55 protein-coding genes, 3 tRNA genes and 1 pseudogene (2 of these 59 cut by a window edge) are annotated in these 56137 nt (G+C 68.5%); 30 read left to right on the forward strand and 29 right to left on the reverse strand.

Features of this window, described 5'->3' with window-relative positions; genetic code table 11:
- On the reverse strand, window positions 1-315 hold the beginning of the coding sequence (locus tag ABZX02_RS13700) for a GNAT family N-acetyltransferase (protein WP_355297981.1). 318 nt of this gene lie to the left of the window's left edge; only the first 315 of its 633 coding nucleotides appear in the window; its start codon is at window positions 313-315; its stop codon lies off the left edge, out of view.
- Between the two features lie 133 nt (window positions 316-448).
- On the opposite strand from ABZX02_RS13700, the gene ABZX02_RS13705 reads away from it, so the two are divergent.
- Entirely contained in the window at window positions 449-1765 is a 1317-nt protein-coding gene (locus tag ABZX02_RS13705; RefSeq protein WP_355297983.1) for a PLP-dependent aminotransferase family protein, read from the forward strand.
- A 20-nt stretch (window positions 1766-1785) separates the two neighbouring features.
- Window positions 1786-2730, forward strand: a complete 945-nt coding sequence (locus ABZX02_RS13710; protein ID WP_355297985.1) for a D-alanine--D-alanine ligase — start codon at window positions 1786-1788, stop codon at window positions 2728-2730.
- An 89-nt stretch (window positions 2731-2819) separates the two neighbouring features.
- Here ABZX02_RS13710 and ABZX02_RS13715 read toward each other — a convergent pair whose 3' ends face one another.
- The 8 genes from ABZX02_RS13715 to rpmH all read right to left on the reverse strand — a co-directional run bounded on the left by ABZX02_RS13715 (window position 2820) and on the right by rpmH (window position 9283).
- Window positions 2820-3788 (reverse strand): ParB/RepB/Spo0J family partition protein, encoded by a 969-nt coding sequence (locus ABZX02_RS13715; RefSeq protein WP_355297987.1) that lies wholly within the window; start codon window positions 3786-3788, stop codon window positions 2820-2822.
- Window positions 3785-4660 carry a ParA family protein gene (locus tag ABZX02_RS13720; RefSeq protein WP_355297989.1) on the reverse strand — a complete coding sequence of 292 codons (876 nt, stop codon included), beginning with the start codon at window positions 4658-4660 and terminating at the stop codon, window positions 3785-3787. Before ABZX02_RS13720 ends, ABZX02_RS13715 begins: the two co-directional genes overlap by 4 nt.
- 95 nt (window positions 4661-4755) lie before the next feature.
- The gene (gene rsmG / locus ABZX02_RS13725; RefSeq protein ID WP_355298408.1) at window positions 4756-5403 is read right to left on the reverse strand and encodes a 16S rRNA (guanine(527)-N(7))-methyltransferase RsmG; all 648 of its coding nucleotides are present in this window, start codon (window positions 5401-5403) and stop codon (window positions 4756-4758) included.
- Between the two features lie 1486 nt (window positions 5404-6889).
- Complete coding sequence (locus ABZX02_RS13730) at window positions 6890-7453, reverse strand: R3H domain-containing nucleic acid-binding protein (protein ID WP_355297991.1); 564 nt, start codon at window positions 7451-7453, stop codon at window positions 6890-6892.
- Between the two features lie 30 nt (window positions 7454-7483).
- The gene (gene yidC / locus ABZX02_RS13735; RefSeq protein ID WP_355297993.1) at window positions 7484-8512 is read right to left on the reverse strand and encodes a membrane protein insertase YidC; all 1029 of its coding nucleotides are present in this window, start codon (window positions 8510-8512) and stop codon (window positions 7484-7486) included.
- A 5-nt stretch (window positions 8513-8517) separates the two neighbouring features.
- A complete protein-coding gene (gene yidD, locus ABZX02_RS13740) occupies window positions 8518-8775 on the reverse strand; it encodes a membrane protein insertion efficiency factor YidD (protein WP_030480223.1) in 258 nt (85 codons plus the stop codon).
- The gene (gene rnpA, locus ABZX02_RS13745) at window positions 8772-9113 is read right to left on the reverse strand and encodes a ribonuclease P protein component (protein ID WP_090006634.1); all 342 of its coding nucleotides are present in this window, start codon (window positions 9111-9113) and stop codon (window positions 8772-8774) included. Before rnpA ends, yidD begins: the two co-directional genes overlap by 4 nt.
- 26 nt (window positions 9114-9139) lie before the next feature.
- Complete coding sequence (rpmH, locus tag ABZX02_RS13750; protein WP_030465619.1) at window positions 9140-9283, reverse strand: 50S ribosomal protein L34; 144 nt, start codon at window positions 9281-9283, stop codon at window positions 9140-9142.
- A gap of 348 nt (window positions 9284-9631) precedes the next feature.
- On the opposite strand from rpmH, the gene dnaA reads away from it, so the two are divergent.
- The 11 genes and pseudogenes from dnaA (at window position 9632) to ABZX02_RS13805 (ending at window position 22323) form a co-directional block, all read left to right on the forward strand.
- Window positions 9632-11242 (forward strand): chromosomal replication initiator protein DnaA, encoded by a 1611-nt coding sequence (dnaA, locus tag ABZX02_RS13755; protein ID WP_355297996.1) that lies wholly within the window; start codon window positions 9632-9634, stop codon window positions 11240-11242.
- 807 nt (window positions 11243-12049) lie between these two features.
- Window positions 12050-13174 (forward strand): DNA polymerase III subunit beta, encoded by a 1125-nt coding sequence (gene dnaN, locus ABZX02_RS13760; protein WP_355297998.1) that lies wholly within the window; start codon window positions 12050-12052, stop codon window positions 13172-13174.
- A gap of 44 nt (window positions 13175-13218) precedes the next feature.
- Window positions 13219-14133 (forward strand): phosphogluconate dehydrogenase (NAD(+)-dependent, decarboxylating), encoded by a 915-nt coding sequence (gnd, locus tag ABZX02_RS13765; protein ID WP_355297999.1) that lies wholly within the window; start codon window positions 13219-13221, stop codon window positions 14131-14133.
- A 4-nt stretch (window positions 14134-14137) separates the two neighbouring features.
- Window positions 14138-15256 carry a DNA replication/repair protein RecF gene (gene recF, locus ABZX02_RS13770; RefSeq protein ID WP_355298001.1) on the forward strand — a complete coding sequence of 373 codons (1119 nt, stop codon included), beginning with the start codon at window positions 14138-14140 and terminating at the stop codon, window positions 15254-15256.
- 106 nt (window positions 15257-15362) lie between these two features.
- On the forward strand, window positions 15363-15896 hold the full coding sequence (locus tag ABZX02_RS13775) for a DciA family protein (protein WP_355298003.1): 534 nt from the start codon (window positions 15363-15365) through the stop codon (window positions 15894-15896).
- Between the two features lie 246 nt (window positions 15897-16142).
- Window positions 16143-18113 carry a DNA topoisomerase (ATP-hydrolyzing) subunit B gene (gene gyrB / locus ABZX02_RS13780; RefSeq protein WP_355298004.1) on the forward strand — a complete coding sequence of 657 codons (1971 nt, stop codon included), beginning with the start codon at window positions 16143-16145 and terminating at the stop codon, window positions 18111-18113.
- A gap of 55 nt (window positions 18114-18168) precedes the next feature.
- Window positions 18169-20712, forward strand: a complete 2544-nt coding sequence (gene gyrA / locus ABZX02_RS13785) for a DNA gyrase subunit A (protein WP_355298005.1) — start codon at window positions 18169-18171, stop codon at window positions 20710-20712.
- A gap of 427 nt (window positions 20713-21139) precedes the next feature.
- The gene (locus ABZX02_RS13790; RefSeq protein ID WP_355298410.1) at window positions 21140-21745 is read left to right on the forward strand and encodes a DUF3566 domain-containing protein; all 606 of its coding nucleotides are present in this window, start codon (window positions 21140-21142) and stop codon (window positions 21743-21745) included.
- A gap of 73 nt (window positions 21746-21818) precedes the next feature.
- A tRNA-Ile gene (locus ABZX02_RS13795) sits at window positions 21819-21892 on the forward strand.
- Between the two features lie 197 nt (window positions 21893-22089).
- A pseudogene (locus ABZX02_RS13800) lies at window positions 22090-22209 on the forward strand (DLW-39 family protein); the annotation flags it as partial.
- 41 nt (window positions 22210-22250) lie between these two features.
- Window positions 22251-22323: transfer RNA gene (locus tag ABZX02_RS13805), tRNA-Ala, on the forward strand.
- Between the two features lie 594 nt (window positions 22324-22917).
- On the opposite strand, the gene ABZX02_RS13810 is transcribed toward ABZX02_RS13805, so the two are convergent.
- Entirely contained in the window at window positions 22918-23310 is a 393-nt protein-coding gene (locus tag ABZX02_RS13810; protein WP_355298007.1) for a DoxX family protein, read from the reverse strand.
- Between the two features lie 109 nt (window positions 23311-23419).
- Here ABZX02_RS13810 and ABZX02_RS13815 point away from each other — a divergent pair, with 109 nt between their 5' ends.
- The gene (locus ABZX02_RS13815; RefSeq protein ID WP_355298009.1) at window positions 23420-23953 is read left to right on the forward strand and encodes a DUF2020 domain-containing protein; all 534 of its coding nucleotides are present in this window, start codon (window positions 23420-23422) and stop codon (window positions 23951-23953) included.
- Window positions 23954-24007: 54 nt separating this feature from the next.
- On the opposite strand, the gene ABZX02_RS13820 is transcribed toward ABZX02_RS13815, so the two are convergent.
- Window positions 24008-24574, reverse strand: coding sequence for a hypothetical protein (locus tag ABZX02_RS13820; protein WP_355298011.1), 567 nt, complete (start codon window positions 24572-24574; stop codon window positions 24008-24010).
- Between the two features lie 93 nt (window positions 24575-24667).
- Here ABZX02_RS13820 and ABZX02_RS13825 point away from each other — a divergent pair, with 93 nt between their 5' ends.
- Both ABZX02_RS13825 and ABZX02_RS13830 read left to right on the forward strand, forming a co-directional pair.
- Window positions 24668-25216 (forward strand): peptidylprolyl isomerase, encoded by a 549-nt coding sequence (locus ABZX02_RS13825; protein WP_355298013.1) that lies wholly within the window; start codon window positions 24668-24670, stop codon window positions 25214-25216.
- Window positions 25213-26130: a rhomboid family intramembrane serine protease gene (locus ABZX02_RS13830; protein ID WP_355298015.1), complete on the forward strand. Its 918-nt coding sequence runs from the start codon at window positions 25213-25215 to the stop codon at window positions 26128-26130. The genes ABZX02_RS13825 and ABZX02_RS13830 overlap by 4 nt, the downstream gene beginning before the upstream one ends.
- A gap of 7 nt (window positions 26131-26137) precedes the next feature.
- On the opposite strand, the gene ABZX02_RS13835 is transcribed toward ABZX02_RS13830, so the two are convergent.
- Window positions 26138-26533: a PH domain-containing protein gene (locus ABZX02_RS13835; RefSeq protein ID WP_355298017.1), complete on the reverse strand. Its 396-nt coding sequence runs from the start codon at window positions 26531-26533 to the stop codon at window positions 26138-26140.
- Window positions 26534-26767: 234 nt separating this feature from the next.
- Complete coding sequence (gene crgA / locus ABZX02_RS13840; RefSeq protein ID WP_030465604.1) at window positions 26768-27034, reverse strand: cell division protein CrgA; 267 nt, start codon at window positions 27032-27034, stop codon at window positions 26768-26770.
- Window positions 27035-27177: 143 nt separating this feature from the next.
- On the opposite strand from crgA, the gene ABZX02_RS13845 reads away from it, so the two are divergent.
- Together ABZX02_RS13845 and ABZX02_RS13850 are read left to right on the forward strand one after the other, a co-directional pair.
- The gene (locus ABZX02_RS13845; RefSeq protein ID WP_355298019.1) at window positions 27178-28407 is read left to right on the forward strand and encodes a class E sortase; all 1230 of its coding nucleotides are present in this window, start codon (window positions 27178-27180) and stop codon (window positions 28405-28407) included.
- Window positions 28407-28562, forward strand: coding sequence for a hypothetical protein (locus ABZX02_RS13850; protein WP_355298020.1), 156 nt, complete (start codon window positions 28407-28409; stop codon window positions 28560-28562). The genes ABZX02_RS13845 and ABZX02_RS13850 overlap by 1 nt, the downstream gene beginning before the upstream one ends.
- Here the strand turns inward: ABZX02_RS13850 and ABZX02_RS13855 are convergent.
- Complete coding sequence (locus ABZX02_RS13855) at window positions 28549-29004, reverse strand: hypothetical protein (RefSeq protein WP_355298022.1); 456 nt, start codon at window positions 29002-29004, stop codon at window positions 28549-28551. The genes ABZX02_RS13850 and ABZX02_RS13855 overlap by 14 nt on opposite strands.
- Before the next feature lie 103 nt (window positions 29005-29107).
- A complete protein-coding gene (locus ABZX02_RS13860) occupies window positions 29108-30451 on the reverse strand; it encodes an FAD-dependent oxidoreductase (protein ID WP_355298024.1) in 1344 nt (447 codons plus the stop codon).
- Between the two features lie 77 nt (window positions 30452-30528).
- Between ABZX02_RS13860 and ABZX02_RS13865 the strand changes: the two genes are divergently transcribed.
- A complete protein-coding gene (locus ABZX02_RS13865) occupies window positions 30529-31170 on the forward strand; it encodes an aminodeoxychorismate/anthranilate synthase component II (RefSeq protein WP_355298026.1) in 642 nt (213 codons plus the stop codon).
- Window positions 31171-31224: 54 nt separating this feature from the next.
- Here the strand turns inward: ABZX02_RS13865 and pknB are convergent, their stop codons facing one another.
- Genes pknB through ABZX02_RS13900 form a run of 7 tightly spaced genes read right to left on the reverse strand, consistent with a single transcriptional unit; the run spans window position 31225 to window position 40843 of the window.
- A complete protein-coding gene (gene pknB / locus ABZX02_RS13870; RefSeq protein WP_355298028.1) occupies window positions 31225-33222 on the reverse strand; it encodes a Stk1 family PASTA domain-containing Ser/Thr kinase in 1998 nt (665 codons plus the stop codon).
- 55 nt (window positions 33223-33277) lie between these two features.
- Window positions 33278-34750: a serine/threonine-protein kinase gene (locus ABZX02_RS13875; protein WP_355298030.1), complete on the reverse strand. Its 1473-nt coding sequence runs from the start codon at window positions 34748-34750 to the stop codon at window positions 33278-33280.
- Window positions 34750-36222: a penicillin-binding protein 2 gene (locus tag ABZX02_RS13880; protein ID WP_355298032.1), complete on the reverse strand. Its 1473-nt coding sequence runs from the start codon at window positions 36220-36222 to the stop codon at window positions 34750-34752. The genes ABZX02_RS13875 and ABZX02_RS13880 overlap by 1 nt, the downstream gene beginning before the upstream one ends.
- Window positions 36219-37685, reverse strand: coding sequence for an FtsW/RodA/SpoVE family cell cycle protein (locus ABZX02_RS13885; protein WP_355298034.1), 1467 nt, complete (start codon window positions 37683-37685; stop codon window positions 36219-36221). Before ABZX02_RS13885 ends, ABZX02_RS13880 begins: the two co-directional genes overlap by 4 nt.
- A 3-nt stretch (window positions 37686-37688) precedes the next feature.
- The gene (locus ABZX02_RS13890; RefSeq protein ID WP_355298036.1) at window positions 37689-39113 is read right to left on the reverse strand and encodes a PP2C family serine/threonine-protein phosphatase; all 1425 of its coding nucleotides are present in this window, start codon (window positions 39111-39113) and stop codon (window positions 37689-37691) included.
- Complete coding sequence (locus tag ABZX02_RS13895) at window positions 39110-39571, reverse strand: FHA domain-containing protein (protein WP_030465595.1); 462 nt, start codon at window positions 39569-39571, stop codon at window positions 39110-39112. Before ABZX02_RS13895 ends, ABZX02_RS13890 begins: the two co-directional genes overlap by 4 nt.
- A 51-nt stretch (window positions 39572-39622) precedes the next feature.
- On the reverse strand, window positions 39623-40843 hold the full coding sequence (locus tag ABZX02_RS13900; protein WP_355298038.1) for a DUF3662 and FHA domain-containing protein: 1221 nt from the start codon (window positions 40841-40843) through the stop codon (window positions 39623-39625).
- Window positions 40844-40969: 126 nt separating this feature from the next.
- Between ABZX02_RS13900 and ABZX02_RS13905 the strand changes: the two genes are divergently transcribed.
- The 4 genes from ABZX02_RS13905 to ABZX02_RS13920 all read left to right on the forward strand — a co-directional run bounded on the left by ABZX02_RS13905 (window position 40970) and on the right by ABZX02_RS13920 (window position 43557).
- Window positions 40970-41052 (forward strand) — tRNA-Leu (locus ABZX02_RS13905).
- Window positions 41053-41169: 117 nt separating this feature from the next.
- Window positions 41170-41955, forward strand: a complete 786-nt coding sequence (locus ABZX02_RS13910; protein WP_355298040.1) for an NADP-dependent oxidoreductase — start codon at window positions 41170-41172, stop codon at window positions 41953-41955.
- Window positions 41956-42270: 315 nt separating this feature from the next.
- A complete protein-coding gene (locus tag ABZX02_RS13915) occupies window positions 42271-42888 on the forward strand; it encodes a hypothetical protein (RefSeq protein WP_355298041.1) in 618 nt (205 codons plus the stop codon).
- A gap of 15 nt (window positions 42889-42903) precedes the next feature.
- Window positions 42904-43557, forward strand: a complete 654-nt coding sequence (locus tag ABZX02_RS13920) for an NAD(P)H-binding protein (RefSeq protein ID WP_355298043.1) — start codon at window positions 42904-42906, stop codon at window positions 43555-43557.
- Here ABZX02_RS13920 and ABZX02_RS13925 read toward each other — a convergent pair.
- Window positions 43554-44849, reverse strand: coding sequence for a D-arabinono-1,4-lactone oxidase (locus ABZX02_RS13925; protein WP_355298045.1), 1296 nt, complete (start codon window positions 44847-44849; stop codon window positions 43554-43556). The two genes, ABZX02_RS13920 and ABZX02_RS13925, sit on opposite strands and share 4 nt — an antisense overlap.
- Window positions 44850-44923: 74 nt before the next feature.
- Between ABZX02_RS13925 and ABZX02_RS13930 the strand changes: the two genes are divergently transcribed.
- Window positions 44924-46105, forward strand: a complete 1182-nt coding sequence (locus tag ABZX02_RS13930; RefSeq protein ID WP_355298047.1) for an amino acid deaminase/aldolase — start codon at window positions 44924-44926, stop codon at window positions 46103-46105.
- On the opposite strand, the gene ABZX02_RS13935 is transcribed toward ABZX02_RS13930, so the two are convergent.
- A complete protein-coding gene (locus ABZX02_RS13935; protein ID WP_355298049.1) occupies window positions 46102-46716 on the reverse strand; it encodes a TetR/AcrR family transcriptional regulator in 615 nt (204 codons plus the stop codon). The genes ABZX02_RS13930 and ABZX02_RS13935 overlap by 4 nt on opposite strands.
- 112 nt (window positions 46717-46828) lie before the next feature.
- Here ABZX02_RS13935 and ABZX02_RS13940 point away from each other — a divergent pair, with 112 nt between their 5' ends.
- Genes ABZX02_RS13940 through ABZX02_RS13950 form a run of 3 tightly spaced genes read left to right on the forward strand, consistent with a single transcriptional unit; the run spans window position 46829 to window position 50059 of the window.
- A complete protein-coding gene (locus ABZX02_RS13940) occupies window positions 46829-48076 on the forward strand; it encodes a GH1 family beta-glucosidase (protein ID WP_355298051.1) in 1248 nt (415 codons plus the stop codon).
- 40 nt (window positions 48077-48116) lie between these two features.
- Window positions 48117-49277 (forward strand): MFS transporter, encoded by a 1161-nt coding sequence (locus tag ABZX02_RS13945; RefSeq protein ID WP_355298412.1) that lies wholly within the window; start codon window positions 48117-48119, stop codon window positions 49275-49277.
- Window positions 49277-50059 carry an SDR family NAD(P)-dependent oxidoreductase gene (locus tag ABZX02_RS13950; protein WP_355298053.1) on the forward strand — a complete coding sequence of 261 codons (783 nt, stop codon included), beginning with the start codon at window positions 49277-49279 and terminating at the stop codon, window positions 50057-50059. Before ABZX02_RS13945 ends, ABZX02_RS13950 begins: the two co-directional genes overlap by 1 nt.
- 247 nt (window positions 50060-50306) lie before the next feature.
- On the opposite strand, the gene ABZX02_RS13955 is transcribed toward ABZX02_RS13950, so the two are convergent.
- The gene (locus ABZX02_RS13955; protein WP_030480258.1) at window positions 50307-50666 is read right to left on the reverse strand and encodes a hypothetical protein; all 360 of its coding nucleotides are present in this window, start codon (window positions 50664-50666) and stop codon (window positions 50307-50309) included.
- 13 nt (window positions 50667-50679) lie between these two features.
- A complete protein-coding gene (locus ABZX02_RS13960; RefSeq protein ID WP_229905106.1) occupies window positions 50680-50955 on the reverse strand; it encodes a hypothetical protein in 276 nt (91 codons plus the stop codon).
- 207 nt (window positions 50956-51162) lie between these two features.
- On the opposite strand from ABZX02_RS13960, the gene ABZX02_RS13965 reads away from it, so the two are divergent.
- Together ABZX02_RS13965 and ABZX02_RS13970 are read left to right on the forward strand one after the other, a co-directional pair.
- Window positions 51163-52545, forward strand: coding sequence for a helix-turn-helix transcriptional regulator (locus ABZX02_RS13965; RefSeq protein WP_355298057.1), 1383 nt, complete (start codon window positions 51163-51165; stop codon window positions 52543-52545).
- Between the two features lie 153 nt (window positions 52546-52698).
- Entirely contained in the window at window positions 52699-52980 is a 282-nt protein-coding gene (locus ABZX02_RS13970) for a hypothetical protein (RefSeq protein WP_086664898.1), read from the forward strand.
- 78 nt (window positions 52981-53058) lie between these two features.
- Here the strand turns inward: ABZX02_RS13970 and ABZX02_RS13975 are convergent, their stop codons facing one another.
- Complete coding sequence (locus ABZX02_RS13975) at window positions 53059-53763, reverse strand: SDR family oxidoreductase (protein ID WP_355298059.1); 705 nt, start codon at window positions 53761-53763, stop codon at window positions 53059-53061.
- 87 nt (window positions 53764-53850) lie between these two features.
- Here ABZX02_RS13975 and ABZX02_RS13980 point away from each other — a divergent pair, with 87 nt between their 5' ends.
- On the forward strand, window positions 53851-54678 hold the full coding sequence (locus ABZX02_RS13980) for a LysR family transcriptional regulator (RefSeq protein ID WP_355298061.1): 828 nt from the start codon (window positions 53851-53853) through the stop codon (window positions 54676-54678).
- Here the strand turns inward: ABZX02_RS13980 and ABZX02_RS13985 are convergent.
- Complete coding sequence (locus ABZX02_RS13985) at window positions 54671-55690, reverse strand: CopD family protein (protein WP_355298063.1); 1020 nt, start codon at window positions 55688-55690, stop codon at window positions 54671-54673. The genes ABZX02_RS13980 and ABZX02_RS13985 overlap by 8 nt on opposite strands.
- On the reverse strand, window positions 55687-56137 hold the 3' portion of the coding sequence (locus ABZX02_RS13990) for a copper resistance CopC family protein (protein ID WP_355298065.1). It continues 77 nt past the right edge of the window; 451 of the gene's 528 nt are visible here — the last part of the coding sequence; its start codon lies off the right edge, out of view — the gene reads right to left on this strand; its stop codon occupies window positions 55687-55689. The genes ABZX02_RS13985 and ABZX02_RS13990 overlap by 4 nt, the downstream gene beginning before the upstream one ends.

Genomic DNA, 56137 nt, shown 5'->3' on the forward strand with positions numbered 1-56137 from the left:
GACGTCCAGCGACGTCATGAGGACCGCGTCCGGGCTCACCGGGGACGTGGGGAAGGCGGCGCTGCGCGGAACGGCGGCCGGCGGTGCGTAGAACACCGAACCGGCGGGGATGCCGTCGCAGTAGATGATGCGGCCGCACGAACCCCACTCGAGCAGGACGCTGGAGACCCAGGCTTCCTTCTCGAACTCGGTGTCGCCGTATTCCTCAGCCTGTTCTCGCAGGTGAGGAGCCAGCTCCCAGAAAACGCACGTCCTGCTGTGCTTGGAGAGATGCTCCAGGTTGTCCAGCGTGACGCCCACGACGCGACGGGACACCCCGACCTCCACCCGTTAACACACACAGTGAACCCATACGAGGGTAGGCGAATGTGACGGAACCCGGAAGGCGCGTGCCCTGAACGGGACGACGGTTACACTCGCTCGGGACATTTCCCATACAGGAGTCCCCATGACTATGCCCGGTCAGCCTGCCAAGCAGGGCCCCAGAAGCCTTGACCCCCACCTCCGCCGCTACGCAGCGCGCACGGCAGGGATGACGGCATCGGAGATCCGGGCACTTTTCGCAGTCGCGTCGCGTCCCGAGGTGGTCTCGCTGGCCGGCGGCATGCCGCACCTCGCTGCGTTGCCGCTGGAGTCGCTGTCCGCAGAGATCGGTCAGCTGGTGGCCACGGAAGGGCTCGTGGCCCTGCAGTACGGCTCGGCGCACGGCGTCCCGATGCTGCGTGAGCAGATCTGCGACGTGATGGCGCTGGAGGGCATCAACGGCCACCCGGACGACGTGGTGGTGACCGTGGGCTCGCAGATGGGCCTCGACATGGTCACCCGGATCTTCTGCGACCCCGGTGACGTCGTGATCGCCGAGGGACCTTCGTACGTGGGGGCCCTCGGGTCGTTCACGGCGTACCAGGCGCAGGTCGTGCACGTCGCCATGGACGCGGACGGGCTCGTGCCGTCGTTGCTGCGCGAGGCCCTGGAGGCCTGCAAGCGCGCTGGACAGCGGGTGAAGTTCCTCTACACGATCCCGAACTTCCACAACCCGGCCGGCGTGACGCTGGCGGTGTCGCGGCGGGCCGAGATCCTGGAGATCTGCCGGACGTACGGCGTGCTGGTCGTGGAGGACAACCCGTACGGGCTGCTGGGGTTCGACGGCCAGACGTACCCGGCGCTGCGGTCGATGGACCCGGACAACGTCGTGTACCTCGGGTCGTTCTCGAAGACGTTCGCGGCCGGTCTTCGGGTCGGCTGGGTGCTGGCCCCGCACGCCGTGCGCGAGAAGCTGGTCCTGGCGGCCGAGTCGGCCACGCTGTGCCCGCCCACGCTGAACCAGATGATCGTGTCCCGGTACCTGTCGACGCAGGACTGGAAGGGGCAGATCAAGACGTACCGCGAGGCGTACCGGGAGCGCCGGGACGCGGCCATCTCGGCGCTCGAGCAGCACATGCCGCAAGGTTCCACGTGGAACATTCCGGATGGCGGTTTCTACGTCTGGGTGACGGTGCCGGAGGGCATCGACACCAAGGCGATGCTGCCCCGCGCCGTGACGGCCCGCGTGGCCTACGCGTCCGGCACCGGGTTCTACGCGGACGGCTTCGGCTCCCGCCAGCTCCGCATCTCGTACTGCTACCCGACGCCGGAGCGCATCCGGGAGGGCGTCCGCCGGCTGGCGAACGTCATCGAGGAAGAGATGCAGCTGCACGCGACCTTCGGGGCGACCCCGGGCCGGCAGCTGTCCGGTCCGCAGACCCCGTCGCCCGACACCGCCTGATCTTTCTTTGGAGTTTTGCTGTGGCTGACCGCGTGGTCGCTGTGCTGTCCGGTGGGCTCTCCCACGAACGTGAGGTCTCGATCCGCTCGGGCCGCCGCTTGTCGGCCGCCCTGCGGTCGGTGGGCGTGACGGTGGAGGAGTGGGACGCCGACTCGTCGTTGCTGACGCGCCTGCAGTCCTCCCGCCCGGACGCGGTCGTCGTCGCGCTGCACGGCGGCGAGGGCGAGAACGGGTCGGTGCAGGCGATCCTGGAGATGTTCGGCGTGCCGTACGTGGGCACGGACTCGCGGGCGTGCCGGCGGGCGTGGGACAAGCCGACCGCGAAGGCGGAGCTCGCCCGTGCCGGGCTGGCGACGCCGGAGTGGGTCGTGCTGCCGCACGCGACGTTCCGGGAGCTGGGTGCTCGGCCGGTGCTGGACGCGATGGTCTCGACGTTGGGGCTGCCGCTGATGCTGAAGCCGGACCAGGGCGGGTCGGCCCTCGGGGCTCAGGTCGTGCGTGACGCGGCCGAGTTGCCGCCGGCGATGGTCGGGTGCCTGGCGTACGGCGACACCGTGCTGGCCGAGCAGTTCATCTCCGGGGTGGAGGTGGCGGTCGCGGTGATCGACGGTCCGGACGGTCCCACGGCGCTGCCGGCCGTGGAGATCGTTCCCGAGAGCGGGGTCTACGACTACACCGCTCGGTACACCGCGGGGCTGACGGACTTCCACGCGCCGGCCCGTCTCGACGCCGCAGCGGCGAAGTCGGTCGGGGAGCTCGCGGTGGCGGCGCACCGGTTGCTCGGGCTGCGGGACGTGTCGCGGACCGATGCCGTCGTGGGGGAGGACGGGACCGTCTACTTCCTCGAAGTGAACGTGTCGCCGGGACTGACCGAGACGTCGCTTTTGCCGATGGCCGTCGAGGCGGCGGGGCAGTCGTTGGGCGAGATCTACTCCGGTCTGATCGAGCGCGCTGTCGCTCGTTGATCTTTCGTTCATAGGTGACGCCCCGTATCCAATTGGATGCGGGGCGTCATCGTCACCGTGACATAAGGCCCGTGGGTGATCCTATGGGCCTACTCCGATGTCCGAATTGTCGTTTCCGGGCTCATCATGCCGATGATCCTTTGAAGATCGTCAACTGACCCGAACTCGACGACGATCCGGCCCTTCCGCTGCCCGAGTTCGACCTTCACGCGGGTGTCGAAGTTGTCGGAGAGGCGCTCGGCGAGCTCCTGCAGACCGGGCGCGTGCATCTGCTTGCGCGGGGCGGCCTTCTCCTTCTTCGGCTTCTCGTTCTTGAGGATCGTCACCGCTTCTTCGGTCGCGCGGACCGACATGCCCTCGGCGATGATCCGTGCGGCGAGGTCCTCCTGCGCGCCGGCGTCGTCCAGGCCGAGCAACGCCCGCGCGTGACCGGCGCTCAGCACGCCCGCCGCGACCCGTCGCTGGACGGGGAGGGGGAGCTTCAGCAGGCGGATCGTGTTCGTGACGACGGGGCGGCTGCGACCGATGCGGTCCGCCAGTTCCTCGTGCGTGACCCCGAACTCCTCGAGCAGCTGCTGGTACGCCGCCGCCTCTTCGAGCGGGTTGAGCTGGACGCGGTGGATGTTCTCCAGCAGGGCGTCGCGCAGCATGTTGTCGTCGGCGGTCTGCCGCACGATCGCCGGGATCGTCTTGAGTCCAGCCTGCTGCGTGGCGCGCCACCGGCGCTCGCCCATGACGAGTTCGAACGTGTCCGCGGTGAGCTCGCGGACCACGATCGGCTGCATGAGCCCGAACTCCTTGATGGAGAACGAGAGCTCGTCGATCGCGTCCTGGTCGAACACCTGGCGCGGCTGCTTGGTGTTCGTGCGGATCGCGGTGACCGCGATCTCGCGGTAGACCGCCCCCGCGACCTCACCGGCGGGCTTCGCCGGCTGGGTCTTGGTGGCCCCGTTGCCGACCGCGGCAGGCCGGATGGTGCTGGGCGCACCGGCCGGTGGCCCCTGCGGGATGAGTGCGGCCAGGCCGCGCCCGAGCCCGCCCTTGCGCTGCTCCGTCATGCGCCCTCCTTCTTGGCCCCGCGGTGCGCGATCTCCTTGGCAGCGTCGAGGTAGCTCATCGACCCGCGCGAGCCCGGGTCGTACGTCAACACCGTCTGCCCGAATCCTGGTGCCTCGGAGACCTTCACGCTGCGCGGAATCACGGTCTTGAGGGCGACGTCGCCGAAGTGGCCACGCACCTCACTGGTCACCTGGTCCGCGAGCTTCGTGCGGCCGTCGTACATCGTGAGGAGGATCGTGGAGATCGCGAGGTCGGGGTTGAGGTGCTGCTGCACGAGCTCGATGTTGCGCAGCAGCTGGCTCAGACCCTCCAGCGCGTAGTACTCGCACTGGATCGGGATGAGGACCTCCTGCGCCGCGACCATCGCGTTGACGGTCAGCAAGCCGAGGCTCGGCGGGCAGTCGATGAAGACGTAGTCGGGCTGCAGCTGGTCGAGCGCCTCGGGGGAGAGCGCCTCCTTGAGCCGCGACTCGCGCGCCACCATCGAGACCAGTTCGATCTCGGCGCCGGCGAGGTCGATCGTCGCGGGCACGCAGTAGAGGTTCGGCGACGTCGGGCTGACCTGAGCCGCCTCGGCGATGGAGATCTCGCCGATCAGCACCTCGTAGACGGACGGCGTGCCGCTGCGGTGCTCGACGGAGAGCGCCGTGCTGGCGTTGCCCTGCGGGTCGAGGTCGATCACGAGCGTCTTGAGCCCGTGGATGGCGAGCGCCGCCGCGAGGTTCACCGTGCTCGTCGTCTTGCCGACGCCACCCTTCTGGTTGGCGACGGTGATCACCCGGCGATGGGTCGGGCGGGGGAGCAGTGACTCGTCGGGGTGCAGCACGCTTGCCGCACGAGCCGCCTCTTCTGCAATCGGGGTCCACACCACGGCGCTGTCATCTCCGTTGTTGGTCGGCTTGGCTTTGGGTTTGGAGGGTGGCGTTTCACGTGGAACATCGGCCGCTTGAAACTCCGGGTACACGCTCACCGATCCCTCCGCGTCTGGCGCTCGACGATGAGCACCGTCGTAGGCACCTCAAGTACATCCGCTCCCACGACGACGACCTCCGGGTTGGCGCCCCCAGCTTTGAGCACCGCCGCGCCGTCGCGTTCCAGCTCCTCCTGCGCACGCTCGCCCTTGAGCGCCACCATGCGTCCACCGCCCTTGAGGAGCGGCAGGCACCACTTCGTCAGCTTCTCCAGCGGAGCCACCGCCCTGGCGGTCACCGCATCGCAGTTGAGGAGCTGCTTCCGAATCGGCCCCTCCTCCGCACGCCCGCGGAGGACAGTCACGTTGTCGAGGCTGAGCCGTTCCTTCACTTCTTCGAGCCACGCGATCCGCCGAGCCATCGGCTCCAGCAACGTGATCCGCAGATCGGGCCGCGCGATCGCCAGCGGCACCCCAGGCAGTCCAGCGCCGGACCCGACGTCGACCACCCGCTCGTTGGGCCGGAACAGCTGCTCGATCACCGCCGAGTTCAGCACGTGCCGATCCCAAATCTTGTCGACCTCACGAGGACCGATGAGTCCGCGCTCGACGCCGTGCTCCTCCAGGAGCCGGACGAACTCGGCGGCACGCTCAACGTGCTCACCGAAGACGAGCTTCGCGTTGTCGGGCAACTCCCCGGCCATGTTCTCCATCCGCGTTTCACGTGAAACCACGCGGCGGCGGTGTCCCAGCGGCCGGTGGAAAAGCTGGCGAATGCCAGGGGACCATCATGACGGATCGACAGTGGGTGGCGCCAAATCCTGAGCGCCGTTTCACGTGAAACTTGGGGGAAAGTTGCTGCCGAAGCTCTACACGGTCACTCGGCCGGGCCGCGGGCTCGTTTCGACGATGGGTCATCCGGCTGGCGGGTGGTTGTTGCGGTCGAAGCTTCAGGCGCTTCGTGCGGCTGGGGTGGACGTGGTCGTGTCGTTGCAGACGGATGCGGAGCGGGTCGAGTGCGATCTCGTGGGGGAGGGGGAGGCGGTCGTTGCCGCTGGGATGCGGTGGGGGTGTCTGCCTGTCTTGGATCGGTCGGTGCCTGGGGTTGATGAGGCTGTGGCGTTGGTTCGGCCGTTGCATGCGCTGTATGTGGGTGGGGCGCATGTGGTGTTCCACTGTTGGGCTGGGGTGGGGCGGGCTTCGTTGTTCGCTGGGTTGTTGTTGGGGATGGATGGGGTATCGCCTGGGGAGGCTTGGGGGTTGATTCGGGTGGCTCGGGGGAGGGATGTGCCGGACACCGTGGAGCAGGTGGAGTGGTTGGACGCTTGGTTCGCTGGGGAGGCGGGGTGATGTTTCACGTGGAACCTGCGGCTGGTGATCGCCTTTGCCGCGCGTCCTGTCGCCTTCCAGCGTGGTCGGCTTGCGTCTGTACCGAGCCGGTGCCGGGCATCGCCGCTTCGCGTCGATTGCGATTGGGGCTTGACTTCGGGGCCCTTGCGAGGCCTTCCTCGGCCTAGAAAAGGCCGGTCTGTGAAGCCCGGCCGAGTGGTCAAGTTTAAGGCCTCGCACCCAAAGTCAAGCCCCAATCGCCGTCGTGGTTGCGTCACCACCACTTGACCGACATCCAGCGCTCACACGCCTCGGCTTCGCCATCGCGTGAAGCGTGCCCAAGCCCGGCCTGGGCCGGGCTTCGGGTGGCTCGCCTTCGCTCCGCCCCAGCACCTAACCCTCCGCCTCTCCTCTCCGCCCCTCCACCCTGCCCCTCCACTCCGCCTCTCCACTCCGCCTCTCCACTCCGCCTCTCCACTCCGCCTCTCCACTCCGCCTCTCCACTCCGCCTCTCCACTCCGCCTCTCCACTCAGCCGCCCTGCGCTCCGGCTCTCTCCGCTCGCCCGCTAGCCGCCGCGCCCTCCGCACCCGCGTCCGCCGCCGCTGCGCCGCCCCCAACCCCTCATCCCTCATCCCTCATCCGCCCTGCCTCTCCACCCCTCCCCTCCACTCCACCCCTCCACTCCACCCCTCCACTCCACTCCGCCTCTCCGCCCCACCGCGCCCACCCACCGCGCCCCCTCCACAGCCGACCCGCCTCCCACTCTCGTGTCCCGTCCACCCCGCAGTCGCCGTCCTCCCCGAGACAGCAAACGGCCCCTGGTTCCGGTGGAACCAGGGGCCGTTCGGGAAGTGAGGTGTCAGGGCTTCGGGAAGATGATTACCCGCCGCTGCGGTTCCTCGCCCTCGCTCTCGCTGTGCACGCCCGCGACTGCCGCGACGGCGTCGTGGACGACCTTGCGCTCGAACGGGGTCATCGGATGCAGGCGGGCTCGCTCACCTGAGGCTGCCACCTTCTCCGCGGTGGTGCGGCCCATCTCCGCCAGTTCTGCTCGGCGGCCTGCTCGCCACTGGGCGATGTCCAGCATCAGGCGGGAGCGGACTCCCGTTTCCTGCTGGACTGCGAGGCGGGTGAGTTCCTGCAGGGACTCGAGGACGTTGCCTCGGGGGCCCACCAGCTTGGCCAGGTCTTCGCCGCCGTCGATGCTGACGATGGCTCGGCCCGATTCGACGTCCAGGTCGATGTCGCCGTCGTAGTCGAGCAGGTCGAGCAGGCGCTCGAGGTAGTCGCCCGCGATGTCGCCTTCCTGGACGAGCAGGTCCTCGGTCTTGCTCTGCGACTGCGGCTCGGTCGTGGCTTCGGTCTCGGCCGCGGCCTCCGACGACGCCTCCACGTCGTCGGTCGCCTGCAAGGTCTCCGACACGATGTCTCCTCTCCGGGGCAAGGCCCGAAATCAGCGGCGCTTCTTGCTGCCCGGCTTCTTGCTGGTGGATCGGCCTGGGGTCAGGCCGGGGATCTGGGTGTTGGCGTTGCCGTTGGACTCTTCCGGCTTCGCCTTCGGGGCGCCGCCGGGGCCTGCGGTCGGCATGCGCTTGGCGCCGTTCGCGGGCTTGGCGCCGGGGGCCGGCTTCTTCGGGTTGACCGGCTTCGCGCCCGGCTTCGGGGCGAGGGCCTGGCGGGTCTCGACGGCCGTGGCCTTCTTCTCCTCTTCCTCGGCGTCGATGCGCTTGTAGACGAAGTGCTGCTGGCCGAGGGTCCACGCGTTGTTGGACAGCCAGTACAGCAGGATCGCGACGGGGAAGAAGAAGCCACCGACCAGGACGCCCAGCGGGAAGATCCAGAGCGTCAGCTTGTTCATGATGGCCGTCTGGGGGTTGTCCAGGGCGGCCTGGTTCTGGCGGGCGACCGAGTGGCGGGCCGTGAAGTGGGTCGCGATGGACGCCACGATCATCAGCGGCACCGACACGAGGATGACGTTCAGGCGCTCGGTGCCGAACTGCTGCAGCTGGTCGGCCGGCATCGTGATGAACGTCGAGAGGTTCGTGCCGAAGAGCTTGGCGTTGACGAACGAGTCGACGCCCTGCTTGTCGAAGAAGTAGACCTCGCCCCAACCGGGCCTGAACGAGCGCAGCACGTGGAACAGACCGATGAACACCGGGATCTGCACCAGCATCGGCAGGCAGCCGCCGAGCGGGTTGACGCCGTGCTCGGACTGCAGCTTCTGCATCTCCTGCGCTTGGCGCTGGCGGTCGTTCGGGTACTTCTTCTTGATCTTCTGCATCTCCGGGGCGAACTCCTGCATTCGCCGCATGGAGCGCACCTGGCCGACGAACGGCTTGAAGAGGATCGCGCGGAGCGTGAAGACCAGGAAGATGACGGCCAGCGCCCAGGCGAATCCGCTCGCCTCACCGAAGACCTTGCCGAACACCCAGTGCCAACACCACAAGATGAAGGACACCGGGTAGTAGATGAAGTTGAGCACGGGAGCTACTCCTCGGTGGATACGTCGGGGACCTGCCGCCTCGGCGGAACGGGGTCCAGGCCTCCAGGGTGCCAGGGTCCGCAGCGCAGCAACCGGCGGATGGTCAGCCAGGTTCCCCTGAGCGCGCCGTGGACTGTCAGGGCTTCCACCGCGTACGCGCTGCAACTCGGGTAGAAGCGGCAGGTCGGCGGCAGCAGCGGCGAGATGAACTTCCGGTAGAAGTGCACCGGCAGCAGCGCGACCTTCGCGGGCAACGTGGTCATCGCAGCACCTTGCGCAGGGCAGAAGAGAAATCGGCGGCGAGCTCGGAACTCGACGCCTCGGCTGCTGGTGCCAACGCCCTGACCACGACGAGAGTTCCCGGCGGCATCTCTGCCAGTGCGGGACGCACCACGTGGCGCAGGCGGCGGTAGACGCGGTGGCGGACCACCGAGTTGCCAACTGCCTTGCTCACGACGAAGCCCACCTTGGACGAATCCAAGGTGGGCACGTCGGGCTTCAAGACGTGGACGACCAACCGGGGTCGTCCGGCGCGGCGGCCTCGGCGGACCACCAGGCCGAAGTCCTGGCTGCGGGTGAGCCGGGCGGCCGGTGGGAGCACGACGACGCTGCGCTTACCAGCCGCTGTCAGGCGGACAGAGTGGCACGGCCCTTGCTGCGGCGCGCGGCCAGAATGGCGCGGCCGGCACGGGTCCGCATGCGCAGCCGGAAGCCGTGCGTCTTCGCGCGGCGGCGGTTGTTGGGCTGGAAGGTGCGCTTACCCTTGCTCACGGTCGGTCTCCCGGTGCTTCACTGCTGACAAAGCCTTGTGGTTGTCCCCGACGGCAGTGGACGTAGGCGCGCGAAAGGCGCCCGTCGCAAGCGGGAGACTCGTACGAGGGTACGCATGCCCGGGTGCGGCGACCAAATCGGGGTGGGGCAGGCCACGTCTTGTGAGGCGTGCCGGGCCTTGTTACCGTTCGTCCTTCGCGCGTGCCGGGGTTGGCGTGGGAGCCGCCACCAGACCGGCAACACAACGCACCTTTTAGTGCACAGTTGTGGATAACTCTGTGGATACCTCTATTCTCCGTGTCCACATGTGGAGTCGTGGGCTCCGGCGGAGGGGAGGGGAGCGCGGAGGTGTCGAACCAGCAGGTCGATCTTGGTCTCGTGTGGGCCGAGGTGGTGCAGGAGCTCGCCACGAGCCACCTGTCCCCTCAGCAACGCGCGTGGATGAGGGTCACCCGGCCGATCGGATTGCTGGACGGAACGGCACTGCTCGCGGCCCCCAGTGATTTCGCCAAGGAAGCCATCGAGCGCGCGCTGCGCGACCCGATCACCGACGCGCTGTCCCGCCGGCTCGGCCGCTCGGTCTCACTCGCGGTGAAGGTCGACTCGCCGGAACCGGTGAGCCCCGTCGTGAGCCCGCCGACCACCCCGATCTCCGTCCACGCGATCCAGGCGCAGGTCGCCCAGGTCACCCAGCCCGTGGTGCCGGTCGTCCCGGCGATCCCCAACGGCGACACGCCCGGCTCCGTGATCACGGACGACACGGCGGCCGACGGGGCGGAGGAAGAGGTGGACGAGGCCGGCGACGCGCTCGCCGCCGTCTCCGAGATCTGGCCGACGTTCAACACCGCCAACGCGGCGGGCGGGACGGCGCCGAACACGAACCTCCCGTACACGCGGCCCGCGAACCCCTCGCCGTCGCAGACCCGGCTGAACGAGAAGTACAACTTCGACACGTTCGTCATCGGCGCCTCGAACCGGTTCGCGCACGCCGCGGCCGTCGCGGTGGCCGAGGCTCCCGCCCGGGCGTACAACCCTCTCTTCATCTGGGGTGAGAGCGGCCTCGGCAAGACGCACCTGCTGCACGCCGTCGGGCACTACGCCCAGCGCCTGTTCCCCGGCATGCGCGTGCGGTACGTGTCGACCGAGGAGTTCACCAACGACTTCATCAACTCGCTGCGCGACGACCGCAAGGTCGCCTTCCAGCGCCGCTACCGGGACATCGACGTGCTGCTCGTCGACGACATCCAGTTCCTGGAGGGCAAGGAAGGCACGCAGGAGGAGTTCTTCCACACCTTCAACACGCTCCACAACACGAACAAGCAGATCGTGGTGTCGAGCGACCGGCCGCCCAAGCGGCTGGAGACGCTGGAGGACCGCCTCCGCACGCGGTTCGAGTGGGGCCTGATCACGGACATCCAGCCGCCCGAGCTGGAGACCCGGATCGCGATCCTGCGCAAGAAGGCGATCCAGGACCGGCTCGCGGCGCCGGCCGACGTGCTGGAGTTCATCGCCTCCCGGATCGAGCGCAACATCCGCGAGCTCGAAGGCGCGCTCATCCGCGTCACGGCGTTCGCGTCGCTCAACCGCCAGCCGGTCGACATCCAGCTCGCCGAGATCGTGCTGCGCGACCTGATCCCGGATTCGCACGCCCCGGAGATCACCGCGCCGATGATCATGGCGGTCACCGCCGAGTTCTTCGGCGTCTCGATCGACGACCTGTGCGGCCCCGGCAAGACGAAGGCGCTCGCGCAGGCACGTCAGATCTCCATGTACCTGTGCCGCGAGCTGACGGACCTGTCGCTGCCGAAGATCGGGCAGACGTTCGGCGGCCGCGACCACACGACGGTCATGCACGCGGACAAGAAGATCCGCAAGGAGATGGCCGAGCGCCGGCGCATCTACGACCAGGTGCAGGAGCTGACGTCGCGCATCAAGCAGCGCGCCCGCCACACTCCCTGATCCACCCGGGTAGCAACGAAGGGGTCCTCCACCGCGGAGGGCCCCTTTTTTCGTCCGCACCCGGGGACGCGACGGAAGGCGGCCGAACGCTCCGGACGCGACCGAGCGGCTCGGCGACGAACACCCGGGGGCGGTGCCGCGGGCCGACGCCGAGCACCCGGGGACGCGGTCGCCCGCTCGACGGCCAGCACCCGGGGACGACGTAGGCCGACCTATGGGACTGCATCAGTCCGTGCGGCTCCAACCACCACCACGCGCCACACACGTACCCGGGTAGACGAGGCTCGATCCGGCGCCCGGCGAGGCTTCTGTTTGTGCACCGCACTCGAAGGGGTGGGGACAACTGGAAAAGTCTGTGGCCCCGGCCACGATCTGGCCACAGAAGCCTGTTGAACACCCGGGTACAACTGGCCCGCACCCGGGGACGCACCCGGGGACAACTGTGGACGATCTGTGGATCGAGAGCTGTGCACAACCGGCTGTCCCCGGGTGCGCCGATCTGTCCCCGGGTGCCATCCCCCCTTAGTCCACATGGTGGGTGACACCTTGACCTGCAGGTTTAACGGCTGTCCCCACAATCCACAACCCTTACTGTTACTGCTGTTGGATCTCTTCTAGGAAGATCTTCAAAAGCAAAACAGCGTGGATGGTTCCCGGGGATCGGTGCCCGAACCCCGAAGTGACGGGAAGGGCCAGGACGCTCTAACGTGGTTGCTCCGCACCTCGGGTAGCCGAGGGTCGAGGCTCCCTAACCCCCACTGGCACGTTGTCGTGGTGGCTTGTCGACTGTCGAGGAAAGGACGCCTCATGAAGATCCGCGTCGAACGCGACGGCCTGGCCGACGCCGTCGCCTGGGTCGCCCGCAGCCTTCCGTCCCGTCCGCCGGTTCCCGTGCTGGGCGGCGTGCTGCTCGACGCGGAGTCGGACGACTCGCTGACGGTCTCCGGGTTCGACTACGAGGTCTCCGCTCAGGTCGGCGTCCCCGCCACGATCGCCGACGGCGGCCGCGCGCTGGTCTCCGGGCGTCTCCTCGCGGACATCACCAAGGCGCTCCCGAACCACCCCGTCGAGATCGCGGTCGACGGCGCTCGCATGATGATCAGCTGTGGCAGCGCCAGGTTCAGCCTCCCGACGATGCCGGTCGAGGACTACCCCGCGCTCCCGTCCATGCCGCAGCTGATCGGTGAGCTCCCCGGCGAGGTCTTCGGCGAGGCCGTCAGCCAGGTCGCCGTCGCGGCCGGCAAGGACGACACGCTCCCGATGCTGACCGGCGTCCGCGTCGAGATCGGCGAGGGCAAGCTCGTCCTCGTCGCCACCGACCGGTTCCGCCTCGCGATGCGCGAGTTCCCGTGGGAGCCCGACGCGACGCTCGGCGAGGTCGCCGTCCTGGTCCCGGCCCGCACGCTCGGCGACGCGGCCAAGACGCTCGGCTCGTCCGGCGGCAAGGTCGAGATGTCGCTCGCGGCCAACGACGGACTGCTCGGCCTCTCCGGCTCCGGCAAGCGCACGACCACCCGCCTGCTCGACGCGGACTTCCCGAAGTACCGCCAGTTGCTCCCGTCCGAGCACAGCGCCGCGGCGATCATCGACATCGACGCGCTGCAGCAGGCGATCAAGCGCGTGTCGCTCGTCGCCGAGCGCGGCACCCAGGTGCGCCTCGAGTTCGTCGACGGCGGGCTGCGCCTGTCGGCCGGTGGCGACGACGAGGGTTCGGCGGAGGAGGAACTCCCCGTCGAGTACACCGGCGACCCGGTGACCATCGCGTTCAACCCGGGCTACCTGCTCGACGGCCTCGGTGCCGTCCGCACGCAGAAAGTCCACTTGTCCTTCACCACACCCAGCCGACCGGCGCTGCTCAAGCCGGTGGACGAGGATGGGAACGTGGCGCCGGGCTACCTGTACCTGCTGATGCCCGTTCGCCTTCCCGGCTGAGAAAACCCTTACCGGGGAACAGAAACGTAGTAGGGGAGAACACCGTGCAGCTCGGACTCGTCGGCCTCGGCAAGATGGGTTTCAACATGCGCGAGCGGGTGCGCCGGGCCGGTCACGAGGTGATCGGCTACGACCGCAACCCGGAGGTCACCGACTCGGAGTCGTTGGCGGACATGGTGTCCAAGCTCGAAGCGCCGCGCGTCGTGTGGGTGATGGTGCCCGCGGGCGACATCACCCGGAACACGGTGAAGGAGCTGTCCGAGCTGCTGTCGCCCGGTGACCTGGTCATCGACGGCGGCAACTCCAAGTTCACCGACGACCGCGTCCACGCGGACCTGTTGGCGGAGAAGGAGATCGGCTACGTCGACGCCGGTGTGTCCGGTGGCGTGTGGGGTCTCGACAACGGCTACGCGCTGATGGTCGGTGGCGACGCCGCCCACGTCGAGCAGGCGATGCCGATCTTCGACGCGCTGCGCCCGGAGGGGCCGCGCGAGGAGGGCTTCGCGCACGCGGGCAAGGTCGGCGCCGGCCACTACTCGAAGATGGTGCACAACGGCATCGAGTACGGCCTGATGCAGGCGTACGCCGAAGGCTTCGAGCTGCTCGACAAGACCGACGTCGTCGACAACGTGCCCGCCGTCATCTCGGCCTGGCAGCGCGGCACCGTCGTGCGGTCGTGGCTGCTCGACCTGCTGGTGCGCGCGCTGGAGTCCGACCCGGAGCTCGACGACCTGCGCGGGTACGTCGAGGACTCGGGCGAGGGCCGGTGGACCGTCGAGGAGGGCATCAACAACGCGGTGCCGCTCCCGGTGATCTCGGCCGCGCTGTTCGCCCGGTTCACCTCCCGCCAGGAGGACTCGCCGGCGATGCGCGCCGTCGCGGCGCTGCGCAACCAGTTCGGCGGCCACTCGGTGCACATGGCCGGGCCGTCGTCCGGTTCCGGCAGCACCCAGGGCTGAGGAGTTGCACGTCAGACACCTCCAGGTCAGCGACTTCCGCTCGTGGGAGCTCGCCGACCTGGAGCTCGAGCCCGGTGCGTCGGTGCTCGTCGGTCGCAACGGCCAGGGCAAGACGAACCTGGTCGAGGCGATCGGGTACGTGGCGACGCTCGGTTCGCACCGCGTCTCCACCGACGCGCCGCTGATCCGGCACGGCGCCCAGCGCGCCGTGGTGCGGACGGCCGTGGTCAACGACGACCGCGAGCTGCTCGTGGAGCTCGAGATCACGGCCGGCAAGTCGAACCGCGCCCGCATCAACCGGGGTCCGGTGCCGCGGCCGCGGGACGTGCTCGGGATCCTGCGCACCGTGCTGTTCGCACCGGAGGACCTCTCTCTCGTGAGAGGCGATCCGAGCGACCGGCGGCGGTTCCTCGACGAGATGCTCGTGTTGCGCGCACCGCGCTATGCCGGTGTGCGCAGTGACTACGACCGTGTGTTAAAACAGCGCAGCGCGTTGTTGAAGACCGTGAAGCACTCCCGGTCGGCCGACCTCTCGACGCTCGACGTCTGGGACGGGCACCTCGCCAAGCACGGCGCGGAGCTGCTGGCCGCGCGGGTGAAGCTGGTCCGCGACATGGCGGACCACGTGACCTCGGCGTACGCGGAGGTCGCTCCGGAGTCGCGTCCGGCGCTCATCTCCTACCGGTCGAGCGTCGGCGACCTGCCGGAAGACCGGGAGAGCATCGAGGACCTGCTGCTGGCCGAACTCGACCGGGTGCGGCGGCAGGAGATCGAACGCGGTGTCTGCCTCGTCGGTCCCCACCGCGACGACCTGGACCTGACGCTCGGCGAGCTCCCGGCGAAGGGCTACGCCAGTCACGGAGAGTCGTGGTCGTTCGCGCTCGCGCTGCGGCTCGGCGGGTACGAGCTCATGCGTGTCGACGGCATCGAACCGGTGCTCGTGCTGGACGATGTGTTCGCGGAGCTCGACCGGGGCCGGCGGCAGCAGCTGGCCAAGGTGGCGGCCGCCGCCGAGCAGGTGCTGATCACCGCCGCGGTGGCCGAGGACGTTCCGGACGAGCTGAGCGGTGCCCGGTTCGAGGTCCACGGTGGGGAGGTGCGGCGTGTCCGAGTCGGAGGCTGACTCTGGGGGTTCGAAGCCCCCACATGTAGCTCGATCGGGTGTGTCCGCCCACACATCTGGGGACAAGTCTGTGGATGGTGTGGATAACTCCGTCACAAATCCGGACTTGTCCACAGGTTCATTCACACCTGAGGGTGAGTCGCTGCGGGGTTCGGACCTCGCGCGAGCTGCCCTGGAGGCGGCGAAGGCGTCCGCGAAGGCCCGCGGCCGGGTGCCGGGGAGCAAGGCGAAGGGCCGTCCGGTGCAGCGGCGCCGGCGTCGCTGGTCGGGTCCGGGCCCGGACGACCGCGATCCCCAGCCGCTCGGGCGGATCGCGTCCAGGATCGCGGCGGACCGCGGCTGGGTCGAGCAACTGCAGGGTGGCCAGGTCTTCGGTCGTTGGGCAAAATTGGTGGGAGAGGACGTCGCCGAGCACGCGAAACCGATCGCTCTCAGTGACGGGGAACTGACGGTCCAGGCGTCGTCGACGGCGTGGGCCACCCAGCTGCGCCTGCTGCAGCGCGAGCTGATCAAACGGATCGCCGCGGGTGTCGGCAACGGCGTCGTCAAACGGCTCAAGATCAAGGGTCCGGACGCTCCCAACTGGCGTCACGGCCCCAGGCACGTTCCTGGGCGCGGTCCGCGTGACACCTACGGGTGAGGTCCCGTCGGGGCCTCAGCGGCCGTTCTGCGGCTCAATGAGCGTTCACCAGCGGATTTAAACCCCCGTTTCAGCCGTCCTGACCCGGCTGGGACTTCTCCAGGCGCTCTGTGACCGAATCAAAGGTGTCCTTGACCCCGTTCTGTCGGGGTGCCCCGGTAGAATCACAGGAGAGCTTCACCCCATCCCAGAAGTCGGGGAACACCGTGCGGGCCCTGCCCGCATCAGCGAGGAGACTCCAGGCCCGTGTCAGCTAAGAAGAATGAGTACGACGCGTCCTCGATCACCGTCCTCGAGGGTCTCGAGGCAGTGCGCAAGAGGCCGGGTATGTACATCGGCTCGACCGGCGAGCGCGGTCTGCACCACCTGGTCCAGGAGGTCGTGGACAACTCGGTCGACGAGGCCATGGCCGGCTACGCGACCACGGTCGACGTCACGCTGCTGGCCAACGGCGGCGTCCGGGTGATCGACGACGGTCGTGGCATCCCGACCGGCATCCACCCGGTCGAGGGCGTGCCCACCGTCGAGGTCGTCATGACCAAGCTGCACGCGGGCGGCAAGTTCGACAGCGACTCCTACGCGGTGTCCGGCGGTCTGCACGGCGTCGGCATCTCCGTGGTGAACGCGCTGTCCACCGCCGTCGACCTGGAGATCAAGAACGCCGGCCACGTCTGGACCCAGCGCTACGAGGCCTCGAAGCCCGCGCACGCGCTGAAGCAGATCGAGCCGACCACGGAGACGGGCACGTCCGTCACGTTCTGGGCGGACCCGGAGATCTTCGAGACGACCGAGTACAACGTCGAGACGATCGCACGCCGCCTGCAGGAGATGGCGTTCCTCAACAAGGGGATCACGATCATCCTGCGCGACGAGCGGGTCTCGGAGGCGGACGAGGAGGCCGACGCCGAGGGCCACAAGGCCGCGGTGAAGGAGCGCACCTTCCACTACCCGGGTGGTCTGGAGGACTTCGTCCGCCACATCAACCACACGCGCGAGGCCGTGCACCAGAAGGTGATCGGCTTCGAGGCGCAGGGGGAGGACCTCCAGGTCGAGGTCGCGATGCAGTGGAACACCGGCTACACCGCGTCGGTCTACACGTTCGCGAACACGATCAACACGCACGAGGGCGGTACCCACGAGGAGGGCTTCCGCGCCGCGCTGACCCGTGTCGTCAACGAGTACGCGCGCGAGAAGAAGCTGCTCAAGGAGAAGGACGCCAACCTCACCGGTGACGACATCCGCGAGGGTCTCGCGGCGATCATCTCGGTGAAGCTCAAGGAGCCCCAGTTCGAGGGCCAGACGAAGACCAAGCTGGGCAACAGCGAGGCGAAGTCGTTCGTGCAGAAGTCGACGAACGAGCACCTGGCCGACTGGTTCGAGCGCCACCCCAACGAGGCCAAGACGATCGTCACCAAGTCGGTGTCGTCGGCGCAGGCCCGCATCGCCGCCCGCAAGGCCCGCGAACTGGTGCGCCGCAAGGGTGCGCTCGACATCGGCGGCCTGCCCGGCAAGCTGAAGGACTGCCGCTCCACCGAACCGGAGCGTTGCGAGCTCTACATCGTCGAGGGCGACTCGGCAGGTGGCTCGGCCAAGGAGGGGCGGGACTCCATGTACCAGGCCATCCTCCCGATCCGCGGCAAGATCATCAACGTCGAGAAGGCGCGCATCGACCGCGTCCTCAAGAACACCGAGGTCCAGTCGCTGATCACGGCGCTGGGCACCGGCATCCACGACGAGTTCGACCTCACGAAGCTGCGCTACCACAAGATCGTGCTGATGGCCGACGCCGACGTCGACGGCCAGCACATCCGCACGCTGCTGCTGACGCTGCTGTTCCGCTTCATGCAGCCGCTCATCGAGCACAACCACGTGTACCTCGCGCAGCCGCCGCTCTACAAGATCAAGTGGCAGCGCGCCGAGCCGGAGTACGCCTACTCCGACCGCGAGCGCGACGCCGTGATCAAGGACGGCATCGCGTCCGGCAAGAAGCTCGGCAAGGACGACAACATCCAGCGGTACAAGGGTCTCGGTGAGATGAACGCCGAGGAGCTGTGGGAGACCACGATGGACCCGGCGAACCGGATCCTGCGCCAGGTCACCATGGACGACGCGGCCACCGCCGACGAGCTGTTCAGCGTGCTCATGGGCGAGGACGTCGAAGCACGCCGCTCGTTCATCACCCGCAACGCCAAGAGCATCAAGTTCCTGGACATCTGAGTCCGGTCCCGCTTCTTAGGCACCCTGGCGTTTCTGGCGAGAAGGAAAGAGAACAGTGAGCGAGACGACTCTGCCGCCGGACCACGACCGCATCGAGCCGGTCGAGATCCAGCAGGAGATGCAGAACTCGTACATCAACTACGCGATGTCCGTGATCGTCGGGCGTGCGTTGCCGGACGTGCGGGACGGGCTCAAGCCCGTGCACGTCCGAGTGCTGTACTCGATGTTCGACTCCGGCTTCCGCCCCGACCGCGGCTTCAACAAGTGCGCGCGCGTCGTCGGCGACGTGATGGGCAACTACCACCCCCACGGTGACTCGGCGATCTACGACGCGTTGGTGCGTCTCGCCCAGCCGTGGGCGCTGCGCTACCCGTTGATCCAGGGCCAGGGCAACTTCGGCTCGGTCGGCAACGACCCCGCCGCCGCCATGCGGTACACGGAGTGCCGGCTCTCCCCGCTGGCCATGCACATGCTGCAGGACATCGAGGAAGAGACCGTCGACTTCCGCGACAACTACGACGGTCGCATCCAGGAGCCGACGGTCCTGCCGTCGCGCATCCCGAACCTGCTGATCAACGGCAGCTCCGGCATCGCGGTCGGCATGGCGACCAACATCCCGCCGCACAACCTCCGCGAGGTCGCGGACGGCGTGGTGTGGGCGCTCGACAACTTCGAGGCCTCCGACGAGGAGACCCTCGAAGCGATGATCGCGCGGATCAAGGGCCCGGACTTCCCGACGTACGGCCAGATCCTCGGCACGTCGGGCATCGAGGACGCGTACCGCACCGGTCGCGGCTCGGTCCGCATGCGCGCCGTCGTGGAGATGGACGAGGACGCCAAGGGCCGCACGATCCTGGTCGTCACCGAGCTGCCGTACCAGGTCAACCCGGACAACCTGGTCGAGAACATCGCCTCGCTGGTGCGCGACGCCAAGCTCACCGGCATCGCGAACATCGCCGACGAGTCGAACCGCCGCATCGGCATGCGCATCGTCATCACGCTGAAGCGCGACGCCGTGGCGAAGGTGGTGCTGAACAACCTCTACAAGCACACGCAGCTGCAGTACTCGTTCGGCGTGAACATGCTGTCCCTCGTGGACGGCGTGCCGCGGACGTTGCGGATCGACCAGATGATCCGCCACTACGTGAAGCACCAGATCGAGGTCATCGTCCGGCGCACGCGGTTCCGCCTGCGCAAGGCCGAAGAGCGCGCCCACATCCTGCGCGGTCTGGTGAAGGCGCTCGACCAGCTCGACGCCGTCATCGCGTTGATCCGCCGCTCCGAGACGCCGGACATCGCGCGTTCGGGCCTGATGGAGCTCCTCGAGGTCGACGAGATCCAGGCCAACGCGATCCTGGAGATGCAGCTCCGCCGGCTCGCCGCCCTGGAGCGCCAGAAGATCATCGACCAGTTGGCCGAGATCGAGCTGGAGATCGCGGACCTCAAGGACATCCTCGAAAAGCCGGAGCGGCAGCGCAAGATCGTGCGCGACGAGCTCACGGCGATCGTGGACAAGTTCGGCGACGACCGCCGGACGAAGATCATCCCGTTCGACGGCGACGTGTCCATGGAGGACCTGATCGCGGTCGAGGACGTGGTCGTCACGATCACGCGCACCGGCTACGCGAAGCGCACCAAGACCGACCTGTACCGGGCGCAGAAGCGCGGCGGCAAGGGCGTCCAGGGCGCGCAGCTCAAGCAGGACGACATCGTGGCGCACTTCTTCGTGTGCTCCACGCACGACTGGATCCTGTTCTTCACGAACAAGGGCCGCGTGTACCGGACGAAGGCGTACGAACTGCCCGAGGCGAACCGCAACGCCCGCGGTCAGCACGTCGCGAACCTCCTCGCGTTCCAGCCGGACGAGGAGATCGCACAGGTCATCCAGATCAAGAACTACGACGTGTCGCCGTACCTCGTGCTCGCGACCCGCAAGGGCCTGGTCAAGAAGTCGAAGCTGTCCGACTTCGATTCCAACCGATCGGGTGGACTTATCGGCATCAACCTGCGTGAGGACGACGAGCTGGTCGGAGCGGTGCTCTGCTCGGCCGACGACGACCTGCTCATGGTGTCCGCCGACGGCCAGTCGATCCGCTTCCACGCGACCGACGACGTGCTCCGCCCCATGGGTCGTGCCACGTCAGGTGTGCAGGGCATGCGGTTCAACGCCGACGACGAGCTGCTGTCCGTGGGCGTCGTCCAGGAAGGCCTGTTCGTTTTGGTCGCGACGGACGGTGGGTACTCGAAGCGAACGCCCATCGAGGACTACCCGGTCCAGGGGCGCGGCGGCAAGGGTGTGCTGACCATTCAGCACGACCGCCGACGTGGCAGGCTGGTGGGCGCGCTCATCGTCGACGTCGACGACGAGCTCTACGCCATCACCTCGAGCGGAGGGGTCATCCGGACCCGGGCCGAGCAGGTGCGCAAGGCTGGACGGCAGACGAAGGGCGTGCGGCTGATGAACCTCGGCGAGAGCACCACTTTGATCGCCGTCGCACGCAACGCGGACGAGCCCAGCGACGTCACTATCAGTGAGGCGTCTGCCGCGGAGGACTCTGCCGCTGACCAGGCAGCCACCCCCACCGACTCGGCTGAGTAGTCGGAATCGCTAGCGAGAGGTCAAGGACAAGCTCGTGACTCCACCCGAGAACCGCGAAGGTCGGGACGCGGACAAGACCGCGGTGATCACCAAACCGACTCCGCAGAACTCCGCCCAGAAGCCGGCGGAGAAGAAGGCGGACTCGGCTGCGGCCTCCGGTTCCTCGGGTGGAACCGCGCAGGACAAGACCAAGCCCGTGTCGGCGGAGAAGGCGGCCGAGGCCGCCAAGCCCGTGACGCCCGAGCAGGAGAAGCCGGCCGCACCCGCGGCCGAGAAGGCCGCTGCGGCCACTCCTGCTCCCGCCGAGGACAAGACGGTCTCGCTCAGCACGCCCGCCCCGTCGACCCCGGCGCCCGCTGCCACCCCGGCACCCGCGCCCACCGCCGACGAGCCGGTCGTCGTCTCGGCACCGCCGCCCTGGCAGCGCGTGACGAACGACACCGAGGCCTCCCAGTCGGACACGGCGGAGACGTACACGGCTCCGGCCGCACCGCCCGTGCCGTCGGCCGAACCGGCGTTCCCGCAGACCGACCCGGACACCGTCAAGGTGCAGAAGCCGGTGGTCACGGGCTCGGCCGTGCCGGTCGGCCTCGGCAGCAGTCGCACGTCGGTGAACATGGGCGGCAGCGCCCGTCCCGCCGCGTCCACCCCGTCGGCCCGCCGCCCCGGCCGCGGCCCCCGCCGCGCCTCGCTCCAGGTGAAGCGCGTCGACCCGTGGTCGGTCCTCAAGCTCGCCCTGGTGCTGGGCGTCGCGCTGTTCTTCGTCTGGCTCGTGGCGGTCGGCGTGCTCTACGGCGTCCTGCACGGCATGGGCGTCTGGGACAAGATCAACAGCACCGCGAACGACCTGCTCCAGGCCAACGAGCCGGGAGAGCCGCTGATCAGCGCCGGCCGCGTGTTCGGCGTCTCGGCGATCATCGGCGCCGTCAACATCGTCCTGTTCACGGCCCTCGCGACCGTCGGTGCATTCGTCTACAACGTGTCCGCGGACCTGGCCGGCGGCCTCGAACTGACGTTGTCCGAACGAGAGTGACCCCCGATTTGGGGCAGCGAAGGACGATCCTGTAAGGTTCTCCTCGTTGCCCCAAGGGGTGACAGTTGATCGAGGGCCTATAGCTCAGGCGGTTAGAGCGCTTCACTGATAATGAAGAGGTCGGAGGTTCAAGTCCTCCTAGGCCCACTCGATTCGGGGATTCTTGTGTCGGCGGAATGCGCCGACGGTAATCCGAATCATCGTTCTTTTATCTGGGGGCCAAGCCCCCAGACCCCCCGCCGGGGGAACCCCCGGACCCCCATCACAGTTGATCGCTCAGCGGCCTTGAGGTTGCTGTAACGTGGTGGGGTCGCTTACTTTTCAGGTCTTGGGAGGGATTCGAAGTGGCTAAGAAGATCATCGCACTCGTCGTGGTCGCCGGTGCGGTCCTGTTCTTCGTGAAGCGCAGCCGTTCGGCCAAGGCCGACGCGGACCTGTGGCGCGAGGCCACCGCTCCCACCGACTGATCTTCTGCTCTGACGGGCGGCCCGCCGTCCTCAGACTCGGGGACGTAGCTCAATTGGCAGAGCACCGCCTTTGCAAGGCGGGGGTTAGGGGTTCGATTCCCCTCGTCTCCACGGAACTCGGGGCGAGCTGTGTTCGCGGAAAGCGCGAACCTGCTCGCTCCTTTGTGCTTTCTGGGGGTGCAACCCCCAGACCCCGCCCGGCGGGCTCCGCCCCCGGACCCCCGGTGCCTCGCCTTCGGCGTCGGCTGACCCTCGCCTTCGGCGTCGGGTCTGGGCCGGGGTGCCGAAGCGATAGCTTCGGGGTGTGGATGGGGTTTTCTCGCTGCCGCCTGGGTCGTGGTGGGACTGGGACGTGGTCTCGTGCGATGCCGGGGCTCTGCGGTTGGGCGCTGGGTACGACCTGACCTATCACCACGGGTTGGAAGTGGTGTTCTGGGATCCGTGGTTGATCCGGTGCCCTACTTCGTTCCAGGACCCGGTGTTTCGGGAGCCCACGGCGGACGAGGTGGCTGCGGTTGCTCGGCAGTTCGGTGCAGAGCCAGGTGTTCTCGTCGCCTTCGAAGCTGACGCCGGGGGAGTGGAAGTCGTGTCGTGCCTGATCGCCGCCGACCGGGTGGACGTGGTCGAGGGACTCGTTGTGCGGAGTGCGCACCAGCCCCGTTCGCGGCGCTGAGAACGGGGCGTCAGTGCGGCTGTGGCATCACGTCACGCTGCAGCCAGCGACTTCTTCGGGGCGTCGCGGAGCTTGTCGATGCTCCACGCGCCGGCTCCGGTGAAGACCAGCAGCAGGAACGCCCAGGAGTAGACGGCCGCGAGTTCGCCGCCGTTCTCGATGGGCAGCAGAGCGCGGGGCTGGTGCACCACGAAGTACGCGTAGGCCATGGCGCCCGAGCTGATGAGCGCGGCCCAGCGCGTCCACAGGCCGATGATGATGAGGCCGCCGCCGATCAGCTCGATGAGCGTCACGGGGCCGCCTGGCCAGGAGAACAGGTCGAAACCCTTGGACAGCTTCTGCACGCCGTGGAACACGAAGAACAGACCGATGACGATGCGGAAGAGCGCCAGTGCGTGCTCTCGTCGTTGCTCGAGGAATCCCATTGGTCGGGTCCTTCCGGGTGCGGGGACAGGGGCAAAGGCACAAAAGGTATGGACCAATTTAGAGTGTCCCGCTCAAGGCGCTTTTGGTATCTGGTTGACTGTTGCCCCTATGAAACGAGCACTGTTGCTGCCCCTGCTCGGCGTCCTCGCCGCCTGTGGCACCCCTGAGGCGCAGAACTCGCCGGTGCCGACCACCACGACCACGCAGGTCACCACCACGACCAGCGCGGCTCCGACAGTGCCGCCCGCGCCCCAGCCCGTGAACGACGGCGCCTGCCCGTACCTCGCAACCGCTTTCGTCGCCGAGGCGAACGGTCAGCGTGTACCCAAAGTGAAACTGTCAACGGACGAACCTCACCCAGCGTGCTTCTTCTACGCCACGGCCACTGAAGTTCAGCTGACCGTGCGGGTGTACGTGGGGGACGAGCGGGTCGCGAAGCTCATCGTCAACGAGGCGGCGCCGGACGGGTCGCAGCCCGCGAGCTCGCCCACCGGCTGGACCGGAGGGTACGTCAGCGGCGACAAGGGCGTCGTGTACGCCGTGTCGAAGAGCGACGCCGCAGTGGTCGTCACGAGCAACCAGAAGCAGTCGATCAAGGCCCGGCGGATCGCCGAAGAGGCGATCAAGGGACTCAAGCTCTAGAAACGCGACAACGCGCCCCCGGTTGCAACCGGGGGCGCGTTGTCGCGGAGCGAGCTACTTCGCGGGCTCCTTCTGGGTAGGCACCTGGCCGTTGAGCACGGGCTCCGCGTGCGGAACCGGCTCTTCGTCCTGCAGGTGCACCTCCTGCGGCCTGCGCGTCATCGCGACGTAGCCGGCCGCCGCGGCAGCGACCAGGAGGCCCAGCACCCACGGCCAGCGGCGGCGCTTCGGTGCGTCGGCACCGAGCTGGGCCGCGGCCTTGCGGATCTCCTTGGCGCGCACCTTCGCGTCCTTGCGAGCGTGCTTCGCCGCCTTCTTCACTTCCTTGCGCACGACCTCGGCCTTGGTCATGAGGTCGGCGCGCGTCTTGGCGCTCTTCTTGGCGAGCCGCTTGCGCTGGCGTCGCGTCTGCTTCTCCCAGTCCTCGGCCTTGCCCATGAGCGTGTCTGCACGCTCGACGAGTGCGCCGCGGACCTGGTCGGCCGTGATGCCACGCTCGGCGAGCTTGACCTCAGCGGCGTGACCAGCGCGAACGACACCCTGACGCGCGGCCTTCAGACCGGTGCCGACAGCCTTGCCAACGTTCTCGCCGGCGCGGGTCATGACGTCCACCTCGTCCATCCTCTGCTCCACACGTTGTCGTCCGGTGATGTCGTAGGGGTACCCATCGTGCCCCTTTCTGAACATCGGCGCCTGTGATGGCACGATGGGGTGGTGGCTGACAGCAACGAATCCCTCGTCGGGACCAAGGTGACGGCGACCCTGCACACCACGCAGGGCGACATCCGGATCAACCTGCTCCCCGACCACGCCCCCAAGACGGTGGCGAACTTCGTCGGGCTCGCCGAGGGCACCAAGGACTACACCGAGGCGAACGCGAGCGGCACCAAGTCGGGTCCGTTCTACGACGGCACCCTGTTCCACCGCGTCATCGCTGGCTTCATGCTCCAGACCGGCGACCCGACCGGCACCGGCCGCGGTGGCCCCGGCTACCGCTTCGCGGACGAGTTCCACTCGGAACTGCAGTTCAACAGGCCGTACATCCTCGCGATGGCGAACGCCGGGCCCAACACCAACGGCTCCCAGTTCTTCATCACCGTGGCGCCGACGACGTGGCTGAACTTCAAGCACACGATCTTCGGTGAGGTCGCCGACCAGCCGTCGCGCGACGTCGTCGACGCGATCGGCAACACCACGACCGGTGCGGCCGACCGTCCCGTCAACGACATCAAGATCGAGCGGATCACGATCGAACGCGCGTGAGCAACGCCCCCGTGCCACCGGACGGGCCGATCGGAGCGGAACCGGAAACCCCGGTCTGCGTGCGTCATCCCGATCGGCCCACCCGGCTGCGCTGCACCCGGTGCGACCGTCCGGCGTGCCCGGACTGTCTGCGCGACGCGTCCGTCGGCATGCAGTGCGTCGACTGCGTGAACGAGGGCGCTCGCACGGTCCGCCAGGCCCGCACGTCCGCGGGCGCGGTGGTCTCGAACGGCCGGCCGGTCATCACGCAGGTGATGATCGCGCTCAACGTGCTCGCGTACGTGGTCACGGTCGTCCAGTCCGGCAGCCCGATGAACAACCAGCGGTCCGGCCTGTTCGTCGCGACGTCGATGATTCCGGAGCTCACCGCCAACGGTGAGTGGTGGCGTGTTCTCACGTCGGGCTTCATGCACTTCGGGCTCCTCCACCTCGTGCTCAACATGGCCGCCCTGTACTTCGTGGGGCCCGTGGTCGAGCAGGAACTGGGCAAGCTGCGGTACAGCGCCGTGTACTTCCTGTCGCTGCTCGGCGGCAGTGCGGCGGCGTTCTACTTCGGCACCGTCTGCCAGCAGCTCGCCGGAGCGTCCGGCGCGGTGTTCGGCCTGATGGGCGCGCTGCTGATCGTGTTCAAGCGGCAGAAGCGGGACATCTCGACGATCGTCGTGGTCGTCGGCATCAACCTGGTGTCGAACCTCTTCACCAACGCCTCGCTGCTCGGGCACCTCGGCGGTTTCGTGATCGGCGGGCTGTTGACGCTCGCGCTGGTCAAGGCTCCGCAGAAGAACCGCAACGCCTACCAGGCCGGTGCGATCGCGGCGGCCGCGTTGTTGCTCGGAGTCATGTTCGTGCTGCGGGCTTCGCAACTCGACACGGCGGCCGAAGTCGTGCTCGAGTACGCGCGGACGTGCCGTTAGAACTGATTCACGGCCGCAGTGCGTGAAGCACTCCGGCCACTTCTTCGGGATCGGCGCCGAGGTCCACTCTCGTGAGCACCACGAGACGGTCGTCGGCGTCGAGTTCGAGTGTCTGCTGTTCCCTGCCGAGCCTGCGGGTGGTCTGCAGCTTGACCTTCACCTCGTGCCACGGCAGCAGCGTCGTGCCGGTGAACCCGCGCACGGCCAGGCCGTCGGCGTCGGCGGTGAGGCGGGGGCGCGCGATCGTGTAGAACGCCGCCAGGCAGCTGACCAGCAACGTCGCCAGTCCGACGAGGAGCCTGCCCGCGTTGTCGTCGGCGACGATCGTCGCCACGGCGAGAGCGGCCGCGGCCACCCACCCGACAGCGATCAGCGGGACCGGGGTCGACCAGGTTCGAGTCACACTGTCGAGTGTCCCGCATGAAATGTGGACAACCGAACCGGTCCGCCATGAGGGAAAACCGTCGCTTGTGCATTTTGGTGCAAAGTTGTCCACAGGACTTGTCCCCAATGGGGATGACTTACAGCCGTGTGCTTCGGTGACGCTCAGATGAACCAGGTGAACTGGACGAAAACAAAGGCGGCCCGGACGTGTGACGTCCGGGCCGACCTGTACGAACGGTGACGTGCCGCGCGCTCAGCGCCAGCGCATCGTCATCAGCAGACCGATGATCATCAGCGCGAAGCCGATGGCGAAGTTCCACGCGCCCAGCTCGAGCATGAACGGGATCTTCTCGGCCGCGATGTAGTTGACGACCAGCCACGCGAGGCCGAGCAGCATGAAGCCGAGCATGACAACGACGTAGACCGGGTGAGACGGCCCCGCTGCCTTGACCTTGACCGGCGTGCGGCGGTCAGTGGGTGCGGTGTAGACCGCCTTCTTCCGGACCTTGGACTTGGGCATGCTGTCCTCGCCTGACGTGGATCCCTCAGTGACGTGAGTTTACGTGCACTACTCAGTAGACACGTTAACGTAGCGGCGGTGGTCAGCGAACCACCTTGCAGACGCAGTTGTTTTCAGTTCACAGTCCGTGCGGAGGTTCTCTGGTGAACTCGGGACCCCAGCAGCCGCCTCCACGGCGACCTGTACCTCGTCGTGACGACCTGCAGCACGTGCGGGCAACACCTCCTCAGCGCCCCCTGCCTCCGCCGGAGGCGACCCAGTTCACCAGCGCTTTCTCCGGCAGCCTGCCCCCGAACGCCCAGCAGCAGCGTCCGCAGTTCCAGGCCCCGCCGCCCGGCACGCCCGCGCGCGGCATGCCCCAGCCGGGCCGTCCCGGTCCGCCTCCCGGAACGCCGCCGGGCGGAATGCCCCGTCGGCCGATGTCGCCCCGTCCCCGCCCGGTCGACCCGCCCACCGAGGTGATCCCGCGCGTCGAGGACGACTACGACGACGATTACTACGACGAGGACGACGACTACTACGACGACGAGCCGGAGGCCAAGGACGCCCCGCCGCCGGACAGCCTCGCGCGCAAGACCGTGCGCGGCGTCGGCGAGGCCCTCATCACGATGGGCCTGGTCGTGCTGCTGTTCGTCGTCTACGAGGTCTACGTGACCGACCTGCTCTCCGCGGCGAAGCAGGAGGACGCGACCGCCGCGCTCGACTCCGAGTGGAGCTCGAACGTCGTCACGCCGCCGCCCGCCGACCCGAACCGCAAGTCGCAGCTCAACCTCATCGAGGGCAAGGCCTTCGCGAAGATGTACATCCCTGTCTTCGGCAACGACTGGAAGTTCTCCGTCGTCGAGGGCACCACGGACAAGCACCTCGAGATCGGCCCCGGCCACTACAAGGACACCGCGCAGCCGGGTGAGGCGGGCAACTTCTCGATCGCCGGCCACCGCGTCGGCAAGGGCGCGCCGTTCAACGACCTCGACCTGCTCCAGTCCTGCAACTCGATCGTCGTGCAGACCCAGACCCAGTGGTTCGTCTACCGCGTCCTGCCGATGAGCAGCGAGGTGGCGGGCTGGGCCGCGAACCCGAAGTCGAAGGAAGCGGCCTGCGCGGGCGTCGCCCCGCTGGCCACGACCCTCGGCGACGCCTACGCGAAGACCGTCGGCCAGGAGATCGTCCTGCCGACCCAGGGCGAGGTCATCGCACCGGTTCCGCACCAGGTGGGCGCGACCGTGCCGGCCGACAAGCAGGCCCGGCTGCTCACGCTGACGACCTGCCACCCGCGCTTCTCGGACAAGCAGCGCCTGATCGTGCACGCCATCGAGACCAAGAGCTACCCGGTGGCCGACGGGTTCGTGCCGCCCGAGATGACGGAGGGCTGATGTACAGCTGGATCTGGCGGCACCTGCCGGGCCCGCTGTTCCTCCGGGTCATCGAGGCGGTCGTGCTGGTCGCCGGCATCGTCGCGCTGCTGATGTTCGTGGTGTTCCCGTGGGCCGAGCCGAAGCTGCCGTTCAACAACGTCACCACCCAGTGAGCCGCTCCTCGGCGAGGCGCAGGTACTCGCGGACGTAACGGCGGAACGGCTCGGGATCGGTCTCGTAGGCCGTCATCGCCGAGTAGATGCCGTCCTCCTCGTCGTTCACCTCGATGGTGATGCGCCAGGTCGCGTCCTCCCACTCGGCCCGCGGCGCGCCGGCCAGGATCCTGCGCGCGGCCTCCCGGCCGAGGAACCAGTTCGCCTCGTCGTGGGTCATCGGCGTGTGGCCGAGCTCGACGAGCACCTGCCGGACCAGTGCGGCGGCGGCGCTCGCCTCCAGCCGCGTCGGGGACTCGCCGGCGAGCTCGCACAACGCCGGTGAGTCGACGCCCGCGATCAGCAGGTCGCAGGCGGTCCAGACCGCACGTTCCGGGTCGAGCGAACCGTCGGCTCCCAGCACGTGCAGGCGCAGCAGGCGGTCGTCGAGTTCGGCGTTCACGGAACCAGTGTGCGGCCGGGCGCGACCGAAACAAGTGAAACCGCCACCGCGGCGAGCGCGATGGCGGCTTCATCGGGGAACGGCCATCAGCCGTTCAAGCCGGTCAGTCGTTGCAGATCGAGGTCATCTCCTCGCGCGGGACGACCTTCACGCGCTCGCGGCCGTGCGCCGCGCCCAACGCGATCTCGTGCGCGTCGAGGCGGTTCCAGCCCTCGTTCGTCACGAACGGCACGCCGCGCTGCTCCAGGAACTCGACCACCGCGGACGGAGCCGGGGAGGTGGCGAGGGGGAGTGCCGCCGCGTCCTCTATCAGGCTGGTGATGGTCTCGAGTGCGTCGCCCTTGGTGTGACCGATCAGGCCGATCGGGCCGCGCTTGATCCAGCCCGTCGTGTAGATGCCGGGCATGGGCACCTCGTCGAGGTCCAGCACGCGGCCGGCGAGGTGGGGGATCGTGCCCGCGACGTGGTCGAACGGGATGTCGGGCAGGTGCGTCGAGAGGTAGCCGACCGCGCGGTACACGGCCTGGACGTCCCAGTCGGTGAACTGGCCGGTGCCGCGGACGTTGCCGTCGCCGGTGAGCTCCTGGGTCTCGGTGCGCAGGCCCGTGACGTGGTCGGAGCCGAGGACCTCGACCGGTGCCTCGAGGAAGTGCAGGTGCAGGCGGCGCGGGCGGGTGCCGACGTCGCGGATCGCCCACTCCTGCAGGGTCTTCACGATCATCTCGACCTGCTTGTTGGTCCTGATCGCGTGCATCGAGGCCTCGTCGAACTCGATGCCCTCGGCGTGGACGATCACCTCGACGTTCGGCGAGTGGTCGAGTTCGCGCAGCTCGAGCGGCGTGAACTTCGCCTGTGCCGGGCCGCGGCGGCCGAAGACGTGCACGTCGGTGACCGGCGAGGCGGCGAGGCCCTCGTGGACGTTCGCGGGGATCTCGGTGACGAGGAGCTCGTCGGCGGTCTTGGCGAGGATGCGGGCCACGTCCAGGGCGACGTTGCCGACGCCCAGCACCGCGACGGACTTCGCCGTGAGCGGCCAGGTGCGCGGGACGTCGGGGTGACCGTCGTACCAGGACACGAAGTCCGCGGCGCCGTGGCTGCCGGGCAGGTCGATGCCGGGGATGTCGAGCGCGCGGTCGGTCGCGGCGCCGGTCGAGAAGATGACGGCGTCGTAGAACTGGCGCAGGTCGTCGAGCTTGATGTCGACGCCGTACTCGACGTTGCCGAAGAAGCGGACCGACGGCTTGTCGAGCACCTTCTGCAGGGCGGTCACGATGCCCTTGATGCGGGGGTGGTCGGGCGCCACGCCGTAGCGGACGAGGCCGTACGGCGCGGGCAGCTTCTCGAAGAGGTCGATCTGCGCGTCGACGTCGGACTTGGTCAGGATGTCGGCGGCGTACACGCCTGCCGGTCCGGCGCCGACGATCGCGACGCGCAAGGGGCGACTCATGACACCTATTTTAGGCAAGCCTTACCTGTGTCCAGACGAGAGCTAACTCACTCGACTCGACCGACTAGGCTCTCTCCATGCGCGTGCTCGTGGTCGACAACTACGACAGCTTCGTCTACAACCTCGTCCAGTACCTGGCCCAGCTGGGTGCGGAGTGCGTCGTCCGGCGCAACGACGAGGTGGACCTCGACGAGATCGACAGGGTCGACGGTGTCCTCGTCAGCCCCGGTCCCGGCACACCGGAGCGTGCCGGCGCCAGCATCGACGTCATCAAGAAGTGCGCCGACACCGGCAAACCGGTCTTCGGCGTCTGCCTCGGCCACCAGGCCATCGGTGTCGTCTGGGGCGGCACGGTGGACCGGGCGCCCGAACTGCTGCACGGCAAGACGAGCATCGTCTTCCACGAGGGCCAGGGCGTGCTCGCGGGTGTGCCGCAGCCGTTCATCGCGACGCGCTACCACTCGCTGACGGTGCTGCCCGAGACGATCCCCGCCGAGTTCGAGGTCACCGGCAAGACCGAGACCGGCATCGTGATGGCCATGCGCCACAAGGAACTGCCGGTCGAGGGTGTGCAGTTCCACCCCGAGTCCGTCCTGACCGACGGCGGCCACCGGATGCTCGCGAACTGGCTGAGGGTGTGCGGCTTCGAGGTCCCCGAGACCACGGTCGCGACGCTCGAGAACGGCATGCGCACGCTGGCCGCGGCCGCGCGCCTGTAGGCGAACGCAAAAGGGGCGGCTTCCAGGTGGAAGCCGCCCCTTTTCGCACGAAACCTAGCTGCCGCCGATCCCCAGTGACGCCACGGTGACGTTCACCGCGGTGCCGCGCGAGATCGCCGTGCCCTTGGCCGGCTGCTGCGTCAGCACCTTGTCGCGCTTCGACGGGTCGGCGTTCTGCTCCTTCTGCACGTTGAAGGAACCGTTCCAGCCCAGCGCCCTCAGCTTCTGCTCCGCGTCCCGCTGGTCGAGGCCGACCAGGTCGGGCATCTCGAACTGGTTTCCCTTCGAGACCTTCAGCGTGACGGTCGCACCCTTCTCGACCTTGCTGTTGGCGGCGGGGTTCTGCGAGAGGACGGTGCCCTCGGGCTTGGTGCTGTCGGTCGGCTCGATCACGACCTTGAAGCCCGAACCCTCGAGCGTCTGGCGCGCGTCGGCCTCGTCGTCGTTCACGACACCCGGCACGTTCACCCGGTCCGGCGCCTTGCCGAGCTGGATGCTGATCGTGCTGCCCTTCTTGAGCTTCAGGCCCGCCTCGGGGGTCTGCTGCGCGACCTTGTTCGCCTTCGTCGCGTCGTCGACCTCGACGGACTCGCCCTGCTGCAGCTTGAAGCCGTTGGGGTCCTTGTCGAGGATCGCCTGCGCCTCGGCGGCGGTCTTGCCCTTCAGGTCGGGCACGGTGCCCTCACCGGGCGGCGCGCCGACGGAGATGGTGACCTGGCCGCCCTTGGTGAGCGTGGTGCCCTCCGGCGGGTTCGTGCCGATCACCTTGTTGATCTGGTCCGCGTTGCACGCGGCGGCGGCGCCGGCGGGACCGGGTTCGCACGCCACGTCCTGCTGGACCGCGACGAGGCCCGCCTTCTGGATCTTCTCCTTGGCCTCCAACGGGCTCAGGCCCACGATCGACGGGACCGAGGCCTTCTCCGCCACCTCGCTGCCGGAGTCCATGACGTTCTTGGTGATCCACGCGGCAAGGCCGAGCACGGCGATGCACAGGATCACCACGAGCGTGACCATGATGGCCTTCTTGCGGCGTGCGCGACGCTCTTCTTCCTCGTCGGCGATCGGGTCGTAGTCGTCCGGCTCCGCCTTCAACGCCGCCGGGCGGTGCCTGCCGCCGGACACGACCTGCGTGCGGCCGGTCCGCGCCTGCGCCTGCTCGTTCATCACGGCGGTGCGGTCCTCGGCCGTCATCACGGCGGGCGCGGACGGACGCTGGCCCGACAGCACGCGCACCAGGTCACCGCGCATCTCCGCGGCCGACTGGTAGCGGTTCGCCGGACCCTTCGACATCGCCTTCAGCACGATCGCGTCGAGCTGCGGCGACACCTTGGGGTTGAGCTGCGACGGGGCCTTCGGGTCTTCCCGCACGTGCTGGTACGCGACCGCGACGGGCGAGTCGCCGGTGAACGGCGGCTCCCCGGTCAGCAGTTCGAACAGCACGCAGCCGGCCGCGTAGACGTCGGACCGGGCGTCGACGGACTCGCCGCGCGCCTGCTCCGGCGACAGGTACTGGGCGGTGCCGATGACCGCCGCGGTCTGCGTGACCGCGGCCTGGCCGTCGTGCAGCGCACGGGCGATGCCGAAGTCCATCACCTTCACGGCGCCGGACTTCGTGATCATCACGTTCGCCGGCTTCACGTCGCGGTGGACGATGCCGTGGCGGTGGCTGAAGTCGAGCGCGGCCGAGACGTCGGCCATGACCTCCATCGCGCGCTTGCCCGACAGCGGGCCCTGCGTCTTCACGATGTCGCGCAGTGTCCGCCCGTCGACGAACTCCATCACGATGTACGGCAGCGGGCCGTACTCGGTCTGCGTCTCACCCGTGTCGTAGACCGCGACGATCGCCGGGTGGTTCAGGGCGGCGGAGTTCTGCGCCTCACGCCGGAAGCGTTCCTGGAACTGGGAGTCACGGGCGAGGTCGGCCCGCAGCACCTTGATCGCCACGTCTCTGCCGAGGCGGACGTCCCGCCCCTTGTGGACCTCGGACATGCCGCCGTACCCGAGAGTCTCACCCAGTTCGTAGCGGTTTGAGAGCAGTCGCGGAGTGCTCATCGGTGCTTCGTCCCGCTCCTCGTCGACGGTGTTCCGAACTCGGTTCTGGTCTTGCTCATGGCGCGCACGTCACCTTCACCCGCGAGCCGACCGGCACCTCGCCTGTCGGCGCGATGGCGGTGACCCGGCACTTCTTCAAGTCGCCCGGCGCCGTGCCCTGCGCGCTCTGCACCTGGGGCTCCAGCCCGTGGTCGATCAGGTCGATGCTGACCGCGTCGCCGGAACGACCGATGTAGTCGTCCTCGTTGATCCGCAGGGGCTGGCTGCCCGGTATCCGGTCGGCGGAGTCCGGCTTCGCCTGACCGTTCGCCGGGGCGTTCGGGTTCACCGAGCTGGACGTCGTCGGCCGGCCGCCTTGCCCCGTCCCGTCATTCTCTCCGACGGTCAACTTCCACACGACGACCACGCCGACCACCAGCAGCACAGCCACCAGGACAGCGACCATAACCCAGACGACGGTCCGGTTTCTCCCCGGTGGCGTCGGCATCGGTGTGAACGTTCCGGTTTGGTGCACCGGCTGCATCCCGGTCTGGTGCGCCGGTTGCATCGCCGGGTGGGTACCCGGCCTGCCCTGGTGGTGCTGCGGCATCTGCGGAGGGATCGGCAGCGGCTGCGACACCTGGGGCGGCGGGGGCTGTGGCGGTACCTGCTGCGGGATCGGCGGCATCGCGAACCCGGACGGCGTCGGCAGCGGCTGGCCCACCCGCACGGCGCTGACGGCCGCCGCGAACTCCCCGCCGGTCCGGTAGCGCTGCCTCGGGTCCTTGACCAGGGTCGCCTCGATCAACGCGCGCGCACCCGGCGGCACGTCCGGCGGCAACGGCGGCGCGATGTCGCGGATGTGCATCATCGCGACGGTCACCGCGTTGTCCGACAGGAACGGGCGGTGCCCGGCCATGCACTCGTAGCCGCACACGGCCAACGAGTAGACGTCGCTCGCCGGTTCGGCCTCACCGCCGAGAGCCTGCTCGGGGGCGATGTAGTGCGCGGTGCCCATCACCATGCCGGACCGCGTCACGGGTGCCGCGTCCACGGCCTTCGCGATGCCGAAGTCGGTGATCTTCACCTTCCCCGACGGCGTGACCATGATGTTGCCGGGCTTCACGTCGCGGTGCACGAGTCCGCGTTCGTGGGCCGCCTGCAACGCGTTCCCGGTCTGCTCCAGCAGGTCGAGCGTCACCTCGGCGGTCAGCCGGCCGCGCGAGATGATCGTCGCGAGCGGTTCGCCCTCGACGAGCTCCATCACCAGGTACGCCGTGTCCTCCGGCCCGTCCGCGATCGACGCGGTCTCGCCGTAGTCGTGCACCGACGCGATGCCGGGGTGGTTGAGCGACGCGGTCATCCGCGCCTCGACCCGGAAGCGGTGCAGGAACTCGGGGTCTCCGGAGAGCTCCGCCTTGAGCACCTTCACGGCGACGCGGCGGTCGAGCCGGTCGTCCGCCGCCTCCCAGACCTCGCCCATGCCACCGACCGCTATCCGCCTGGTGAGGCGGTAACGGTCGGCGAGGAGCTGGCCCTTGGTCAGCATCACTTGCCTGCCAGGTACGCGTTCATCACGGCGCGGCCGACCGGCGCGGCGACCTTGCCACCGGTGGCGCCCAGACCGCGGTCGCCGCCGTCCTCCACGATGACCGCGATCGCGATCTCCGGCTTCTGCGCCGGCGCGAAGGCGATGTACCAGGCGTGCGGGTTGTTCTCGAGCGGCTTGGCGCCGTGCTCCGCCGTACCGGTCTTCGACGCCACCTGCACGTTCTGCAGACGACCCTCACCGCCGGTGTTGATCTCCGACTGGATCATCATGTCGCGCAGCGCGTTGGCGTTGGCCGTGGTCATCGCGGTGTCGACCTGGTCGGGCTTGGTGTCCTCGATCGACTTCAGGTCCGGGCCGAGGATCTTCGACACCAGGTACGGCTGCATGCGCTTGCCGTTGTTCGCGATCGTCGCCGCCACCACGGCGTTCTCCAGCGGCGTGATCTGCACGTTCCGCTGGCCGATGCCGGTCTGGTAGAGCGCGGCGTCGTCCGGGATGTCGCCGAGCGTCGAGGTCTCGACCGACAGCGGCACCTGGAGGTCCGGGTCGTTGAAACCGAACTTCTCGGCCTGCCGGCGCAGCTTGTTCGCGCCGAGCTGGCCCGCCATCTCGCCGAACGCCGTGTTGCACGACTTCGCGAGCGCCGTCTCCATCGACACCGTCTCGCCGGGACCGCACGGGGTGTTGTTGAAGTTGGGCAGCGGCGTCTGGCTGCCGGGCAGCGTGATCGACGCCTTGGCGGTGTACTGCGTGTCCTTGGTCTTGCCGTCGGCGAGCGCGGCCGCGGCCACCACGGTCTTGAGCGTCGAACCGGCCGGGTACAGGGCCTGCGTCGCGCGGTTGACCAGCGGGTTGCCCGCGCCGTCCGCGTTGAGCTTCTTCCACGCCGACGCCTGCGCGCCCGCGTCGTGGCTCGCGAGCTCGTTCGGGTCGTAGGACGGGGTGCTCGCCATCGCGAGGATCTCGCCGGTGTCCGGCTTGATCGCGACGACCGAGCCGGTGAAGCCCCTGGCCGTCAGCTGGTCGTACGCGGTCTGCTGCACCTTGGCGTTCAGGGTGAGCTGCACGTTGCCGCCGACCGGGTCGCGACCGGTGATCAACGCCGAGATGCGGCGCGCCAGCAGCCTGTCGTCCGAGCCGTTCAGCAGGTCGTTCTCGGCGCGCTCCATGCCGGAGGTGCCGTAGGTGACCGAGAGGTAGCCGGTGACGGGCGCGTAGACCGGGCCGTTGTTGTAGGTGCGCAGGAACCGCAGGCGGTCGGTCGTCTCCTTGACGTCCGCGATCACCGTGCCGTCGGCGACGGTGATGAGACCGCGCTTGCGGGCGTACTCGTCGAGCAGCACGCGGCGGTTGTAGGGGTTCTTGCGCCACTCGTCGGCGTTGATGACCTGCACCCACGTGGCGTTGCCCAGCAGGAGCAGGATCATGACCATCATGGCCATGCCGACGCGGCGGAGCGGTGTGTTCATTTGGGACGCTCCACCATCACAGTGTGCTGGTCTGCGATAGCCGGTTGTTGCGGTTTCGGCTTCGCGACCCGCTGCGGGGCCCTCGCCGCCGCAGAAATTCGCAGTAGCAACGCGACCAGGACGTAGTTCGCGAGAAGCGACGAACCACCGTAGGACAGGAACGGCGCGGTGATACCCGTCATCGGGATCAGCTTGGTGACACCGCCGACGACGATGAACACCTGGAAGCAGACCGCGAACGCGAGACCGCCGCCCAGGAGCTTGCCGAAGCTGTCGCGCACCGAGATCGCACTGCGCAGGCCGCGCAACGCGAAGACCATGTAGATCAGCAGCAGCGCGGCGAAGCCGACGAACCCGAGCTCCTCGCCGATCACGGCGGTGATGAAGTCGGTGTTCGCCTCGGGGATCATCTCCGGACGACCCGCGCCGAGACCGGCGCCGCCGATGCCGCCGGTCGCGAGACCGAACAGCGACTGCGAGATCTGGTAACCGCCGCCGAGCACCTCGTAGCGGGCGATCGGGTCCTGCCAGTTCGCGACGCGCTGCTGCACGTGGTTGAAGAGCTTCCACGCCACGACGGCGCCGCCCGCGAACATGCCGAGACCGAGCACGACCCAGGCCGCGCGTTCGGTGGCGATGTAGAGCAGCACGAGCACGATGCCGAAGAACAGCAGCGAGGAGCCGAGGTCCTTCTGCAGCACCATGACCGCGACCGTGACGCCCCAGGCCGCGAACAGCGGGCCGAGGTCGCGGGCGCGCGGCAGGTCCATGCCGAGGAACCGGCGGCCCGCCACGGTGAAGAGGTCCCGCTTCGACACCAGGAACGCGGCGAAGAAGACCATCAGGAGGATCTTGGCGAACTCACCCGGCTGGATCGACAACGGGCCGAGGCGCAGCCAGATCTTCGCGCCGTTGATCTCGGGCGCGATGAAGCCCGGCAGCACACCGGGGAGCATCAGCGCGACGAGACCGACGAGGCCGAACGTGTAGCCGAACCGCGCGAGCATGCGGTGGTCCGGGAGGAACTTGAGCGTCGCCGCGAACAGCGACAACCCGATGGCGGTCCAGATGACCTGCTTGAACGCCACCGGGTCCCACGTCGAGCCGTCCAGGAAGACGGTGCCCTCCATGGCGAGGTCGATCCGGTGGATGGTCACCAGGCCGAGCCCGTTGAGCAGCGCGACGCACGGCAGGATCGCCGGGTCGGCGTACGGGGCCCACCGGCGCACGGCGAGGTGGGCGCACGCGAAAAGACCCAGGTACGCGAGGCCGAGGTAGAGGATCCTCAGGCTCAGCGAGCGTTCCTGGTTCAGTTCGACGAGGATCAGTGCCAGCGTCACGAGACCGGCGGCGAACGACAGCATCACCAGTTCGGTGCCGCGTCGCGTCGGCGCCTTCAGCCCTGGCGACGTGTTCGTCGCCAGCGACGGTGAGCCTTCCCCGGTGGGGGCGGGCGAGCCCATCAACTACGGACCCTCCCGGCATTCCACACCCGGCTTCTGCTGGGAGGGGGTGAGCGAGGGGTCGGTCGAGCCCGTCTCCGGGGCACCGTTCGCGGGCGCACTGGTGCTGGTGCTGGTGCTCGGCGTGGACGTCGTCGTCGGGGGAGTGGTCGTCGTGGTGGTGCTCGACGTCGACGAGGTGTCCTTGCACAGCGGCAGCATGTGCTCGGTGCGCAGCAACCGGACCGCGGCGCGCGCGCCGTCGAGGCCGTTGTCGCTGCGGATGCCCGCGGTGATGGTCTTCCGGCCGGCTTCCTGCAGGTCCTTGAGCGTGATCGGGGTGCAGCCCGTGGAGCCGGGCGGGCACGAGTCCTCGACCTTGGACGACAGCTTGAAGCCGAGCACCGAGCCGTTCAGCCCGCGGAAGATCGCGACCTGGCCGTCCTCGGTGGCACCGACGTAGTACTGGGTGTTGAGCCACAGCTTGCCGCCGACCGCCACGACACCGGTGAGCAGGAGCAGCACGAGAATGATCGCGAACGCCTTGATGGCGTTGCGCTTCTTGCGCTTCGGGTCCTGCGGGGGCGGCGGCGGTGCGTCCATCCGCTGCGGCGCGGGAGGACGCTGCTGGGTGAGCGTCGCCGCCCGCGAAGCAGCCGAGTCCGGGGGAGTGTCGTGCTGGTCGCTGCCGTCACCGGCCGCTCCGCCGACGATCGGGTAGTCGTCGCCGAAGTCGACGTCCTCGACGTCCGCCACGATCACCGTGACGTTGTCGGGGCCGCCGCCCTTGAGCGCGAGCTCGATCATCCGGTCCGAGCAGGCCTGCGGATCCGGGATGCGGATCGCCTCGTCGAGCGTCTCCAGGCTCACGACCCCGGACAGACCGTCCGAGCAGAGCAGGAACCGGTCGCCGGCGCGCGCCTCGCGCACGGTGAGGCTGGGCTCGAAGTCGTGGCCCGTGAGGGCGCGCAGCAGCAGCGAGCGCTGCGGGTGCGTGGCGGCCTCGTCCGGGGTGATCCGGCCTTCGTCGATCAGCGACTGGACGAACGTGTCGTCGTGCGTGATCTGGGCGAAGGAACCGTCCCGGAGGAGGTACGCGCGCGAGTCGCCGATGTGCACGAGACCGAGGCGGTTGCCCGCGAACAGGATGGCCGTGAGCGTGGTGCCCATGCCCTCCAGGTCGGGGTCGCTCGTCACGAGCTCGGAGATGGCGCCATTGCCGCTCGCGACCGCGTCGCGCAGCTTGCCGAGGAGGTCGTCGCCCGGCTCGTCGTCGTCGACGTGGGCCAGCGAGGCGATGACCACCTTGCTCGCGACTTCACCGGCGGCGTGGCCACCCATGCCGTCGGCTACTGCGAGCAGGCGAGGGCCCGCGTACACGGAGTCCTGGTTGTTGGCGCGAACCAGGCCCCTGTCGCTGCGGGCCGCGTATCGAAGAACCAAGGTCATGAGCGCAGCTCGATCACCGTTTTGCCAATGCGGATCGGGGTGCCGAGAGGTACGCGCAGGGGTGCGGTGACCTTGGCTCGGTCTAGGTAGGTGCCGTTCGTGGAGCCGAGGTCCTCCACGTACCAGTCGGTACCGCGCATGGACAGCCTCGCGTGCCTGGTCGACGCGAAGTCGTCGTCCAGGACGAGAGTGGAGTCGTCAGCGCGGCCGATCAGGATCGGCCTGCCGTCGAGCGAGATGCGGGTGCCGGTCAGCGCCCCGTGGGTGACCACGAGTTGCCGAGGCGCCTTGCTTCCCCTCGCCGACTTCTCGGACCTCCGGAATCCGGGCAGACCTGACGCCCGGAGCCCTGAGGCTGCGTAGAGATCAGAGCGGACCACACGTAGGGCGGCCAGCACAAAGAGCCAGAGGAGCACGAGAAAGCCCGCTCTGGTCAGCTGCATCACCAGCTCTGGCACCGGTTGTAACCGCTCCTGCCTTGAGTTGCTTACCGACGCCCGTGTCGACCTCTAGCCCGCGGTGCGGAAGACCAGTGACGAGTGGCCGATGCGGACGACGTCGCCTTCCGCGAGCTGCCAAGTCTGCACTGGCGTGCCGTTCACCGTGGTGCCGTTGGTCGAACCGAGATCAGCGAGCATCGCATTCTGCCCGTCCCAGGAGATTTCCAGGTGGCGCCTGGAGACCCCGGTGTCCGGGAGGCGGAAGTCGGCTTCCTGCCCACGTCCTACGACGTTTCCACCCTGCTTCAGGTTGTACGTCCGGTTGGATCCGTCGTCGAGGTGCAGCGTCGCGTTGAGCTGACGGTTGGCGCCCTGGGTCGCCGGCGGGGCGTATCCGCCCTGGTTGTAGCCCTGGTCGTAGCCGCCCTGCTGGCCGTAGCCCTGCTGCTGGCCGTAACCCTGGTCGTACCCGCCCTGCTGGCCGTAACCCTGGTCGTAGCCGCCGCCCTGCTGGCCGCCGCCGTAACCCTGGTCGTAGCCCTGCTGGCCGTAGCCCTGCTGCTGGCCGTAACCCTGGTCCTGGCCGTAGCCCTGCTGGCCGCCGCCGTAACCCTGGTCGTAGCCCTGCTGCTGGCCGTAACCCTGGTCGTAGCCGCCGCCCTGCTGGCCGCCGCCGTAACCCTGGTCGTAGCCCTGCTGCTGGCCGTAGCCCTGCTGGCCGTAACCCTGCTGCTGGCCATAGCCCTGCTGGTCATAGCCCTGCTGCTGGTCGTAGCCCTGCTGGCCGTAGCCGCCCTGACCATAAGGGTCCTGGCCGGGCTGGCCCTGTCCTTGTCCGTAGCCGGGTGGCTGGCTCATGGATCGGTCTCCTGCGGTGCGAGGTGGTGCTGACCGTCGGCTGGCCGCTTTCACGTCGGGGTCGACGGACGAGCTGGTTCGGAACTGTCCGGTGTGCAGCGCCTCGGAGCGCTCCAGGGAGACTACGACGTCACCATAGGTATCCCATCCGGACTCGGCCAGGTGCTCTCGCAGGCCCTCTGCGAGAAGCTGTGTGATGCGTAGTTCATCCTGCTCGTCGCCCGCAAGACGTTCGTGGTCCTGAGGCCCGAGCAGCACCTTGTAGTGGTTGGGGGCTAGCAGTCTGCCACCCGCGAGCTCGCGGATGTTGCTGTCACCCTCCCGTTGCAGTGCCTGTGCCACCTCTTGGGGCACGACGCTGCCGCCGAACACGCGCGCGAAGGTGTTTCCGACGAGACCTTCCAACTTCCGTTCGAAGCGTTGCAGGCCCATGTCGACTCCTTCCGCTCGATCCGTTCGGCCGGGCTCCCGCCCCGATCGTATCCGGGTGCGACCAGGCCTACAGGGGGCGATTAGGAACCTGGTTTGGACGCGTGCTAGTGTTCTCAACGTCTCCAGGGGCAAGTGGCGGAATGGCAGACGCGCACGGTTCAGGTCCGTGTGTCCGAAAGGACGTGGGGGTTCAACTCCCCCCTTGCCCATAGAAAAGACAGAAGGAACCCCTCTCGCGGATTCGCGAGGGGGGTTCTTTCGTTGATCGGCAGTATCGGATTCCTTGATCCAACAGGTGATGTCTGTCACTCGTTCGGGGGGACGACATGTGGGCGATAGCGGCGGCCGACTTCGGCGCGGACCTCGAACTCGTCGAGGTCCCGGAGCCCGTGGCGGGCCCAAATGAGATGAAGGTGCGGTTGTTCGCCGCGAGCGTGAACCCCTTCGACCGCAAAGTCGTGAACGGGATGCTCCGCGAATCCGCTCCCCACCGGTTCCCACTCGTTCCCGGAACGGATGGTGCGGGTGAGGTGGAAGGGTCCGGAGAGAGGATTTTCGGCACGTTCTTCCACCGCCCGGTCGGCGGCGGAACATACGCCGAGTACGTCACAGTTCCGGTCACCAACGCGTTGGCTCCGATCCCCGAAGGTCTCGATCCCGTCGTGGCCGCCGCATTGCCGACCGCGGGCATGACCGCATTGCAGTTGGTGGAGGCGCTGGGCGACGCGCGGTCCGTGCTGATCGTCGGTGCCACCGGTGGCGTCGGGTCGTTCACCGTCCAGATCGCGCGGGCGGCCGGCAAGCGGGTAGTCCCCGTCGGCCGCGGCGACGCGCTCGTCGAGGCCGACGCGCTCGTCGACCTCGTGAGCACCGACCGCTCGTCGTTCGAGGCGAACGCGCGCTACGCGCCGCTGGCGTTCACGACGAACTACGTCTCCGCAGATCAGAGCCAGAACTTCGGGATGAAGGGCTCGCGGGAGTCACTGCTGCGGCTGGCGTCGCTGGTGCAGGCGGGTGACCTGGAGGTACCGATCGGCCGACGCGTGCCGCTGCGCGGGGCGACCGACGTTTTCGCAGGTCACAGCCGCGGTAAAACGGTGATCATCATGTAGGTGGTCGTTCTGGCGCGGTGAACGGTCGGCGGGCGGTGCCCGGTACCGCTCACCGGCATTTCGGCCCCACGCCTGGAGCACCCACCCTGAGCAGCTCTTTTCGTACGTCCATCCGGCTCAACGTCACCCAGACGGCAGCACCGTAGGACCGAACTCCCCTCGGCACTGTCCGACCGGTCACCGACCGGTCGGCGCCGTCGATCGCAGGGGGTCCTGTGACCTGGGGGCGGGCCGCGCGCTTCCTGCTAATTCTTATCCAGAGCACGAGTCGAAACGCGGCGGATCTCCCGCCGCGGGTGACGAGGAGGCACTGGCGTGAGCAGCACCCCAGCAAGGATCGCGGCACTCGACAGCTCGAACGGTCTGTCGACCACCCCGGTCCCGGTTCCGGAACTGCCCGCGTCCGTCGAGGAGCTGGCTGCCGCTGCGGCGATCCGCCTCGGCTGGCACGGCGTGGTTCTGCCCGAGATGGTCCTCATGGGCCGCAAGGTCGTCGTCGTGGCCGAGCTCCTGGCCGACGCCCACGCCGAGCGCGTGTGCGTGGGTGCGGGCCCCGAGGCCGACAAGACCACCGTCTCCACGTGGGTGTGGCCCGAGATGGAAGGCCGCGTCCCGCCGGCCGCCGTCCGCATCGTCGGCGTCCTGGCCGTCGCCCGCCACTGGCGCACCGCCCTCGCCTCCGCGGTCCCCTTCGCCCGCTACGGCAACGCCGCGGTCGTGCTCCCGGAGTCCGTCGCCTTCTCGCACGACTACCTCGCGAACTGCCTGCCGCGCGTCCGCCGCTACGGCGTCTCGGTCCTGCTGGCCGACGACGAGAAGGACCTCTCGGTCGACGTGTCGGGCCGCCAGGAGAACGTGCCGTCCGAGGACACCGCCATCACCCGCTGGGTCAACGAGCTGGTCTACGAGCAGGTGCTCGCCACCGCGTCCTGATCTACGGTCGGGCCTATGCGAGTAGTCATAGCCGGCGGACACGGGCAGATCGCGCTGCTTCTGGAGCAGCAGCTGGCCGCTCGTGGAGACGCCGCCACCGCACTGGTCCGCAATCCCGATCACTTCGCTGACGTGCAGGAAGCCGGAGCCGTTCCGGTGTTGTGCGACCTGGAGTCCGCCTCGCTGGACTCGGTCGCCTCGTACATGAACGGCGCGGACGCGGCAGTGTTCGCCGCTGGTGCCGGTGCCGGATCAGGCGCCGCCCGCAAGGACACCGTGGACTACGGGGCCGCTGCGCTCTTCGCCTCTGCCGCTGTCGAGGCCGGGGTGCGGCGGTTCGTCCAGGTGTCGACGGTGGGCATCGAGGCCGCCGACTCGCCCGAGGTGGACGCCGGATTCGCGGTCTACCTGAAGGCGAAGCGGTTGGCCGAGGAGGACCTCCGGGAGCGGGATCTGGATTGGACGATCCTGCGGCCCGGTCCGCTGGTGAACGACGCGCCCACGGGTCTGGTCACCCTGGGCGCGCCACGTCTGCCCCGGTCACCGGTCACGCGTGCCGACGTCGCCGCCGTGCTGGCGGAGCTGCTCGGTGCTCGCAACACGATCGGCAAGACGATCGAGCTGGTGAATGGTGAGACGCCGGTCGCGGACGCCGTCCGCCTCTTCTAGCTGCCGAGAACGCGGTCCAGGTACGGGTTCGTGAACGTCCGGCCTGGATCGACCTCGTCCCGCACCCGCAGGAAGTCGTCGAAGTGCGGGTACAGCGGGCGGAGCTCCGCCGCGGTCAGGTCGTGCATCTTGCCCCAGTGCGGGCGGCCGTCGACCGACGCCGCGATGCTCGCGTACGCGTCGAAGAAAGCCTTGTACTGCATGCCGAGTGCCTGGTGCATCGAGATGTACGCGGTGTCGCGGCCGTTGGCCGTGGACAGCCAGATGTCGTCGGCCTGCGCCACCCGCACCTCGCACGGGACGATCAGGTGGTCGCGCTCTCCCAGCTTGTTCGCCACGGCGCGGAGCTCGCGCAGGACGTCCATCAGGGTCTCGCGCGGGATGGAGAACTCCGTCTCCACGAAGCGGACTCGGCGCGGGGTCACGAAGACGTTGTGCGAGTAGTCCGAATAGGACCGCTCGGAGATCAGCGAGCCGCAGAGTTCGTTGAGGCGCTTGGTGTAGCGGGGGAACGACTTCGCGACCTTGGTGACGGCGCCGAACGCGGCGTTCTCCATCACCTCGTACTCCCAGGCCTGCCGGAACTTCGACAGCGGGCGCGCCGGCTCGGTGATCCTGTTGTTGCGCTTGAGGATCACGCGGTCGGAGTGCGTGAACCAGTGGAACTCGACGTGGTCCTCGACCGCGCACAGGTCGTCGAACTGCTCCATCACGGCGTCGAGGCGGCCGGGGGACTCCTGCGCCCGCAACACGAACGCCGGCACGCACTGCAGCGTCAACGTGCTGATGATGCCCAACGCGCCGAGGCCGACCCGTGCTGCGTTGAAGAGGTCCGGGCGTTCGGTGCGTGAGCAGGTGACGACCGAGCCGTCGGCCAGGACCAGTTCCAGCTCGTGGATGGCGGTGGCGAGCACGCCGAGTTTCGCGCCGGTGCCGTGGGTCGAGGTGGAGACCGCGCCGGCGACCGTCTGGGCGTCGATGTCGCCCAGGTTCGGCATGGCGAGGCCGAGCCGGTGGAGGTCGGCGTTGAACTGGTGCAGGGGAGTGCCGCTGCGGACGGTCACCAAGCCGGATTCCGTGTCCGCGCGCACGATTCCCGTCCAACGGTCCAGGTCCAGCGCTGTTTCCGGCGCGACCGCGATGTCGTTGAACGAGTGACCGCTGCCCCGCGCGCGGACACGGGAGCCCGAGAGGACCGCTTCGGCGATCTCGTCCGTGCTGGACGGGTGGACCACGCGCGTCGGGGTGCACGAGGCCGTCTTAGCCCAGTTCGTCCACACACGGACCTCCACGAGAGAGTGTGACCTGCGAGTAACGTAAGTGAAAGCTCTTCACGTTTCAAGGGTTCAGCACGTACCGTCAGAGCATGCGCCGAACTCGACTCGATGCCGCGACGAAGGACCTGGATCCTCCGTTCGCGATCGTCGACCTGGATGCCTTCGACCACAACGCGGCGGACCTCGCCCGCCGCGCTGCCGGTCATCCGATCCGGGTGGCGAGCAAGTCGATCCGGGTTCGGGACCTGGTGAGCCGGGCCCTCGAACGGCCCGGTTACGCCGGGGTCATGTGCTACTCGCTGGCCGAGGCGCTGTGGTTGTCCGAGCAGAACGTCAGCGAGGACCTGCTGGTCGCATACCCCACGGCGGACCGCGCGTCGCTGCAGAAGCTCGCCGCCAACGAGACCGCACGCCAGCGCGTCACCATCATGGTCGACTCGCTGGAGCACCTCGACTTCGTGGACGCGGCGATCGGGCCGCACGCCGACATCCGGGTCTGCCTGGAGCTCGACGTGTCGTGGCGGCCGCTGCCCGGTGTCCACATCGGTCCGCGCCGCTCGTCTGTCCACACACCGCAGCAGGCCAGAGCGCTCGCCGCGAAGATCGTGCAGCGGCACGGGTTCAAGCTCGTCGGCGTCATGGCGTACGAGGGACAGATCGCCGGCCTCGGTGACAACCCACCCGGCCAGCCGTTCCGCGCCCTGGGCATCCGCTTCATCCAGTCCAGGTCCGGGCCGGAACTGATCGAGCGCCGGACGGCCGTCGTCGCCGCGGTCCGGCAGGTGGCCGAGCTGGAGTTCGTGAACGGTGGCGGCACCGGCAGCCTCGAACTGACCGGGTCGGACCCGTCGGTCACCGAGCTCGCGGCGGGGTCGGGCCTCTTCGGACCGACGCTCTTCGACGCCTACCAGGCGTTCAAGCCGGAACCGGCCGCGCTCTTCGCGTTGTCCGTGGTGCGCAAGCCGACCAAGCGGGTGGCCACGCTCTTCGCCGGCGGCTACATCGCGTCCGGCACGCCGACCCCCGACCGCCAGCCGTCGCCGTACCTGCCGGAGGGGCTCAAGACGCTCGGCCTCGAAGGCGCGGGCGAGGTGCAGACGCCGGTCACCGGCAAGGCGGCGGAGCAGCTGAAGATCGGCGACCGCGTGTGGATGCGGCACGCCAAGGCGGGGGAGCTGTTCGAGCGGTTCGACGAGGTGCACCTGGTGCACGGTGATCAGATCGAGCGCACCGTGCCCACGTACCGCGGCGAGCGCCGCAACTTCGGCTAGGCGGGGAGGCGCGAGGACAGGTAGCCCCTGACCAGCGCCTTCGCCTCGACGAGGATCGCCTGGTCGCCGTTCGGGTTGTTCCGGAACGCCATCTTCAGCACGGCGTCCGCGGCCTCGACGGCGATCGCGATCGGCAGGCCGACCTCGCCGAACGGGATGTTGAACTTGCCCGAGATGAGCTCCGAGATCTTGTCGGAGATGACGGCGTTGTTGTCGCGGCGGTCGTCGAGCAGTCGCATGTCCACGACGTCGCCGAAGTGCAGCTTCCCGAACGCGGGGATCTCGCGGTGCATCGTCACGTAGACGTCGAACACCGTGTCCACGGCATCCCACCAGTGCTCGAGGGTCGCCTGCTCGAGCCGTTCGGTGATGCCCTGGGAGAACTTGTCGACGTTGCGCAGCGTCAGCGCCTGCACGACGGCTCTCTTGTCGGGGAAGAACTGGTAGAGCGACCCGACGGCGACGCCCGCTCTCTCCGCGATCAACGTCGTGGTGACGCCGTCGTAGCCCACCTCGTCGATCAGGGTGGCGCAGGCTTCGAGCATCCGCTCGACTCTCTTGGCGCTGCGCTGCTGGACGGGCTGGCGGCGAAGCGGGGTGGTGCTCGTCACGGCGACTCCCAGTAGTTCGGGTGCTTCCATCTTGCCCGTTGTCGGGCGCTTTCACTTCCCTGAACCTGTCAACACGCCTACGATCCGAACAAGTTTCACATTTGGAGGATCGATGAGCGACTTCCTGTGGGGAGTGTCGACGTCCGCGTTCCAGATCGAGGGCGCGTTCGACGCCGGCGGTCGGGGTCCCTCCGTGTGGGACGGGTTCTCCCCGGTACACGAGAACCAGAACGCTTCCGTTGCGTGCGACCACTACCACCGGTGGCGGGAGGACGTCGCGCTCATGGCGCAGCTCGGCGTGAACGCGTATCGGTTCTCGATCGCGTGGCCGCGCATCCAGCCGTCCGGCAAGGGACCGGTCAACACCGAGGGACTCGACTTCTACGACCGCCTGGTCGACGCGCTCGTCGACATCGATATCGCCCCGGTGGTGACGTTGTACCACTGGGACACCCCGCTGGAGCTGGAAGCCGAGGGCGGATGGCTCAACCGGGACATCGCCGACCGGTTCGCCGACTACACGGCACTGGTCGCGGGCCGGCTCGCCGACCGCGTGCAGCTGTGGATCCCGATCAACGAACCGGCGATGGTGACGTTGCAGGGCTATGCGATCGGTGAGCACGCTCCCGGCAAGACGCTGCTCTTCGACGCGTTGCCGACCGCCCACCACCTGAACCTCGCTCACGGCCGTGCGGTCGAAGTGCTCCGTGCGCACAACGCGCACGCCGTCGGAACGGCCAACAACCACACCCCGGCGTGGCCGGTTGGGCCGAACGACGTAGCAGCTGCCGAGGCGTACAGCGAAATCCACAACTGGATCTACGCGGATCCCATGCTGTCGGGCCGATATCCCGACGCAGTCGCCGACCTTCTGCCTATCGCCGAAGGTGATCTGGCCACGATCCACCAGCCGCTCGACTTCTACGGCGTGAACTACTACAACCCGACGCGCCTCAAGGCACCGTCCGAGGGGAACCCCCTGCCGTTCGAACTCGTGGAGATCGACGAGTACGAACGCACCGGGTTCGGCTGGCCGATCGTGCCGGACGGGCTGACCGAGATGATCACCACGCTGCGCGAACGGCACCCGGACCTGCCGCCGGTGCACGTCACCGAGAGCGGCTGCAGCTTCCCCGAGGGACTGCAGGACGCCGAACGGATCGCCTACCTCGACGGACACCTCAAGGCCGCGCGGGCAGCCGACGTCTCCGGGTACTTCGTGTGGTCGCTGCTCGACAACTTCGAGTGGGAGGCCGGGTACTCGCAGCGGTTCGGCCTGGTCGAGGTCGACTACGAGACCCAGGTCCGCACGCCGCGCGACTCGTTCCACTGGTACCGCAAGGTGATCAGCGGTGAGTGAGGCACTGGCCGAACCGGTCGTCCCGGTCCGCAGAGGCTGGATGGCCTGGCTCTTCGCGGCGAACCTCGGGCTGTGGCTCGCGATCTACGCACCGATCCAGGTCCTGCTGCCGCAGCAGGCCGAGATCCTCGACAAGGCGAACAAGGAACTGGTCTTCGGCATCGTCACCGGTGTCGGCGCGCTGGTGTCGTTGCTGGTCGTGCCGCTGATCGGGTTCCTCAGTGACCGCACCACCTCGCGGTTCGGCCGCCGGCACCCGTGGACGCTGGCCGGTGCGGCGATCGGTGCCGTCGGCCTCGCGGTGCTGGGCAACGCGCCGTCCGTCACCGTCATGACCATCGGCTGGTGCCTGGTGCAGGCGGGGATCGGCGGCATGCTCGCCGCGCTCACCTCCGCGGTGCCCGACAGAGTCCCCGTCGCGCAACGGGCGCAGGTCGGCGGGCTCATCGGTATCAGCCAGATGCTCGGCACGGTGCTGGGCGCGGTCGTGGTGACGTTGCTGGTCAGCGGACTGACGAACGGCTACCTGGCGTGCGCGGTCATCGTGGTGTTGGGCGCCATCTTCTTCGTGTGGCGCACACCGGACACGCAGCTCATCGTGAAGCCAGTCAAGCCGACGTTCTGGATCTCCCCGCGCGAGCACCCGGACTTCGCCTGGGCGTGGCTCGGCCACCTGATGATCAACCTCGGCAACGCGTTCGGGACGCTCTACCTCCTCTACTTCCTCGGCGACGTCGTCCACCACCCGTCCCCCGAAGACGGTCTGCTGGTCCTGATGGCGCTCTACGGCGTCGCGCTCGCCGCAGGAGCGGTGCTGTTCGGCGCACGGAGTGATCGTTCCGGCCACCGGAAGCCGTACGTGTACCTCGCGTCGGTCGTCATGGCGATCGCGGCGCTGCTGCTCGTCGCCTGGCCCACCTGGACGGCCGCGCTGGTCGCCGCGCCGCTGCTCGGCGTCGGCTTCGGCACGTACTGGGCCGTCGCGATCGCCCTGCTCACGCAGGTGCTGCCGGCCGCGTCCGACCGGGCCAAGGACCTGGGCGTGCTGAACGTGGCCAACGCGTTACCGCAGGTCATCGCCCCCTTGCTGACGGCGTTGATCTTGGCGAACCTGGGCGGGTACCGGGGTCTGTTCGCGGTGTCCGCGCTGGCGACGACGCTGGCGGCGGTGTTGATGAGTCGAGTGCGATCGGTGGTCTGATGCAGGTCTCGGGCAAGGAAGTCGTGGTCACGGGAGCGTCCCAGGGGATCGGGGCCGAGGCCGCGTTCCGGTTCGCGGCGCGCGGCGCTCATGTCCACCTTGTGGCCCGCAGCGCCGAACTGCTCGATCGGCAGGTCGAGCGGATCAAGGAGTTCGGCGGCTCGGCGACCGCTCATCCGGCCGATCTCGCGGACGCCGCGCAGATCCGCGCGCTCGCCGAGGTGGTGCCGGTACCCGACGTGCTGGTCAACAACGCGGGCGTCGGGCGCTGGCTGTTCCTCGACGACACCGAGCCGGACGAGCTGGTCGCGATGACCGCGGTGCCGTACCTGGCGGCGTTGCTGCTGACCAGGGAGTACCTGGGAGCCATGCGCGCCAGGGGGTCCGGCTGGATCGTCAACGTGAACTCACCGGTCTCGCGGCTGCCGATTCCCGGCTGCGTGGGCTACCAGTCGTCGCGCTGGGCGCTGCGCGGGTTGACCGCGTCGCTGCGCCAGGACCTGCGCGGCACCGGAATCGGTGTCAGCGAGGTCGTTCCGGGCAAGGTGAGCAGCGAGTACTTCACCAACAACCCCGGCGCCGAGGAGCGGATCCCGGCGATCGCGCGGCTCGCCATCCCCACGGTGACGCCGGAGCGGTGCGCGAAGGCGATCGTCGACGCGGTGGAGAAGGAACGGGCCGAGCACCTGTTCCCGTGGCAGCTCAAGGCGTTCGAGATCTCCGGCCGGCTGCTGCCCGGCCTGACCTCGTACCTGGCCTGGAAAACCGGCACCCACCGGTAGGACCACGTGAAAAGGCCCTTGCCTGCGCGGGAGGTGCAGACAAGGGCCGTGGTTGGTGACCGCGGGCCGACAACGGTCGGGGAAGGGTGTGTGCACGTCACCGGCCCGCGGGAATCTGTGGAGTTGGTGAGCTGACCGGGGCTCGCGATGTCGCGGTCGGGGGTTCGCACATCGCGAGCGCCCGGTCAGTAGGCCGTTTGCAGACCTGGTCGTGTCGGGGGGACGCCAGGTCGATCGCAAAGGCCCGTTAGTGGGCTCGAGCCACCGCGCGGCGGGACCTGGTGACAGGAGGGGTCACCGGGGCCTCGCGCAGGTGGCGAGCCGGGCGCGGGGCGAGTCCGCCCGCAACCAGGTGTTCGTACGCGGCGCGCCACACCGAGCAAGGTGACTTCTGCTGGCGCCAACGGCCGGAGCACTCAGGGCAGTTGCCCTTCTCGTCCGGCTCGTGCGCTGCCAGCAGAGCACGCCATCCCTCGGTCAGCCGAGGGAGCTCGGATCGAGCCACCGACAGGAGGGACGGGGCGTCAGCGCGGCTCGCCAGCTCCGTGAGCAGGTCGAGGCGTTCCCACACAGCGTTGCGAAGAACCTGTCCGAGGATCGCGTCCATCGAAACGTCACCGTCACCTTTCCGCCTGGTCGGCGGCTTCGCGTAGCGCAGCCCTGAGCTGTACGAGCTGGTCGTGGGACAAGACTGCCGTCTCCCCGGGAGGTCCCACCAGGACCACTTGGCCCTGGACGACCTTCACGGTGAGCTGGCGGTCCCGGTCGACCACGTCGCCGCAGCTGATCTGCCACGTACGACGCTGCCCGGTCGTGCCGCGCCATGTGGAGTCGGTGTCACCCGTCTCCACAATGGAGGTGGAGTACGAGGAGGAGCTGTCCATCTGATTGGTCATTCCTCTCCGTGCTCACTCGCTTACCGGAATCTAGATTGCGATGATTCATGCCGGAACGGGACGTCACAGCGCCCACCGGTGGAAGTCTTACGGTGAGCGGTAAGCGGTGTTCGGTAGGGCCGATCAGCTCCGCCGAAGAGGACTTCTCGGGCTCGGGGACCTGCCCCTAGTCTGCCGATGACGCCCAACGGACTGTGAGGGTGCGCGATGAACACCATGAGTTCCCAGGGCTCTCCTATCCCCACCGAGGTGTGGGACAACCAGGAGATGCGGGACGCACTGGCCCGACGAGAGATCAGCTCGGTCTACCGGCTGCTCCGACGGCACGGCGTGTCCCAGCGCCAGATCGCGGCGCTCACCGGGCAATCGCAGTCCGAGGTCTCGGAGATTCTCAAGGGACGCCAGGTGATGGCATATGACGTCCTGACCAGGATCGCCGTGGGCCTGGGTGTCCCACGTGGATACATGGGTCTCGCCTATGACGAGACAACGGCAGTACGGGTGGCCGCGACCGCGGACTCACCCCATCCTGAGGAGGACGAGTCGGTGAAGCGTCGGAAGTTCCTCGCGCACGCCGCCGCCGTGACAGTGGGCGCGGCCGTGTTCGGAGCGGACTCCGGGTCGTGGGTTTCACACCCCACACAGACTCCGGCTCCGGGACGCATCGGCATGACCGATGTGCGCCAGGTCGAAGCGGCCACTCGCGCGTTGCGTGCGCTGGACTACCAGTACGGCGGCGGTTCCTGCCGCGACGCCGTGGTGGCCCAGTTGTCGTGGGGTCAGCAGATGCTCGGCGCCAGTTCGACGGACATCGTCCGTCAGCGCCTGTTCGTGGCACTGGCCGACCTGCACAACCTCGCCGGCTGGACGTCGTTCGACACGGGTCTGATGGACTCGGCCCGCAACCACTTCGGTCAGGCGCTCGACCTCGCCAAGCAGGGCGAGAACGAGGCGCTGATGGCGAACATCCTGTACCGCATGGGCCGGGTGTACTTGCACCAGAACGCCCCTGACGACGCGCTCAAGGTGTTCCAGTTGGGGCAGTTGGCCGCGCAGAACTCCGGTTCCGAACTCGCCGTGGGCATCCTGTGCGCGAACGAGGCCTGGGCCTACGCGAAGATGGGCTCCGACGAGCAGGCGCTCAAGCTGCTCGGCCGGGCGCGTGACGAGTTCTCCCGCGCGAACGTCGTCGAAGCCCCTGCGTGGGCCAAGTTCTTCAACGAGATCGACCTCTCGTCGATGATCGGCACGGTGCACACGGAACTGGCGCAGACGGTGGACGTCAAGTACACGAGGACCGCGATCCCCGCCCTCTCCAAGGCGATCAACAGCTTCGGTGACGACATGGCCCGCAGCCGTTCGTTCAACCTGACGTCGATGGCGATCAACCACCTGCTCGAGGGCGACGTCGACCACGGCGCCAAGATCGGCCGCCAGGCCGTCGACCTGTCGGAAAGCCTGAAGTCGGTGCGCACGAAGCAGCGCATGGAGCCCCTCCGCCAGGAGGCCGACAAGCGCCGCAACAACCCCGAGGCCCGCGAGCTCGCGGACCGCGTCGCCCGCTTCACCGGCACCGAGTCGGCCGCCTGACCGCAATCTCGTTTGGGTCCTATAGCACCACTTTCGGATGGTGTGGGACACGAAGCGGTAACGCCAGGACCTTCGCACACGAATGCAGCATCGACGGGCGAGAAATCCACGCCTAAGGTGCGGCAGGTCGGGGCGAAGGACGAGGTGCGGCGCGTGAGCCTTACACGGAGGTGGCGTTCCAAGAGAGCGCTGCGGTCCGCGCAGTTGCTCGACGAGGTGGTGGACACCCAGCTACCGCTGCTCGCGGGTTTCGACGAGGAGCGCCGGCGCCGATCCGCCGACTACCTCGCGGAGCTGGTGGCGCTGGCTCAGGACTACCGCTACTACGCCAACGGCTGGATCGACAGCCGTGAGCTGGACCGCCGCGGTCAGCGGACGATGAACCGGCTGGCGCGGATGCGCGAAGAATCTTCGGCTCGACTGATCACCGACTAGTCCGTTCGTGCGCAGCTCGCCGCGCCGATCGGACCACTCACCGAGTCCGGCGAAGTCGTGGATGTTTCACGTTGAACATCACCAGGGCACCGGGCCGCTGTGGTCGAACAGGCCCCCGGTCGGTCCGTCGTCGGGCAGGGTGGCCAGCCTGATCGCGATCCTGGCGCCGTCCGCCGGGGTGTCGGTCCCCTGGAAACCGTTGAGGTCGGTCGCCACGTAACCCGGGCACGCACCGTTGACCTTGATGTTCTCCAGCTCCTTGGCGTACTGGACGGTGATGGCGTTCAGGAACGTCTTCGACGGCGAGTAGGTCCCGCTGACCCCGCCGAGGTCTTGGGCGCTCTGCAACGTCAGCGACGCGACGTGGCTCGACAGGTTCACGATCCGCGGCCTCGCCGACCGGTTGAGCAGCGGCAACATCGCGTTGGTGACCCGGACGACGCCGATCACGTTGGTCTCCACCACCGCCCTGATGCCTTCCGGCGTGGCGGTCGACGGCGCATCGGGCCACCCTCCGGCGATCGCGGCGTTGTTCACCAGCACGTCGAGCCGGCCGAACCGCTCCTCGAACACCTTTGCCGCTGCGGCGACGCTCTCGTCGTCGGTCACGTCCAACGGCACGAAGAACGCGTCGACGCCAGCCGCCCGGAGCTTCGCCGCCGCTTCCTCACCTCGCCGCGGATCCCTCGCGCCGACTCCGACGGTCATGCCGAGCCCCGCCGCGATCTCGTACCCGATGCCCTTGTTCGCGCCGGTGACCAGCGCAATCGTCTGTTTGCTCATGTCTTCGATCGTGCTCGGGAGACCTGCGGGAACCAACACCACTTCGCTCTGGCAGCGATACCCGGCCGGTATGGATAGCGTGGACGGGTGGAGACCCGGGAGCTTCGGTACTTCGTCGCGGTCGCCGAGGAGCTGCACTTCGGCCGGGCCGCCGACCGCCTCGGCATCGCGCAGCCGCCGCTGTCGCGGACGATCGCCCAGCTCGAACACCGGCTCGGCGTCGCGCTGCTGACCCGCACCAGCCGCAGGGTCGCGCTCACCGACGCGGGCGCGGTGCTGCTGGCCGAGGGGAGGGCGATCCTCGGCGCGGTCGCCGCGGCGGAGAGGCGCACGAAGACCGTCGACCGGCCGTCGCTGGTGCTGGCTGCCAAGGCCGGCGGGTCGGGCGAGCTGCTGGCCAAGCTGCTGGACGCCTACGCCGCCGAACCGGGCGCGGTCGCCGTCGACCTGCTGCTGTGCAAGGCGCACACCTGGCAGCCGCTGCTCGACGGCCGGGCGGACGTGGCGCTCCTGCACGAACCGTTCGACTCGACGGTCGGTCTCGACGTCGAGCCCCTGCAGACGGAGTGCCAGTTCGCGATCCTGCCGGCCTCGCACCCGCTGGCCGGCGCGGACCGGCTGCGGATGGCCGACGTCGCCGACCTGCCCGAACTCGTGCGCTGGCCGGAGCCCGACGGTTCCTACCTGCCCGGTCCCGGCGCGGAGGTGCACGACCTGACGCAGCTGTTCCAGCTGATCTCGCTCGGCCGGGCCGTCGCGGTCATGCCGGAGGTCGTCCGGACCGGCCTGCTCGAAGGCCTGGTCGCGGTACCGGTGGCCGACGCGCCGAAGGTGACGACGGTGATCGCGTGGCCGCCGCACAGCAGGTCGCGTGCCGTGGCCGACCTGGTGCGGGTGGCGACGGGCTTCAGCTGACGGGTGCGCGGCTGAGCACGACGGCGAGCCCGAACGCGACGCCCATGATGGTCACCTCGAGGACCGCCCACTGGACGATCGCGGTGACCTTGTGCTGGGAGATCTTCGGCAGCAGCCGCCACCGGATGTGCGCGCCGAGCACCGCGATCAACCCGGCGCAGACGGTCTTGCCGAGGAACAGCAGGCCGTAGCCGGTGGTGAACATCGACTGCGGGAACGGCACGACGGGGTTGAGCACCAGCTCCAGCAACCCGTTGAACAGGCCCGTGACCGCGACGACGACCAGGCTCACGGTCGCGATCTTCGAGAACCTCGGCAGCGCGATCGCCAGCAGGCCCTTGCGGTACGCGACCAGCGCCATCAGCGCGCCGAGCCCGCCGGTCCAGGCCGCGGCGCCCAGCACGTGCAACTCCATGGAGACCATCGAGTAGTCGTGGTACTTCCAGTTGGAGGCGTGCCCGGTCACCGGGATCGGCAGCAGTCCGAACATCGAGACGAGAATCCGCAGCTCAGCGGGTACGGACTCGCCGCTGCGCACGGCCATCACGCCGATGACCAGGTAGACGAACGCGCAGGCCGCGCTGAACAGCAGGCCCTTGCCGGCGCCGACGTTCGCGACGTAGTCGACCGCGTTGCCGATGCTGACGTTGCTGCCCGGCCGCAGTTCGGCGGCCTGCAGCACGATGGCCGTCAGCGCCGTGACCACCCAGACGGCGGCCGCGATCACCGCGGCCGGACGGGCGAGGCGCATGACGGGTTCGGTGTGCGTGGGCCGGTCGAAGCCGAGCAGCTTCGGCAGGATCGACAGCCCGACGACGACCGTCGCCGAGACGTCGAGCAGCACCCGCGTGACCGGCAGGCCGTACCGGACCGCCGCCCCGGCGTCGACGACCCCGGCGACCACGACGGGTGGTGCCAGCACGAGGCCGAGCGCGATGCCACCGAGTGCGCCGAACACCAGTCCGGCGAGCACGCGGTAGTGGGTGGGGGCGGCGGTCCGGACGTCGCTCATGTCTTCGCGCCCCCGCCACCGCGCAGCGCGAAGAACACACCGCCGCCGAGCAGCACGACGGCACCGACGATCCACACCCAGATGGGCAGGCCGTCGCTCGAACCGCCGTTGGGCGCGGCGTCGCTGACCGGTGCGGTGGGCGTGCCGCCACCGTCCTTGGTCAGGGTGAACGTGAGCTCGCCGGAGACGGGGTGGCCGTCCGCGGACAGGATGCGGTAGCCGATCTTGTACTCCCCGGCCTTGCCGAGGGCGTTGACCTTCTGGGAGACCGCGGTGTCCTTGATCGTCGGGTCGCCCGAGACCTCGTAGTGGCCGCCGCTCGAGTCGGTCACCGAGATCGCGTTGATGCCCTGACCACCCTGGACGTCCTGGTCGAACGTCAGCGTGACGGACGAGGGGCCGACCTCGAGCGAGGTCTTGTCCTTGGGGTCGCTGCCGATCAGCGCG

The sequence above is a fragment of the Lentzea sp. NPDC003310 genome (assembly GCF_040610935.1).
In the GTDB taxonomy this organism is placed as follows: domain Bacteria; phylum Actinomycetota; class Actinomycetes; order Mycobacteriales; family Pseudonocardiaceae; genus Lentzea.

Excerpts from the sequence above, each read along its gene's own strand:
- ABZX02_RS13930 (WP_355298047.1), top strand. The coding sequence starts at position 44,924 with ATGCGCCGAACTCGACTCGATGCCGCGACGAAGGACCTGGATCCTCCG.
- ABZX02_RS13860 (WP_355298024.1), bottom strand. The coding sequence starts at position 30,451 with ATGAGTCGCCCCTTGCGCGTCGCGATCGTCGGCGCCGGACCGGCAGGC.
- ABZX02_RS13940 (WP_355298051.1), top strand. The coding sequence starts at position 46,829 with ATGAGCGACTTCCTGTGGGGAGTGTCGACGTCCGCGTTCCAGATCGAG.
- ABZX02_RS13945 (WP_355298412.1), top strand. The coding sequence starts at position 48,117 with ATGGCCTGGCTCTTCGCGGCGAACCTCGGGCTGTGGCTCGCGATCTAC.
- ABZX02_RS13715 (WP_355297987.1), bottom strand. The coding sequence starts at position 3,788 with ATGACGGAGCAGCGCAAGGGCGGGCTCGGGCGCGGCCTGGCCGCACTC.
- ABZX02_RS13960 (WP_229905106.1), bottom strand. The coding sequence starts at position 50,955 with ATGACCAATCAGATGGACAGCTCCTCCTCGTACTCCACCTCCATTGTG.
- crgA (WP_030465604.1), bottom strand. The coding sequence starts at position 27,034 with ATGCCCAAGTCCAAGGTCCGGAAGAAGGCGGTCTACACCGCACCCACT.
- ABZX02_RS13950 (WP_355298053.1), top strand. The coding sequence starts at position 49,277 with ATGCAGGTCTCGGGCAAGGAAGTCGTGGTCACGGGAGCGTCCCAGGGG.
- ABZX02_RS13810 (WP_355298007.1), bottom strand. The coding sequence starts at position 23,310 with ATGGGATTCCTCGAGCAACGACGAGAGCACGCACTGGCGCTCTTCCGC.
- ABZX02_RS13820 (WP_355298011.1), bottom strand. The coding sequence starts at position 24,574 with ATGGACGAGGTGGACGTCATGACCCGCGCCGGCGAGAACGTTGGCAAG.
- ABZX02_RS13815 (WP_355298009.1), top strand. The coding sequence starts at position 23,420 with ATGAAACGAGCACTGTTGCTGCCCCTGCTCGGCGTCCTCGCCGCCTGT.
- ABZX02_RS13705 (WP_355297983.1), top strand. The coding sequence starts at position 449 with ATGACTATGCCCGGTCAGCCTGCCAAGCAGGGCCCCAGAAGCCTTGAC.
- ABZX02_RS13850 (WP_355298020.1), top strand. The coding sequence starts at position 28,407 with ATGTACAGCTGGATCTGGCGGCACCTGCCGGGCCCGCTGTTCCTCCGG.
- ABZX02_RS13910 (WP_355298040.1), top strand. The coding sequence starts at position 41,170 with ATGTGGGCGATAGCGGCGGCCGACTTCGGCGCGGACCTCGAACTCGTC.
- ABZX02_RS13890 (WP_355298036.1), bottom strand. The coding sequence starts at position 39,113 with ATGACCTTGGTTCTTCGATACGCGGCCCGCAGCGACAGGGGCCTGGTT.
- dnaN (WP_355297998.1), top strand. The coding sequence starts at position 12,050 with ATGAAGATCCGCGTCGAACGCGACGGCCTGGCCGACGCCGTCGCCTGG.
- ABZX02_RS13875 (WP_355298030.1), bottom strand. The coding sequence starts at position 34,750 with ATGCTGACCAAGGGCCAGCTCCTCGCCGACCGTTACCGCCTCACCAGG.
- ABZX02_RS13865 (WP_355298026.1), top strand. The coding sequence starts at position 30,529 with ATGCGCGTGCTCGTGGTCGACAACTACGACAGCTTCGTCTACAACCTC.
- ABZX02_RS13955 (WP_030480258.1), bottom strand. The coding sequence starts at position 50,666 with ATGGACGCGATCCTCGGACAGGTTCTTCGCAACGCTGTGTGGGAACGC.
- ABZX02_RS13975 (WP_355298059.1), bottom strand. The coding sequence starts at position 53,763 with ATGAGCAAACAGACGATTGCGCTGGTCACCGGCGCGAACAAGGGCATC.
- ABZX02_RS13920 (WP_355298043.1), top strand. The coding sequence starts at position 42,904 with ATGCGAGTAGTCATAGCCGGCGGACACGGGCAGATCGCGCTGCTTCTG.
- ABZX02_RS13985 (WP_355298063.1), bottom strand. The coding sequence starts at position 55,690 with ATGAGCGACGTCCGGACCGCCGCCCCCACCCACTACCGCGTGCTCGCC.
- ABZX02_RS13965 (WP_355298057.1), top strand. The coding sequence starts at position 51,163 with ATGAACACCATGAGTTCCCAGGGCTCTCCTATCCCCACCGAGGTGTGG.
- pknB (WP_355298028.1), bottom strand. The coding sequence starts at position 33,222 with ATGAGCACTCCGCGACTGCTCTCAAACCGCTACGAACTGGGTGAGACT.
- rsmG (WP_355298408.1), bottom strand. The coding sequence starts at position 5,403 with ATGGCCGGGGAGTTGCCCGACAACGCGAAGCTCGTCTTCGGTGAGCAC.
- ABZX02_RS13885 (WP_355298034.1), bottom strand. The coding sequence starts at position 37,685 with ATGGGCTCGCCCGCCCCCACCGGGGAAGGCTCACCGTCGCTGGCGACG.
- ABZX02_RS13900 (WP_355298038.1), bottom strand. The coding sequence starts at position 40,843 with ATGGGCCTGCAACGCTTCGAACGGAAGTTGGAAGGTCTCGTCGGAAAC.
- yidD (WP_030480223.1), bottom strand. The coding sequence starts at position 8,775 with ATGACCACGTTGCCCGCGAAGGTCGCGCTGCTGCCGGTGCACTTCTAC.
- ABZX02_RS13880 (WP_355298032.1), bottom strand. The coding sequence starts at position 36,222 with ATGAACACACCGCTCCGCCGCGTCGGCATGGCCATGATGGTCATGATC.